Annotated in this window: 47 protein-coding genes and 1 pseudogene (1 of these 48 only partly in view); 32 read left to right on the forward strand and 16 right to left on the reverse strand. The window is 64.1% G+C overall.

The window, feature by feature from the left end; translation table 11 throughout:
• The 8 genes in view from ABIE32_RS02300 to ABIE32_RS02335 are tightly spaced (at most 33 nt apart) and all read left to right on the forward strand, a layout consistent with a single transcriptional unit that may run on beyond the window.
• On the forward strand, nucleotides 1-174 hold the 3' end of the coding sequence (locus tag ABIE32_RS02300; RefSeq protein ID WP_429013481.1) for an MFS transporter. It extends 1,095 nt beyond the left edge of the window; 174 of the gene's 1,269 nt are visible here — the last part of the coding sequence; its start codon lies beyond the left edge, outside the window; the stop codon is at nucleotides 172-174.
• 33 nt (nucleotides 175-207) lie between these two features.
• A complete protein-coding gene (locus ABIE32_RS02305; RefSeq protein ID WP_429013483.1) occupies nucleotides 208-1,644 on the forward strand; it encodes an MFS transporter in 1,437 nt (478 codons plus the stop codon).
• A 26-nt stretch (nucleotides 1,645-1,670) separates the two neighbouring features.
• Nucleotides 1,671-5,477: a nitrate reductase subunit alpha gene (locus ABIE32_RS02310; protein WP_429013486.1), complete on the forward strand. Its 3,807-nt coding sequence runs from the start codon at nucleotides 1,671-1,673 to the stop codon at nucleotides 5,475-5,477.
• Between the two features lie 29 nt (nucleotides 5,478-5,506).
• Nucleotides 5,507-7,030 (forward strand): nitrate reductase subunit beta, encoded by a 1,524-nt coding sequence (narH, locus tag ABIE32_RS02315; RefSeq protein ID WP_429013488.1) that lies wholly within the window; start codon nucleotides 5,507-5,509, stop codon nucleotides 7,028-7,030.
• 11 nt (nucleotides 7,031-7,041) lie between these two features.
• The gene (narJ, locus tag ABIE32_RS02320) at nucleotides 7,042-7,728 is read left to right on the forward strand and encodes a nitrate reductase molybdenum cofactor assembly chaperone (protein WP_429013491.1); all 687 of its coding nucleotides are present in this window, start codon (nucleotides 7,042-7,044) and stop codon (nucleotides 7,726-7,728) included.
• Nucleotides 7,729-7,745: 17 nt separating this feature from the next.
• Entirely contained in the window at nucleotides 7,746-8,468 is a 723-nt protein-coding gene (narI, locus tag ABIE32_RS02325) for a respiratory nitrate reductase subunit gamma (RefSeq protein WP_429013494.1), read from the forward strand.
• Nucleotides 8,465-9,358, forward strand: a complete 894-nt coding sequence (locus ABIE32_RS02330) for a peptidylprolyl isomerase (protein WP_429013497.1) — start codon at nucleotides 8,465-8,467, stop codon at nucleotides 9,356-9,358. The genes narI and ABIE32_RS02330 overlap by 4 nt, the downstream gene beginning before the upstream one ends.
• On the forward strand, nucleotides 9,359-10,024 hold the full coding sequence (locus ABIE32_RS02335; RefSeq protein ID WP_429013499.1) for a carbonic anhydrase: 666 nt from the start codon (nucleotides 9,359-9,361) through the stop codon (nucleotides 10,022-10,024).
• Here the strand turns inward: ABIE32_RS02335 and ABIE32_RS02340 are convergent.
• Nucleotides 10,003-10,230, reverse strand: a complete 228-nt coding sequence (locus ABIE32_RS02340) for a DUF3079 domain-containing protein (protein WP_429013637.1) — start codon at nucleotides 10,228-10,230, stop codon at nucleotides 10,003-10,005. The two genes, ABIE32_RS02335 and ABIE32_RS02340, sit on opposite strands and share 22 nt — an antisense overlap.
• A 114-nt stretch (nucleotides 10,231-10,344) precedes the next feature.
• On the opposite strand from ABIE32_RS02340, the gene ABIE32_RS02345 reads away from it, so the two are divergent.
• The 3 genes from ABIE32_RS02345 (at nucleotide 10,345) to ABIE32_RS02355 (ending at nucleotide 13,636) form a co-directional block, all read left to right on the forward strand.
• On the forward strand, nucleotides 10,345-10,908 hold the full coding sequence (locus ABIE32_RS02345; RefSeq protein WP_429013502.1) for a hemerythrin domain-containing protein: 564 nt from the start codon (nucleotides 10,345-10,347) through the stop codon (nucleotides 10,906-10,908).
• Between the two features lie 62 nt (nucleotides 10,909-10,970).
• Nucleotides 10,971-12,932 carry a type IV pili methyl-accepting chemotaxis transducer N-terminal domain-containing protein gene (locus tag ABIE32_RS02350; RefSeq protein WP_429013505.1) on the forward strand — a complete coding sequence of 654 codons (1,962 nt, stop codon included), beginning with the start codon at nucleotides 10,971-10,973 and terminating at the stop codon, nucleotides 12,930-12,932.
• The gene (locus ABIE32_RS02355; RefSeq protein WP_429013508.1) at nucleotides 12,929-13,636 is read left to right on the forward strand and encodes a response regulator; all 708 of its coding nucleotides are present in this window, start codon (nucleotides 12,929-12,931) and stop codon (nucleotides 13,634-13,636) included. Before ABIE32_RS02350 ends, ABIE32_RS02355 begins: the two co-directional genes overlap by 4 nt.
• 46 nt (nucleotides 13,637-13,682) lie before the next feature.
• Here ABIE32_RS02355 and azu read toward each other — a convergent pair whose 3' ends face one another.
• From azu to ABIE32_RS02370, 3 genes are all read right to left on the reverse strand, one after another.
• Nucleotides 13,683-14,138: an azurin gene (gene azu / locus ABIE32_RS02360; protein ID WP_429013510.1), complete on the reverse strand. Its 456-nt coding sequence runs from the start codon at nucleotides 14,136-14,138 to the stop codon at nucleotides 13,683-13,685.
• Nucleotides 14,139-14,364: 226 nt separating this feature from the next.
• Nucleotides 14,365-14,769, reverse strand: coding sequence for a hypothetical protein (locus ABIE32_RS02365; protein ID WP_429013512.1), 405 nt, complete (start codon nucleotides 14,767-14,769; stop codon nucleotides 14,365-14,367).
• A gap of 100 nt (nucleotides 14,770-14,869) precedes the next feature.
• Nucleotides 14,870-16,366 (reverse strand): PLP-dependent aminotransferase family protein, encoded by a 1,497-nt coding sequence (locus ABIE32_RS02370; RefSeq protein ID WP_429013515.1) that lies wholly within the window; start codon nucleotides 16,364-16,366, stop codon nucleotides 14,870-14,872.
• Between the two features lie 122 nt (nucleotides 16,367-16,488).
• Here ABIE32_RS02370 and ABIE32_RS02375 point away from each other — a divergent pair, with 122 nt between their 5' ends.
• On the forward strand, nucleotides 16,489-17,100 hold the full coding sequence (locus ABIE32_RS02375) for a LysE family translocator (RefSeq protein WP_395028144.1): 612 nt from the start codon (nucleotides 16,489-16,491) through the stop codon (nucleotides 17,098-17,100).
• A gap of 88 nt (nucleotides 17,101-17,188) precedes the next feature.
• On the opposite strand, the gene ABIE32_RS02380 is transcribed toward ABIE32_RS02375, so the two are convergent.
• Nucleotides 17,189-19,375, reverse strand: coding sequence for a phosphocholine-specific phospholipase C (locus ABIE32_RS02380; protein ID WP_429013518.1), 2,187 nt, complete (start codon nucleotides 19,373-19,375; stop codon nucleotides 17,189-17,191).
• 263 nt (nucleotides 19,376-19,638) lie between these two features.
• Here ABIE32_RS02380 and ABIE32_RS02385 point away from each other — a divergent pair, with 263 nt between their 5' ends.
• Nucleotides 19,639-19,779: a hypothetical protein gene (locus ABIE32_RS02385; RefSeq protein WP_224150952.1), complete on the forward strand. Its 141-nt coding sequence runs from the start codon at nucleotides 19,639-19,641 to the stop codon at nucleotides 19,777-19,779.
• A 383-nt stretch (nucleotides 19,780-20,162) separates the two neighbouring features.
• Nucleotides 20,163-22,031 (forward strand): phosphoenolpyruvate carboxykinase (GTP), encoded by a 1,869-nt coding sequence (locus tag ABIE32_RS02390; protein WP_429013521.1) that lies wholly within the window; start codon nucleotides 20,163-20,165, stop codon nucleotides 22,029-22,031.
• A gap of 332 nt (nucleotides 22,032-22,363) precedes the next feature.
• On the opposite strand, the gene ABIE32_RS02395 is transcribed toward ABIE32_RS02390, so the two are convergent.
• Entirely contained in the window at nucleotides 22,364-22,801 is a 438-nt protein-coding gene (locus ABIE32_RS02395) for a hypothetical protein (protein WP_429013523.1), read from the reverse strand.
• Between the two features lie 146 nt (nucleotides 22,802-22,947).
• Here ABIE32_RS02395 and ABIE32_RS02400 point away from each other — a divergent pair, with 146 nt between their 5' ends.
• The 3 genes from ABIE32_RS02400 (at nucleotide 22,948) to ABIE32_RS02410 (ending at nucleotide 25,413) form a co-directional block, all read left to right on the forward strand.
• The gene (locus tag ABIE32_RS02400; protein ID WP_429013525.1) at nucleotides 22,948-23,925 is read left to right on the forward strand and encodes a LysR family transcriptional regulator; all 978 of its coding nucleotides are present in this window, start codon (nucleotides 22,948-22,950) and stop codon (nucleotides 23,923-23,925) included.
• Nucleotides 23,926-23,969: 44 nt separating this feature from the next.
• Complete coding sequence (locus tag ABIE32_RS02405) at nucleotides 23,970-24,815, forward strand: metallophosphoesterase (RefSeq protein ID WP_429013528.1); 846 nt, start codon at nucleotides 23,970-23,972, stop codon at nucleotides 24,813-24,815.
• Nucleotides 24,816-24,990: 175 nt separating this feature from the next.
• Nucleotides 24,991-25,413 (forward strand): universal stress protein, encoded by a 423-nt coding sequence (locus ABIE32_RS02410; protein WP_224150957.1) that lies wholly within the window; start codon nucleotides 24,991-24,993, stop codon nucleotides 25,411-25,413.
• Nucleotides 25,414-25,694: 281 nt separating this feature from the next.
• On the opposite strand, the gene ABIE32_RS02415 is transcribed toward ABIE32_RS02410, so the two are convergent.
• The gene (locus tag ABIE32_RS02415) at nucleotides 25,695-26,639 is read right to left on the reverse strand and encodes a LysR family transcriptional regulator ArgP (RefSeq protein WP_224150958.1); all 945 of its coding nucleotides are present in this window, start codon (nucleotides 26,637-26,639) and stop codon (nucleotides 25,695-25,697) included.
• A gap of 93 nt (nucleotides 26,640-26,732) precedes the next feature.
• Between ABIE32_RS02415 and ABIE32_RS02420 the strand changes: the two genes are divergently transcribed.
• Nucleotides 26,733-28,079 (forward strand): D-amino acid dehydrogenase, encoded by a 1,347-nt coding sequence (locus tag ABIE32_RS02420; protein WP_429013533.1) that lies wholly within the window; start codon nucleotides 26,733-26,735, stop codon nucleotides 28,077-28,079.
• A gap of 60 nt (nucleotides 28,080-28,139) precedes the next feature.
• On the opposite strand, the gene ABIE32_RS02425 is transcribed toward ABIE32_RS02420, so the two are convergent.
• The 3 genes from ABIE32_RS02425 to ABIE32_RS02435 all read right to left on the reverse strand — a co-directional run bounded on the left by ABIE32_RS02425 (nucleotide 28,140) and on the right by ABIE32_RS02435 (nucleotide 32,814).
• The gene (locus ABIE32_RS02425) at nucleotides 28,140-29,237 is read right to left on the reverse strand and encodes a branched-chain amino acid aminotransferase (RefSeq protein ID WP_429013536.1); all 1,098 of its coding nucleotides are present in this window, start codon (nucleotides 29,235-29,237) and stop codon (nucleotides 28,140-28,142) included.
• 492 nt (nucleotides 29,238-29,729) lie between these two features.
• A complete protein-coding gene (locus ABIE32_RS02430; protein ID WP_429013539.1) occupies nucleotides 29,730-30,539 on the reverse strand; it encodes an alpha/beta fold hydrolase in 810 nt (269 codons plus the stop codon).
• 148 nt (nucleotides 30,540-30,687) lie between these two features.
• Nucleotides 30,688-32,814 carry an IPTL-CTERM sorting domain-containing protein gene (locus ABIE32_RS02435; RefSeq protein WP_429013541.1) on the reverse strand — a complete coding sequence of 709 codons (2,127 nt, stop codon included), beginning with the start codon at nucleotides 32,812-32,814 and terminating at the stop codon, nucleotides 30,688-30,690.
• Nucleotides 32,815-33,079: 265 nt separating this feature from the next.
• Here ABIE32_RS02435 and ABIE32_RS02440 point away from each other — a divergent pair, with 265 nt between their 5' ends.
• The gene (locus ABIE32_RS02440; RefSeq protein WP_429013544.1) at nucleotides 33,080-33,625 is read left to right on the forward strand and encodes a flavin reductase family protein; all 546 of its coding nucleotides are present in this window, start codon (nucleotides 33,080-33,082) and stop codon (nucleotides 33,623-33,625) included.
• Between the two features lie 117 nt (nucleotides 33,626-33,742).
• On the opposite strand, the gene ABIE32_RS02445 is transcribed toward ABIE32_RS02440, so the two are convergent.
• The gene (locus ABIE32_RS02445; RefSeq protein ID WP_224150964.1) at nucleotides 33,743-34,516 is read right to left on the reverse strand and encodes a ferredoxin--NADP reductase; all 774 of its coding nucleotides are present in this window, start codon (nucleotides 34,514-34,516) and stop codon (nucleotides 33,743-33,745) included.
• A gap of 538 nt (nucleotides 34,517-35,054) precedes the next feature.
• Between ABIE32_RS02445 and ABIE32_RS02450 the strand changes: the two genes are divergently transcribed.
• Together ABIE32_RS02450 and ABIE32_RS02455 are read left to right on the forward strand one after the other, a co-directional pair.
• Complete coding sequence (locus ABIE32_RS02450) at nucleotides 35,055-36,239, forward strand: ABC transporter substrate-binding protein (protein WP_429013640.1); 1,185 nt, start codon at nucleotides 35,055-35,057, stop codon at nucleotides 36,237-36,239.
• Between the two features lie 115 nt (nucleotides 36,240-36,354).
• Nucleotides 36,355-38,277 carry an ABC transporter permease gene (locus ABIE32_RS02455; protein ID WP_429013547.1) on the forward strand — a complete coding sequence of 641 codons (1,923 nt, stop codon included), beginning with the start codon at nucleotides 36,355-36,357 and terminating at the stop codon, nucleotides 38,275-38,277.
• Here ABIE32_RS02455 and ABIE32_RS02460 read toward each other — a convergent pair whose 3' ends face one another.
• The 4 genes from ABIE32_RS02460 to ABIE32_RS02475 all read right to left on the reverse strand — a co-directional run bounded on the left by ABIE32_RS02460 (nucleotide 38,278) and on the right by ABIE32_RS02475 (nucleotide 43,113).
• On the reverse strand, nucleotides 38,278-39,216 hold the full coding sequence (locus ABIE32_RS02460; RefSeq protein ID WP_429013550.1) for a DUF6963 family protein: 939 nt from the start codon (nucleotides 39,214-39,216) through the stop codon (nucleotides 38,278-38,280).
• A gap of 171 nt (nucleotides 39,217-39,387) precedes the next feature.
• Nucleotides 39,388-39,879: a hypothetical protein gene (locus ABIE32_RS02465; RefSeq protein WP_429013553.1), complete on the reverse strand. Its 492-nt coding sequence runs from the start codon at nucleotides 39,877-39,879 to the stop codon at nucleotides 39,388-39,390.
• A gap of 136 nt (nucleotides 39,880-40,015) precedes the next feature.
• Nucleotides 40,016-41,605: a DUF3482 domain-containing protein gene (locus ABIE32_RS02470; RefSeq protein ID WP_429013556.1), complete on the reverse strand. Its 1,590-nt coding sequence runs from the start codon at nucleotides 41,603-41,605 to the stop codon at nucleotides 40,016-40,018.
• A gap of 17 nt (nucleotides 41,606-41,622) precedes the next feature.
• The gene (locus tag ABIE32_RS02475; protein ID WP_429013559.1) at nucleotides 41,623-43,113 is read right to left on the reverse strand and encodes a DUF2868 domain-containing protein; all 1,491 of its coding nucleotides are present in this window, start codon (nucleotides 43,111-43,113) and stop codon (nucleotides 41,623-41,625) included.
• Between the two features lie 102 nt (nucleotides 43,114-43,215).
• Between ABIE32_RS02475 and trpB the strand changes: the two genes are divergently transcribed.
• The 11 genes from trpB to ABIE32_RS02530 all read left to right on the forward strand — a co-directional run bounded on the left by trpB (nucleotide 43,216) and on the right by ABIE32_RS02530 (nucleotide 55,103).
• Complete coding sequence (gene trpB, locus ABIE32_RS02480; protein WP_429013562.1) at nucleotides 43,216-44,421, forward strand: tryptophan synthase subunit beta; 1,206 nt, start codon at nucleotides 43,216-43,218, stop codon at nucleotides 44,419-44,421.
• A 182-nt stretch (nucleotides 44,422-44,603) separates the two neighbouring features.
• Nucleotides 44,604-45,620, forward strand: a complete 1,017-nt coding sequence (locus ABIE32_RS02485; protein WP_429013565.1) for a LysR family transcriptional regulator — start codon at nucleotides 44,604-44,606, stop codon at nucleotides 45,618-45,620.
• The gene (locus tag ABIE32_RS02490) at nucleotides 45,617-47,092 is read left to right on the forward strand and encodes an NAD(P)-binding domain-containing protein (protein WP_429013568.1); all 1,476 of its coding nucleotides are present in this window, start codon (nucleotides 45,617-45,619) and stop codon (nucleotides 47,090-47,092) included. Before ABIE32_RS02485 ends, ABIE32_RS02490 begins: the two co-directional genes overlap by 4 nt.
• On the forward strand, nucleotides 47,089-48,063 hold the full coding sequence (locus ABIE32_RS02495; protein ID WP_429013571.1) for an ABC transporter permease: 975 nt from the start codon (nucleotides 47,089-47,091) through the stop codon (nucleotides 48,061-48,063). Before ABIE32_RS02490 ends, ABIE32_RS02495 begins: the two co-directional genes overlap by 4 nt.
• Entirely contained in the window at nucleotides 48,060-48,980 is a 921-nt protein-coding gene (locus ABIE32_RS02500) for an ABC transporter permease (protein ID WP_224150974.1), read from the forward strand. Before ABIE32_RS02495 ends, ABIE32_RS02500 begins: the two co-directional genes overlap by 4 nt.
• Nucleotides 48,977-49,957: an ABC transporter ATP-binding protein gene (locus ABIE32_RS02505; RefSeq protein ID WP_429013574.1), complete on the forward strand. Its 981-nt coding sequence runs from the start codon at nucleotides 48,977-48,979 to the stop codon at nucleotides 49,955-49,957. Before ABIE32_RS02500 ends, ABIE32_RS02505 begins: the two co-directional genes overlap by 4 nt.
• Nucleotides 49,958-49,965: 8 nt before the next feature.
• The gene (locus ABIE32_RS02510; RefSeq protein WP_429013576.1) at nucleotides 49,966-50,988 is read left to right on the forward strand and encodes an ABC transporter ATP-binding protein; all 1,023 of its coding nucleotides are present in this window, start codon (nucleotides 49,966-49,968) and stop codon (nucleotides 50,986-50,988) included.
• A gap of 75 nt (nucleotides 50,989-51,063) precedes the next feature.
• Entirely contained in the window at nucleotides 51,064-52,632 is a 1,569-nt protein-coding gene (locus ABIE32_RS02515; protein ID WP_429013579.1) for an ABC transporter substrate-binding protein, read from the forward strand.
• Nucleotides 52,632-53,954 carry an acyl-CoA thioester hydrolase/BAAT C-terminal domain-containing protein gene (locus ABIE32_RS02520; RefSeq protein WP_429013582.1) on the forward strand — a complete coding sequence of 441 codons (1,323 nt, stop codon included), beginning with the start codon at nucleotides 52,632-52,634 and terminating at the stop codon, nucleotides 53,952-53,954. The genes ABIE32_RS02515 and ABIE32_RS02520 overlap by 1 nt, the downstream gene beginning before the upstream one ends.
• 16 nt (nucleotides 53,955-53,970) lie before the next feature.
• Entirely contained in the window at nucleotides 53,971-54,498 is a 528-nt protein-coding gene (locus ABIE32_RS02525) for a CMD domain protein (RefSeq protein ID WP_429013585.1), read from the forward strand.
• Entirely contained in the window at nucleotides 54,495-55,103 is a 609-nt protein-coding gene (locus tag ABIE32_RS02530; RefSeq protein ID WP_224150980.1) for a peroxidase-related enzyme, read from the forward strand. The genes ABIE32_RS02525 and ABIE32_RS02530 overlap by 4 nt, the downstream gene beginning before the upstream one ends.
• Nucleotides 55,104-55,124: 21 nt before the next feature.
• Here ABIE32_RS02530 and ABIE32_RS02535 read toward each other — a convergent pair.
• Nucleotides 55,125-55,979 (reverse strand): annotated as a pseudogene (locus tag ABIE32_RS02535) (YifB family Mg chelatase-like AAA ATPase); the annotation flags it as partial.
• Between the last annotated feature and the right edge of the window lie 91 nt (nucleotides 55,980-56,070).

Raw genomic sequence — 56,070 nt, forward strand, 5'->3', positions numbered from 1 at the left:
CTGGGTGGCTTTGTGCTGCCCATCATGTTCGGCGCCTTGCTGGATATGACCGGCGTGCGCTCCAGCGCTTTCATGCTGCTGTACGGCGTGGTCTGGGTCTCTCTCATCTGGATGTACTGGACCGAGGTGCGCCACACCGACCTGATGGGTAGCACCCTCGCCAAGAAGGCTTGAAGGCCGCGTGAATATCTTCTGGAAAGAATCTCCATGAACACTACAACCACCACTGCGCCGCGCCGCGGCAGCACCTTGAAAATCTGGACCCCGGAGGACAAGGCCTTCTGGGAAAAAGAGGGCGAAGCCATCGCCAAGCTCAATCTGTGGATTTCGGTACCCGCCCTCTTTCTGGCCTTTGCTGTCTGGCAGGTCTGGAGTGTGGTTGCCGTCAGCCTGCCGAGTCTGGGCTTCCAGTACTCGACCAACCAGCTCTTCTGGCTGGCGGCGGCGCCCGCGCTGTCCGGCGCCACGCTGCGCATCTTCTACTCCTTCATGGTGCCCCTGGTCGGCGGACGCCGCTGGACGGCAATCTCCACCGCCAGCCTGCTGATCCCGGCCATCGGCATCGGCATTGCGGTGCAGGACCCGAGCACGCCCTATCCCACGATGCTGATCCTGGCCCTGCTGTGCGGGCTGGGAGGCGGCAATTTCAGCTCCAGCATGGCCAATATCAGCTACTTCTTCCCCAAGGACCGCAAAGGCTCGGCGCTGGGCGTGAACGCTGGCCTGGGCAACCTGGGCGTGTCGGTGGTGCAATTCCTCAGTCCCATCGTCGTCACGGCAGGGCTGCTGGGTGTGTTCGGTGGCGATCCGCAGACCATCACCAAGGGCGGCGCCCAGGTGCAGGTCTGGATGCAGAACGCCGCCTTCATCTGGGTGCCATGGATCGTGCTTGCCTCGGTTGCAGCGTGGTTCGGCATGAATGATGTGGCCGACGCCAAGGCCTCGGTGGCAGCACAGGCGGCCATCTTCGTGCAACCGCACAACTGGATCATGTGTGTGCTGTACCTGGGCACCTTCGGCTCCTTCATCGGCTTTGCTGCGGGCTTTCCCCTGCTGATCAAGAGCCAGTTTCCCACCGTCAACCCCTTGACCTATGCGTGGCTTGGCCCGCTGGTGGGCGCCGTGATCCGTCCCTTTGGCGGCTGGCTTGCCGACAAGGTCGGCGGCGGCGTGGTGACGATGTGGAACTTCCTGGTGATGGCTTTGGCCGTGCTGGGCGTGCTGTATTTCCTGCCCAAGGGCGCGAGTGCGCTGGCGCTTTCAATCGGGCCTGCCGAGGGCAATTTCACTGGCTTCTTTCTGATGTTTCTGCTGCTGTTTGTCACCACCGGCATCGGCAATGGATCGACCTTCCGGATGATTCCCATCATCTTCAACCAGCTCGCCCTGCGCCAGGCCGGCAAGGACGCAGCGGCGCAGGCTTCCGCTATCAAGGAAGGCAATGTGCTAGGCGCTGCTGCTGTCGGCTTTGCCGGCGCGTTTGGCGCCTACGGCGGCTTCTTCATTCCCAAGAGCTACGGCACTTCCATCGCTGCCACCGGCGGCCCGGAGGCAGCGCTGTGGGTCTTTGCTGCCTTCTACCTGCTGTGCGTGGTCATCACCTGGTGGTGCTATGGGCGCCGCCAAGCCTCCATGCCCTGCTGACCCTTCACGAGAAAACGAGAACCACCATGAGTCATTTCCTCGACCGCCTCACCCACTTTCGTCTGCCCAAGGAAAGCTTTGCCGATGGCCATGGCCGTACCACGGGCGAAGACCGCACCTGGGAAGACGCCTACCGCGCCCGCTGGTCGCATGACAAGATCGTGCGCAGCACGCACGGCGTGAACTGCACCGGCTCGTGCTCCTGGAAGATCTACGTCAAGGGCGGCATCGTCACCTGGGAAACCCAGCAGACGGACTACCCCCGCACCCGCTGGGATATGCCCAACCACGAGCCACGCGGCTGCGCGCGCGGCGCCAGCTACAGCTGGTACCTGTACAGCGCCAACCGCGTGAAGTACCCGATGGTGCGCGGCCGGCTGCTGGAGCGCTGGCGCGCTGCGCTGGCCGTGGCCAAAACGCCCGTGGATGCCTGGGCCCTGATCGTGCAGGACGATGCTGCGCGGCGCGACTACCAGAGCGTGCGCGGCATGGGCGGATTCGTGCGTAGCAGCTGGGACGAGGTCAACCAGCTCGTGGCTGCGGCCAACGTCTACACCATCAAGCAACACGGGCCCGACCGCATCATCGGCTTCTCGCCCATTCCGGCGATGAGCATGGTCAGCTATGCGGCGGGCAGCCGCTACCTGAGCCTGATTGGCGGCGTGTGCATGAGCTTCTACGACTGGTACTGCGACCTGCCGCCAGCCAGCCCCCAGGTCTGGGGCGAGCAGACCGACGTGCCTGAATCGGCAGACTGGTACAACAGCAGCTACATCATTGCCTGGGGCTCCAACGTTCCGCAGACGCGCACGCCCGATGCCCACTTCTTCACCGAGGTGCGCTACAAGGGGGCCAAGACCGTTGCCGTGACGCCCGACTACAGCGAAGTGGCCAAGCTCTCCGATGTCTGGCTGCATCCCACGCAGGGCACCGACGCGGCGCTGGCCATGGCCATGGGCCATGTGGCGTTCAAGGAGTTCTACTTCGACCGGCGCAGCGAATACTTCGACGACTACGCACGCCGCTACACCGATCTGCCCATGCTGGTGCTGCTGGAAAGCAAAACCCTGCCCGACGGCAGCGTGGTGCAGGTACCAGGCCGCTACCTGCGCGCCAGCGACTTCAACGGCAAGCTCGGGCAGCAGAACAACCCGGAGTGGAAGACCATGGCCTTCGACGGCGATGGCCGCGCCGTGCTGCCGCACGGCTCCATCGGCTTCCGCTGGGGGGCCGAGGGCCGCGACGACGCCGGCAAATGGAACCTGGAGGCCAAGGAGGCACGCCACGGCGCTGAGGTGAAACTCAAGCTCTCGGTGCTGGAAGACGGCAGCCAGGCGCATGAGGTTGTCGATGTGGGCTTTCCTTACTTTGGCGGCATTGCCACGCCGCATTTCACGGCCAACGAACAACAGGGCAATGTGAACCGCGCCCGCGTGCCGGCTGTGCGCCTGCGCCTGGGTTGTGATGGCGAATACAGCGAGGCGCTGGTTGCCACCGTGTTCGACCTGCAGGCCGCGCAGTACGGCATCAACCGTGGTTTGGGCAGCGGTGCTGCCAGCTACGACGACAACGCACCGTACACCCCGGCATGGGCCGAGCAGATCACCGGCGTTCCGCGCCAGCAGATCATCACCGTGGCGCGCGAATTTGCAGACAACGCGGACAAGACGCGTGGCAAGTCCATGGTCATCATCGGTGCGGCGATGAACCACTGGTACCACTGCGACATGAACTACCGTGGCGTCATCAACCTGTTGATGCTGTGCGGCTGCATTGGCCAGAGCGGCGGCGGCTGGTCGCACTACGTGGGCCAGGAAAAGCTGCGCCCGCAGACCGGATGGACGGCGCTGGCCTTCGCACTCGACTGGGCACGGCCACCACGCCAGCAGAACAGCACCAGCTTCTTCTACGCGCACACCGACCAGTGGCGCTACGAAAAACTGGGCATGGAAGAAATCGTCAGCCCCTTGGCCGATCGGAGCCAGTACGGTGGCAGCATGATCGACTACAACGTGCGCGCCGAGCGCATGGGCTGGTTGCCGAGTGCCCCGCAGCTCAAGACCAATCCGCTGTCGATTGCTGCGCAGGCCGATGCGGCGGGCCTGGCGCCACGCGATTATGTGGCCCAGGGCCTCAAGAGCGGCAGCCTCACGATGAGCTGCGAAGACCCGGACGCCCCCGAGAACTGGCCGCGCAACCTTTTCGTGTGGCGCAGCAACCTGCTGGGCTCCAGCGGCAAGGGGCACGAGTACTTCTGCAAACACCTGCTGGGCACCGACAACGGCGTGCAAGGTAAGGACCTCGGCCCGCAGGATGCCAAGCCCGAAGAGGTGACCTGGCATGCCCAGGCGCCCCAGGGCAAGCTGGATCTGCTGGTTACGCTCGACTTCCGCATGAGTACGACCTGCCTCTACTCCGATGTGGTGCTGCCCACGGCCAGCTGGTACGAGAAGAACGACCTCAACACCAGTGACATGCATCCCTTCATCCACCCACTGTCGGCTGCGGTCGATCCGGTGTGGGAGTCGCGTTCCGACTGGGAAATCTACAAGGGCTTTGCCAAGGCTTTCAGTGAGGTCTGCGTGGGTCATCTGGGCGTGGAGCGCGATACCGTGCTTACGCCGCTGATGCACGACACCCCTGCCGAGCTGGCGCAGCCCTACGGCGTGGCCGAATGGAAAAAAGGCGAGTGCGACCTCATCCCCGGCAAGACGGCGCCACAGGTCACGGTGGTGGAGCGCGACTACCCCAACACCTACAAGCGCTTTACCGCGCTGGGCCCGCTGATGGACAAGCTGGGCAACGGCGGCAAGGGCATCAACTGGAAAACCGGCACCGAGGTGGAACAACTGGGCCAGCTGAATGGCCTGACCATCGAGCCCGGCGTGACCGAAGGCCGCCCACGCATCGTCAGTGACATCGACGCCTGCGAAGTCATCCTGCAGCTGGCTCCCGAGACCAATGGCCACGTGGCCGTGAAGGCCTGGGAGGCGCTGGAGAAAGCCACGGGCCGTGAACACAAGCACCTGGCCCTGTACCGCGAGGACGAAAAGATCCGCTATCGCGACATCCAGGCGCAGCCGCGCAAGATCATCAGCTCGCCCACCTGGAGCGGCATCGAGAGCGAAACGGTGAGCTACAACGCGGGCTACACCAATGTGCACGAGCTGATTCCATGGCGCACGCTCACCGGCCGCCAGCAGTTCTACCAGGATCACCCCTGGATGGTTGCCTTCGGCGAGGGCTTCTCCAGCTACCGTCCGCCGGTCGACATGAAGGCCACGGCTGGCATGCAGGGCATCAAACCCAATGGGCACCCGGAGATCCAGCTCAACTTCATCACGCCGCACCAGAAGTGGGGCATCCACAGCACGTACACCGACAACCTGCTGATGCTTACGCTCAACCGTGGCGGCCCTGTGGCGTGGATCAGCGAGGAGGACGCCAGGCGCGCCGGTATCGAAGACAACGACTGGATGGAGATGTTCAACCTCAATGGTGCAGTCGCCGTGCGCGCGGTGGTAAGCCAGCGCGTCAATCCCGGCATGGTGCTGATGTACCACGCGCAGGAAAAGATCATCAACACACCCGGCAGTGAGATCACCGGCGTGCGTGGTGGTATCCACAACTCGGTCACGCGCATCGTGCTCAAACCCACGCACATGATCGGTGGCTACGCGCAGTACAGCTACGGCTTCAACTACTACGGAACCATCGGCACCAACCGCGACGAATTCGTCGTCGTGCGCAAGATGGCCAAGGTGGACTGGCTGGACACGCCGCGCGATGACCACCTGGCTGGTGCTTACCAGTCGCAGGGCGAGAACCCCTGATTCCGATCAGAAAGAACAAGGAAACCGCGATGAAAGTACGTGCACAGATCGGCATGGTGCTGAACCTGGACAAATGCATCGGCTGCCATACCTGCAGCGTGACCTGCAAGAACGTCTGGACCAGCCGCCCCGGCGTGGAATACGCCTGGTTCAACAACGTCGAGACCAAGCCCGGCATTGGTTACCCCAAGGAGTGGGAAAACCAGGAGCGCTGGAATGGCGGCTGGACCCGCAAGGCTGATGGCTCCATCGTGCCGCGCCAGGGCGGCAAATGGCAGCTGCTGATGAAGATCTTCGCCAACCCCAACCTGCCGGAGATCGACGACTACTACGAGCCCTTCACCTTCGACTACGACCACCTGCAGAGTGCCAAGGAGATGAAGGCAGCGCCTACGGCCCGTCCGCGCAGCCTCATTACCGGCCAGCGCATGGAGAAGATCGAGTGGGGCCCGAACTGGGAGGAAATTCTGGGCGGCGAATTCAGCAAGCGCAGCCGGGACAAGAATTTTGACGAGGTGCAGAAGGACATCTACGGCCAGTTCGAGAACACCTTCATGATGTACCTGCCGCGCCTGTGCGAGCACTGTCTGAACCCCGCCTGTGTGGCGAGTTGCCCGAGCGGTTCGATCTACAAGCGCGAGGAAGACGGCATCGTGCTGATCGACCAGGACAAGTGCCGCGGCTGGCGGATGTGCGTCTCGGGCTGCCCGTACAAGAAGATTTACTACAACTGGAAGAGCGGCAAGGCCGAAAAGTGCATCTTCTGCTACCCACGCATCGAAGCCGGGCAGCCCACCGTGTGCTCGGAAACCTGCGTCGGCCGCATCCGCTATCTGGGCGTGCTGCTTTACGATGCCGACCGCATCGAACAGGCAGCCAGCGTCGAAAAGGACAAGGACCTATACCAGGCCCAGCTGGACATCTTCCTCGACCCGAACGACCCGGCGGTGATCGAGCAGGCCCGCCGCGACGGTATCCCCGAGGCCTGGCTGATCGCTGCGCGCAACAGCCCCGTCTACAAGATGGCGGTGGACTGGAAGGTTGCACTGCCGCTGCATCCCGAGTACCGCACGCTGCCCATGGTCTGGTACGTGCCACCGCTGTCGCCCATTACTGCAGCGGCCCAGGCCGGCCACGTGAGCGCCAACGGCGAGCTGCCGGATGTGAACCAGCTGCGCATTCCTGTCAAATACCTGGCCAACCTGCTCACCGCAGGCGACACCGTGCCCGTGGTGCGGGCGCTGGAACGTATGCTGGCCATGCGCGCCTACCAGCGCGGCAAACATGTGGAAGGTATGCCCAACCAAGCGGCACTGCAACAGGCGCAGCTGTCTGTGGCCGAAGCTGAAGAGATGTACCGGATCATGGCCATTGCCAATTACGAAGACCGCTTTGTGATCCCTACCACGCACCGCGAATACGCGGAAAACGCCTTCAATGTGCGCGGCGGCTGCGGGTTCTCCTTTGGCAACGGCTGCAGCGAGGGCGAGACCGAAACCAGCCTGTTTGGCAGCGAGAAGAAGCGCACCATCCCCATCAAGGCGACGCTGTGAGGAGAGAAGACATGAAAGACAGTATCAGCTTCACCCTGCGCGCACTGGCCCACCTGCTGCGCTACCCGGATGCCGACATGCGTGGCCACCTGGTGGACATCCATACCGCGCTGAACGCCGAAAACGCGCTAGGCAATGTGCGCCGCACTGAACTCGACGCCCTGATGGATCGCCTGCTGGCAGAAGGCATGGATGCCGAAGCCAGCTATGTAGACCTGTTTGACCGTGGACGCGGCACTGCACTGCACTTATTCGAGCATGTGCACGGCGATTCGCGTGACCGCGGGCCGGCCATGGTCGATCTGGTGAAAACCTACGAGCGGGCTGGCCTGCTGCTGGACCCTGCCGAACTGCCAGACCACCTGACTGTGCTGCTGGAGTTCGCCTCCACCCAGCCGACGCAGGAGGCGCGTGCCTTCATTGGAGAGTTTGCGCACATTCTGCAATCCATCGCCGCTGCCCTGGTGCGCCGCCAAAGCGACTATGCCGCCGTGGTGTCTGCCGTGCTTGACCTGGCAGGCCAGCCGGTGGTGGCGGATACGCCCGCCGCTTCATTGCCCGCTGATGAGTCACTGGATGAAAGCTGGGAAGAGCCAGCAGCATTTGGCGGCTGCAACAGCCAGGGGCAGGCCGCACCCGGCACCCCGCAACCCATCCACATCACGCGGCGCCAGCCACCGGCCGGCTCCGCCCGCTGAATCCCGAGGAGCCCGCCATGCCACTTGCATTGCACAACTTCCTGTTTGTCGTCTACCCCTACATCTGCCTGGCTGTCTTCCTGATGGGCAGTCTCGCGCGCTTCGACCGCGACCAGTACACCTGGAAAAGCGATTCGTCGCAGCTGCTGCGCTCGGGTCAGTTGCGCTGGGGCAGCAACCTGTTCCATATCGGCATTCTGTTTCTGCTGTTCGGCCATACCGTGGGCCTGCTCACGCCGCATTTCATGTACGAGTGGCTGATCACCGCGCCACAAAAGCAGATGCTGGCCATCGTCTCCGGTGGCGTTGCCGGTGTGGTGTGCTTCATCGGCCTGACGTTGCTGCTGCACCGGCGCATTGCCGATCCGCGCATCCGCCGCACCAGCCACCGCACCGATCTGGCCATCCTCATCATCCTGTGGGTGCAACTGGTGCTGGGCCTAGCGACTTTGCCGGCATCGTTTTCGCACCGGGCTGACGCCAGCGCCATGCTGGTGCTGGCCGACTGGGCGCAGCGCATCGTCACCTTCCGCCCCGACGCTGCAGGTCTGGTGGCGCTGGACTGGCCGTTCAAAGTGCACATGGTGCTGGGCATGACCATCTTCCTGCTGTTTCCCTTCAGCCGGCTGGTGCATGTGTGGAGCGGGCTGGCTTCGGTGGCCTATCTCGCGCGCCCCTACCAATTGGTGCGTTCGCGCCGGATGAACCTGCCTGAAAACCGTGAAGGGGGTCAGTCATGAGCGATCACCTGCTTTCTGGCGCTGGTGGCTGCGGCAGCCACGCATGCGCCTGCCAGGAGAGCGAGAAAGACAGCCTGCCTCGCATTGAGGCGCCGCTTGAAGCATCGCGCACAGTCTTTCCTGCTCCCCAGGTGAATGGCATTGCCTTGTGCGAGACGAACGAGTTGCTCGATGCCATGGAGCTGCGCCAGCGTGCCTGCACCGAGCTGCTGCGCCAGGCCGCAATGGCGCAGGGGCTGCTGGCAGCCGATGACCCGACGCCAAGCGCCGGCGCAATCAGCGAAACCGCAGGATTGGCCATTGAGCGCCTGCTGGACACGGAACTTCACTTGCCCGAACCCGGCGACGAGGCGGGCCGCCGCCACTACCTGGCGCATACGGCGCGCTATGCTTGTGGAGAACGCGTATTGGCGCGCCATGTGCTTTTTGCCGTGACCCCTGGTGTGGATGTGAATGCATTGCGTCAGCGCGCCGAGGCTTGCCTGCTCGATGTTCGTAGCGCCACACCCGAAGAACAGGCTGCGGGCGACCGATTTGCCGCCGCAGCCCGCGCCAGCAGCAATTGCCCCAGCGGTACGGAAGGTGGCCAGCTGGGATGGTTGCGCGCGGAGGACTGCGCGCCTGAGTTCGCCAAAGAGTTGTTCGGCCTTGCCGAGGTCGGCGTGCTGCCGCGCCTGGTGTACAGCCGTTTCGGCCTGCATGTCGTTGAAGTGCTGGAGCGTGAGAGTGGCACAGTTCCACCCTACGAGCAGGTGCGCGCTGCAGTGCTGCAACAGCTACGCCAGCAGAGCTTTGCCACGGCGCTGTCGCAGTACCTGCGCTTGCTGGCCGGCCGTGCACGCGTGGTGGGCGTGGATCTGGAAGCGGCAGAAACGCCACTGGTGCAGTGAATGCCTGACGACGACCTGCTTCAGCGCCTGCGCCGCTTTCACGACCATGCCTTTCCGCTGCATGAAGAGCGGTTTCGGGTGCTGGTAGACCAGGGCCAGCACCCGGCGACGCTGTTCATCGGTTGCAGTGATTCGCGGTTGGTCCCCTACCTGCTGACAGGCACCGGGCCGGGAGAGCTCTTTCTGGTGCGCAATGTGGGTGCCTTCGTGCCGCCTTATGACGGCAGCTGGGGCTACCACGGTACGTCGGCCGCGATCGAGTTCGCGGTCCTGAATCTGCAGGTGCGTCGCATCATCGTCTGCGGCCACAGCCATTGTGGGGGCATTCGTGCACTGTATGGGGGCGTGCCGGCGGCGGCACGCAATCTGGCGGCCTGGCTGGAGCTGGGCCGTGAAGCGGCGTTGCCGGTGGCTGAATCTGGCCCTGATGCGTTGCGCCGCACAGAGCAGCGGGCCGTCGTGCTGCAGCTGGAGCGGCTGATGGATTACCCCATGGTGCGCGAGCGGGTCGAGGCGGGCACGCTCAGCCTGCATGGATGGCACTACGTGATCGAGGACGGCGAAGTACATGTGTTCGATGCGGCAAGCGGCAGCTTCATGGCCGCAGCCGATGCGGGCCATGCGGGCACCGGGCCCTACGAGCCCTATGCGGAATCAGTGGTCTGAGACGGGCCAGGCCTGGCGTGGGCTGCTGTGTCGTCTAACAGCGCCAGAGGGTCCCATTCTGCCCAATCAGGCCCGAACAGCTCGGCGGGATGTGGTGACCGCTCCGAGCCATTGCCGCACGCCATGGCAGTTGCAGCGCAGTAACGGTTGCAGCCCCAGCAGGTGCGCTCAGGGTGTGCAGGGTTGTTCGGAAAGCGTTTGGCCATGAATGCGAGGGGGAGGACAATTCCACTATGTGCGACAACTTGACACAAGAAATTGACATAGATCATTAACGGCGCGCACCATGCGGTGACGCCATCGACCGGCAGCGACAATCCATGGCTGTGACCTTGCAATTGCACACCCCCTCTTCAGCAGGCTTCGACGAGCCGTTTGGCATGCTGCATGCTTGCCACGGCCGGGTGGAGCGCACGTTGGCGCTGCTTTCCCGTTTGGGCGAGTACCTCGCGGCGCAGGGGGGCGGGGTGCCCGATGAGCAGGCACGCGATGCAGCCGCCGATGTACAACGCTATTTCGACCTGGCCGCGCCATTGCACCACCAGGATGAAGAGTTGCATGTGTTCCCGGTGCTGCGCGCATCGGGGGCGAAGGCGTTGGCCGATGTCCTGCAAGCCGAGCATGAAAGGATGGAGACTTTGTGGCAGCCTATTCGGGCGGATTTGCAGGCCGTGCACGCTGGAAACGCTCTGAGCAGTGAGGCACTCGCCGAGGCGCGCGTTCGCTGGGCTGATTTTGCGGCTTTGTATGCACGTCACATCGCAGCAGAAGAGGAACTGGCCTATCCTCAGGCCCAAACGTGCCTTGGTTTGCATGAACAGTTCGCCATGGGCAGGGACATGGCGCAACGCCGCGGCGTTCGCTATTCGGATTCCGCGACATGAATCCGCCCACTGAAGCTGCCCAAAGTGGATCGCGCCGCGATGCACAGCAAGGAGGTGATCCCATGAACCAGGAGGGCGCGGAGGCATCGGGCCGCCCGCTGGCCGTCAAGATTGGCGCCATTGGTTGCGCTTTGCTGTTGATGGCACTCATTGCCATCGGACTGACGCTGCGGCTTACCTGGTCACTTGAAGGAGGGGCTGCCGCGATCAACGAAGCTGGGCGCATGCGCATGCAGACCTGGCGGTTGGCGCAGGCTTTGCCTGGCGCCGATTCACAGCGGGTTGCCTTGCTGATGGGGCAGTTTGACGCGAGCCTGGCATTGTTGCAGCGGGGCGATGCCACCCGTCCGCTGTCTGTGCCGCGCAATGAGGATTCTCGCGCGGCATTGAAGGCTGTACAGCAAAGCTGGCAGGAGCTTCGCAAGGAGTGGCAGCAGCCGCTTGCGGACGGCAATGCAGCACAGAATACTGTCATTGCGCGGCAGGCCGAGGACTTCGTTGGTGGCGTTGATCGCCTGGTGGGCACCATTGAGCAGCAACTTGCGCGCTGGACCACCCTGCTCAACGTAGCGCAGTTTGTAATGATGGCATTGGCCATCGCTGCGGCACTGGCGCTCATGTATTCTGCGCAACTGCTGGTGTTCGGTCCGCTTTCACGACTGCAGGCCGCGTTGGCAAGCGTCGAGGCGGGCGACTTGTCGGCCCGGGTGGCTAGCGAAGGTGGCGATGAATTCGGTGCCGTGGCCCGGGGCTTCAACCGCATGGCAGTGCGGCTGCAGGATTTGTACTCCAGCCTGGAGCGCCGTGTGCAGCAGAAGACCGAACATTTGCAGACCGAGCGCGCCCGGTTGGCGGCCCTGTACGAAGGCGCGGCTCTGGTCGCCCAGGCTGATTCATTGCAGGCGCTGGCCCAGGGCTTTGCAGCCCAGACGCGCAAGATCGTGCAAGCCGATGCCGTGGCAGTGCGCTGGTCGGATGAAGACAATCGTCGCTATGTGCTGCTCGCCTCGGAGGGATTGCCCGACGAAATGGTCGATGCCGAACACTGTGTCCCCACGGGAGACTGTTTCTGTGGCCAACCCAAGGCCCAGGCGGAGACGCAACTGGTGGTGCTGCAGGACTGGCGCGGAGGCGCTTCCTCGCGGGCAGGCCGGGTGGATGCCGGACAGTGCAGCCGGGCTGGATTTGCCTATGTGCTGAGTGTCCCGGTGCGGCTGCATGAACGCATGGTCGGCGAGGTTGACCTGTTCTTCCGCCATCCAACCGAGCTCGGTGCTGACGACCAGGCACTGCTGGATGCATTGGCAAGCCACCTGGCGGGTGGTATGGAGGGGTTGCGCGCCGATGCGCTTCAGCGAGAGGCGGCAGTTGCGGATGAGCGCGGCCTGTTGGCGCGCGAGCTGCATGATTCCATTGCGCAGAGCCTGGCATTTCTGAAGATTCAGGCAGCATTGCTGCGCGACGAAATCGCTCGGGAGCCGCCGGATGGCGACCGTGTGCAAGCAACCTTGGCGGAATTGGATGCGGGCATACGCGAAAGCCTGTCTGATGTGCGCGAGTTGCTGGTGCATTTCCGTACCCGAACCAACGCAGAGGATATTGGACCCGCGCTGCGTACCACGTTGACCAAGTTCGAGCACCAGACGGGCCTGCCCGCACATCTGAGTATCGAGGGCGAAGGCATGGCGCTGCCGCCTGATGTGCAGGTGCAGGTGCTGCACGTTGTGCAGGAAGCGTTGTCCAATGTGCGCAAGCATGCGCAGGCGCATGCCGTATGGGTAGATGTACAACAGGCGCCGCAGTGGGTAGTGGAAGTGCGCGACGATGGCCGAGGTATGGAGAATGCGTCGCCTGCGCTGGACGAGACGCATGTCGGCCTGCGCATCATGCGCGAGCGTGCTGCAAGCATCGGCGCAACGCTGGAGATCACCTCCGTAGTGGGGGCGGGCACCTGTGTGGCGCTGACCTTGCCGCGTCTGCTGCCCACAACGGAAACATTTGAAGCGGAAAGGAGCCTGCCATGAGCGCGGAGCAAACCCAGCGCACGCCGATTCGGTTGCTGGTGGTCGATGACCATCCGCTTTTCCGGCGAGGCGTCACAGCGCTTTTGGCGACCCAGCCGCAGCTGCAGGTGGTGGGCGAAGCTGCAGATGCTGGAGAGGCGCTGCGCCGTGCAGAGCAGTTGCAGCCCGATGTGGTGCTGCTGGACCACCACATGCCCGGTGTCAGCGGCGTGGATCTGCTGCCCGGTTTGCGAGAGGCTGCACCATCGGCGCGAGTGCTGATGCTTACCGTCAGTGAGGATGCAGACACGCTGGCGCTGGCATTGCAGCGTGGAGCGCATGGCTACCTGCTCAAAACGGCGGACAGTGAGGTGCTGGTTGCGGCCATTGAGCGCGCGCTGCGCGGCCAATCCACGGTGAGCATGGAAATGACGGACAAGCTTGTGAGCGCATTGCAAGCCCAGCAGCCGCGGATGGCTGCACCGTCTGTGCCACCCGTTGTTGTCGGGCCGGTTGATCCGCTCGAGCAGTTGTCACCACGCGAGTTCGAGATTCTGCGCGAGATTGCGGCGGGGGCCAGCAACAAGGAAATTGCACGCAGTCTGGCAATTGCCGAAACTACGGTGAAGATTCATGTTCAGCACATTCTGCGCAAGCTGGGCCTTTCATCAAGGGTGCAGGCAGCAGTGCTGTTGACTGAGGGGCGTGGGCGCGCCAGTGGGTGATGGGGTGTACCGGCGCGCCGTGATGCCTTTGCTGTGAGAGGGGAAGTTACTTGGCCAGGGCGAGAGTGCCCTTCATGATTCCGGAATGGCCGGGGAACGAGCAGAACCAGGCATAGCTCTCGCCGCTTTTGAGTTTGGCTACGTCAAAGGTCACAGATGTGGATTCACCGCCGCCAATGACCTTGGTGTATGCGACCACGCGGCTGTCGCCAGGTTTCACATAATCCTTGTCCGCTCCGGCGGAGATGCCATCGGTCGCTGCCGCTTGCAGGTCGGCAGCCTTGCTCAGCACCCAGTTATGTCCCATGGCAGCCTTGGGCAGTTTGCCCGTGTGCTTGAGGTTCACGGTGAACTGCTTGCAGCTGGCAGGTACGGCAATGCTGGACTTGTTGAACTGCATGGCGTCGTTGGCTTCGATGGCGATATCGCAGCCAGCGGCAGCCATGGCCGGTGCAGCGATCAGCGTACCGAGCAGCAGGGCAAGTTTGGTTCGAGCTTTCATCATTTTCTCCGAGGTTGAAAAACAAGCTGAGAAGCAGTTTGCCAAGCTGCAGATGAAAGGGATTCGATGTGGATCAAAGCCGCGCGCCTTCGGCCCGCAGAGCGCCCGCCGTACCGGGTTTCGCAGGCAATGGCCGTTGTACAAAAGCTGAATCAGGCGCCCCTCGGCAAGCTCCAGCCATGTCGGCCTTGGATTGCGTGGGGCGCCGTGGCCTGAGCGGCGAGTGTCAGGCGAAGGTGTTCACACCCTTGGCGCGCATGCGCTGCTGAAGTTCGTCAAATTGTCCCGCCCAGAAGCATTCGGCGAAATCGGCCATGTCGCCAACAGCATGCAGTTCGGTGCTCAGACCGACCATTTTCTTCTTGAACAGGCCTGCCTTGATCCGCTGAAAGAACATCAGCTGGTAGTAATCCACATCATCGTGGCAAATGCGGCTCACGCTCAAGGTGGCGCTGTTTTTGGTGTGTTGCAGCACGTAGGCGGGAAGAGGTGTCTCCTGCGTCTCCAGCCAGCGGCCCATGATGGTCGTCCAGTCCGTGGCCTCCAGAACTTCAAGGAATGCCTGCACGGTCTGTGCGGACTGCGGTTGATCGTCATGGGCTCCGATCTTGATACTGGTGTATGCGTGCACGTCAAAAGTCCTGGTTCTGCCTGATCTTCAGGTGGGCGAATTTGTACCACGGATCGACAATTTTTAATTTGATTAGTTGTTGAGGTGCACTGGCCGCCTATCAAGCAGGGCGGTGGCGCCTGAGCAGCAACTCCAGCGTCTGCCATGCCGTGGGCTGTTCGGCCATGGCTACGGAAATCCGCAAAAGCGTTGACGGTGCCTGGCGCGGTGAGAACAGCACGCCTGGCGCCAGCAGCAGCCCGTGCTCTGCCGCCTGGCGGGCCAGCAGCTCGGAATCCATGCCGCAGTCCACCCAGGCAAAGGTTCCTGCCACGGGCTCGTGCACGGCCTGGCAGCCCAGTGCTTCCAGCTGGCGCAGGCAGCGGTGGCGCGCCTTGTCCACGCGCTCGCGCAGCCGGTCTACATGCTTGCGGTAGCTGCCATCGGCCAGGATGCGGTGCACGATCTGCTCGCTGGGCAGGGCCGATGTCAGGCCGCCCAGCAGTTTCAGGTCGGTGAGGCGGTGGATGAATTCGGGGCGCGCTGCCACATAGCCCACGCGCAGCCCGCCCGAGAGGGTCTTGGAGTAGCCGCCGACCAGCAGCACGCGCTGCAACCGGTCCATGGCGGCCAAGCGCAGCGGCATGTTGCCCAGGTACTCGGAGTAGGTGTCGTCCTCCACCAGCAGGAAATCGTGCCGCTCGGCGATGCGCAGCACTTCGTGTGCCACGCCGGCCGATAGGCTCAGGCCGGTAGGGTTGTGCACGGCGGTGTTCAGGATGAAGAGCTTGGGCCGGTGCTGTTCTGCCAGGGCTTGCAGTGCCTGCACGTCAGGGCCGCCCGGCAGACGCGGTACGCCCACGACATTGACGCCCATGGTGTTGAGGCGGCCGAAGATCAGGAACCAGCCCGGGTCCTCGACCAGCACCGTGTCGCCGGGTTGCAGAAAGCCGCGCACGATCAGATCGAGCCCATGGGTGACGCCGCTCACCGTCATCAGGTGCGTCTCGGGGTGGGCTGGTACCTCCTGCGCCTGCAGGGTGGATGCGATCTGCCGGCGCAGCGGTGCAAAACCCTGGGGCAGGCCATAGCCCAGCAGGCCCAGCTCCGCACGCGCGCCCTGCTTGAGGATGGCGCGCATCGCACCGCTGATCAAGCCCTCGTCCATCCAGCTGGCGGGCAGGCAGCCCGCGCTGCCGGTGTGGCCAGAGCCATCGGCATCCTCGCGGAAGATGCCGCGCAGCAGGTAGGTGGTGTCGAAGGCCACACCCTGAGCCAGCGCAGCTGCAGGTGCAGGCGGGGTGGCCGACACCGCGCGCCGGGCGCAGACGAAAAAGCCCGCACCACGGCGCGACTGGACCAGGCCCTGAGCGGCCAGCCGGTCGTAGGCCTGCACCACGGTGTCGCGGCTCACGCCGGCCTGCTCGGCCAGCGCGCGCACGGACGGCAGACGCATGCCGGCGCGCAGCCCATGGTTGCGGATGCGGTTTCCAAAATGCTCCACCAGTTGCTCGACCAGGGATGCGCTGCCAGTGCGCACGGGCTGCCACCCCCAGGTGGCGGCAGAGACCTGGGCGGAGAACGCAATGTCAGGGGTGGGTGAAAGTGTCTGGGTCATGGAGGCAGGCCAATTCTTGAAGTGGCCAGATAAAGTGTACTGGTACTGTACTGATTTTCAAAGCTAGCATCTTCGTACATCTCCTTTTTTTGCTTTTCTTCTCTCCTTTCCTGCCCGCTGCCATGTCCTTTCTGCCTGAAACATCCGCCTTTGTTCTGCCGCTGGCCTTGTTCACCTTCGTCAGCTCCGTCACGCCGGGCCCCAACAATGTGATGCTCACAGCTTCCGGTGCCACTTTTGGCTATCGCCGCACCGTGCCGCATATGCTGGGCATCAGCCTGGGCGTGGTGGTCATGCTGCTGCTGGTGGGGCTCGGGTTGGGTGCGGCGTTCGAGCGCGAGCCCCGGCTGTACACCTTGCTCAAGTACCTGGGCGCGGCCTACCTGCTGTGGTTGGCCTGGAAGATAGCCCGCTCGGGGCAGGTGGACGCGGGCCAGGCGGGGGCCCGGCCTTTTGGCTTCTGGCAGGCAGCGGCCTTCCAGTGGGTCAATCCCAAAGCCTGGATCATGGCCATCGGCATTGTTGCTACCTACACGCCGCGCGATGGCTATGCGGGCAACCTGCTGCTGGCGGCACTGGTGCTGGGCCTCGTGAACTACCCCAGTGTCAGCGTCTGGACGCTGTTCGGCAGTGCAGTGGGACGCGCCCTGCGCACGCCCCGGGCCCTGCAGCGCTTCAACTGGGGCATGGCGGCACTGCTGGTGCTGTCGCTCTACCCGGTGCTGGAAGGCTGAATATCTCAATGAAAATGGCCTGCAGTGCAGGCCATGAAATCGCCATAAGCTATATTATTTATAGCAATCCGAGGCGATTCGAGGCAATTCAGGATGGCTCCTGCCCCATGGCCGGGTCGCTGATCGAGTGCTCGCCGGTCTCCACCCGTCCGGCAAAGCGGCGCCGGTAGCTGGCATCGGCATTGCTCGTTACCTCAAAGTCGTACCAGCAGCCGCTGTCGTCGAGCTTCCAGTGCTTCTTGCGGCTCTGGCCGCGCTTGAGCTTGAACGACCATACGTCGTCGCCCAGGTAGGCCAGGGGTTTGACGGTGATCACACATTCGCCGCGTCCCTGGTTGTTCACTTCCAGCTCCACGCGGCCGTGCTTGGTGTCGTAGCCCACGCTGATCTCCGGCAGCGGCGTACCGGCTGCGCCTTGCAGGCGCATGTCACCGGCAAAGTGGCGGTGAAAGCCGTTGGGGCCGAGCACCCACAGGTCGTAACGGTCTTGGCCGTCCTGGGTGCTCCACACGTCTTCCAGCGACAGGCCCGGCTGCACCATGTAGCGGCGCGGCAGGCGATCGAGGTGCAACTTGTCGTACACATGGAACACCGCAGCAGCACGGCCGGTATTGCTGAACTCCAGGCGCACGGTATGGCCATTGGCATCGGCCGATGCGTTCACATGCAGCGCATACGGCAGTGCGCGTGACGGGCGCACGCCCGCTTCCTGAACAGGAAAAACGCGATCTGTAGCGGGCACCACCTGGGGCAGGGCCTGCTGTTGGGCGCGCAGCGCATCGGCCTGGGCCTTGTTGATGCGGCCGGCGAGCGGCGGCAGGGCTTCGTTGTTGGGCCGGGCAAAGTTGAAGGCGCTGGTCAGGTCTCCGCAGACCGCACGGCGGAATGGCGAGATGTTCGTCTCCGGCACACCAAAGCGGGCCTCGATGAAGCGCAGCACCGAGGTATGGTCGAACACCTGCGAGTTGACCCAGCCGCCCCGGCTCCAGGGCGAGATCACGTACATGGGTACGCGCACACCCGGCCCGTACACCCGGCCATCGGGCTGGGGCTGGCTGGTGGTGCCGGGTGGCTTGGGGTGGGTGAAGCGCTCGACCGCCAGGTCGGCCTGCGGCAAGGTGGTCTTGCCCGCCCAGGTTCCGTCAGGGTTGATGGAGGGCGCAGCCGGCGAGGGAACATGGTCGAAATAGCCGTCGTTCTCATCAAAATTGACGATGAACACCGTCTTGCTCCACACATCGGGGCGGGCGGTCAGCGCGTCCAGCACTTCCTGGGTGTACCAGGCGCCCTGCACGGGGCTGGATGGCCCGGGGTGCTCGGAATACACCTGCGGCGCCACGATCCACGACACCTGCGGCAGCTTGCCGTCCAGCACGTCCTGCTTGAAGCTGGCCAGAAAGCCGCCGTCGGCCATGGTATTGGCAATGCCTTTGTAGAGCGGATTGCCCGCATCGTCGGCCTCATCGTAGGCGGGGGAGGGCACATTGCCATCGTGGCTGACCGGCTTGCCCGATGCCTCGTTGGCCTTGCGGTACTGCTTAAAGCCCGCCAACGGGTTGTCGGTGTAGTTGTCGGGCATGTTCTGGTACACCTTCCAGCGCACACCGGCGGCCTGCAGGCGCTCGGGGTAGGTGGTCCAGCTGTAGCCGGTGGCGGATGGCCCGATGCCGTCCCATTCGTTGACGACGGCTGCCACGCCCGCGCCGGTGGGGCCGTTGGTGCCCGTCCAGTGGAACATGCGGTTGGGGTTGGTGCCCGCGTGCATGGCGCAGTGGTAGGCATCGCACAGGGTGAATGCATTGGCCAGGGCAAACTGGAAAGGCAGCTCCTGTGCCTTGAAGTAGCCCATTGAGGCCGTGGTCTTGTAGCGCGGCCACTGGTAGAGGCGCCCGCCGTCCCAGGCGTTCTGGCCATCGTTCCACGAGTGCGGCGTGCCGCTCACGCGCTGGGCGTTGCCCTTCTGGCTGTCCAGGTGGTAGGGCAGCACGGTGGCGCCGGTGGCATTGCGTTGCTCCCAGACGGATCTGCCCTCTGGCAGTGGAATGGTGAAGCGGTCTCCAAAGCCGCGCACGCCGTGCAGGGTGCCGAAGTAGTTGTCGAATGAGCGGTTTTCCTGCATCAGGATCACGATGTGCTCCACATCACGGATCGTGCCTGTCTGGTTGTTGGCAGGAATGGCCAGCGCCCGGCGGATGCTGGGCGGAAAGGCTGCCAGCGTGGCAGCGGCGATGCCGGTGGTCACCGTGCCTTGCAGAAATTGGCGGCGTGAGTTCATGGGGATTTTCGGATGTTGTGGATGGGAGGTGCTGGCGCAACCAGCCAGAGGACTCTAAAAATCCGCCATGACAGACCCATGAAACATGAGGAATCGCAATGCCCAAAGGCAGGTAAGCGATGTAAGAAACTGTGCTGGTCTGCGGGTGTTACGCCCTGCGCCTGGGGCAATGGCGGGCTCAGGGTTTTTGCCCGGGGTCGGGAGTTGGAGGCTGTGGCTACAATGGATTCACTGCCTTATCCCGCGATTTTTCGGAGAACCCCATGTCCAGCCATCACGACGACAGCGAACACCAGCCCAACGATGCCGTGGAAGCGATTGTTCCGCTCGTGCCCGTGGTGCTGCCGGTGGTCGGCGCGCTGATGATGTTCTTGCTGGCATTCATTGCAGTTCACATGGCCTGACGGAGCACTGTCCTCCACACAACCAGCCCGCTTGCAGCGGGCTTTTTGTTGCCGTTTGCGGCTGTTGGAGCGGGGGGGTGGCTGTCATCTGCATGGCGGCCTGCAACCCTGGTGACAGTGCTTTTCGCAAAGAAACCGGTATCAAATAATAAATGCATATATCAATGCATCAAATGCATAGATATTGGATGGACGCATCGCCGTTTTGGGGGCCGACTGCTAAAATTGCACTCCCGACACGCTGTATTCATGCGGGCTCAAAGGCCAATCCACTGAGTGCAGCGTAGCGAGGAAACGGTTTTTCAAAGCCCGCAGCTTTTTGAACAGGTTCTTGGGAGCAGCGGTTTTTGATGAACCGTTTTACAACTTTAGAAAGTCCTCCCATGAACGCAAACGTCAATACCGGCGTGGCCATTCAGGCTCCCGACTACGTCAAGAACCCCAAGCTCATCGCCTGGGTGGCCGATATGGCTGCACTGTGCAAGCCTGATCGCGTCTACTGGTGCGACGGCAGCCAGGAAGAATACGACCGCCTGTGCCAGCAACTGGTCGATGCGGGCACTTTCAAGAAGCTCAATCCCGCCAAGCGCCCCGGCAGCTACCTGGCCTGGTCCGACCCATCGGACGTGGCCCGCGTGGAAGACCGTACCTACATCTGCTCGGCCAACAAGGACGACGCCGGCCCCACCAACAACTGGATGGAGCCTGCCGAGATGCGTTCGACTCTACAGCCGCTCTTTGACGGTTGTATGAAGGGCCGCACCATGTATGTGGTGCCATTCAGCATGGGTCCGCTGGGCTCGCCGATCGCCCATGTGGGCATCGAGCTGTCCGACAGCGCCTATGTTGCCGTCAACATGAAGATCATGACCCGCATGGGCAAGGCCGTGTACGACGTGATCGGCACCGACGGCGAATTCGTACCCTGCGTGCACACCATCGGCGCACCGCTGCAGCCCGGCGAAAAGGACACCACCAGCTGGCCTTGCAACAAGACCAAGTACATCGTGCACTACCCCGAGACGCGCGAAATCTGGTCGTACGGCTCTGGCTACGGTGGCAATGCGCTGCTGGGCAAGAAATGCTTTGCGCTGCGCATCGCCTCCACCATGGGCAAGGACCAGGGCTGGCTGGCCGAGCACATGCTGATCCTGGGCGTGCAGAACCCCGAAGGCCGCAAGTACCACGTGGCCGCCGCTTTCCCATCGGCCTGCGGCAAGACCAACTTCTCGATGCTGGTGCCGCCTACTGGCTTTGATGGCTGGAAAGTCACCACCATCGGCGACGACATCGCCTGGATCAAGCCACAAGCTGACGGCAGCCTGCGCGCCATCAACCCTGAAGCGGGCTACTTTGGCGTGGCACCTGGCACCAACTACCACACCAACCCCAACTGCATGGCCAGCCTCGACAAGGACGTGATCTTCACGAACGTTGCACTGACCGATGACGGCGACGTCTGGTGGGAAGGCATGGAAAAAGACAGCGGCAAGCTGCCCGATCACCTGATCGACTGGCAAGGCAAGGACTGGACGCCACAGATCGCCAAGGAAACAGGCGCCAAGGCCGCACACCCCAATGCCCGCTTCACCGTGGCAGCCACCAACAACCCGGCGCTGGACGACGCCTGGGACGACCCAAAGGGCGTGAAGATCGATGCCTTCATCTTCGGTGGCCGCCGCTCCACCACCGTGCCGCTGGTGACCGAGGCGCGCAACTGGAACGAAGGCGTCTACATGGCTGCCACCATGGGCTCGGAAACCACCGCCGCCGCCTTTGGCGCGCAAGGCGTGGTGCGCCGCGATCCGTTCGCCATGCTGCCCTTCATGGGCTACAACATGAGCGACTATTTCGGCCACTGGCTGAACCTGGGCAAGAAGCTGCAGGCCTCGGGCGCGACCCTGCCCAAGATCTACACCACCAACTGGTTCCGCAAGGACGAAGCGGGCAAGTTCGTCTGGCCGGGCTATGGCGAGAACATGCGTGTGCTCAAATGGATGCTGGACCGCCTCGAAGGCAAGGCCCAGGGCGAGCAGACTGCCTTTGGCGTGGCACCGCAGTACGCCGAAATCAACTGGACCGGCCTGCAGTTCAGCGCTGACCAGTTCAAGACCGTCACCAACATCGACACCAAGATCTGGACCGAAGAACTGGCCTCGCACCAGGAGCACTTCGACAAGCTGGCCCAACGCCTGCCGCAAGAATTGCTCGACATCAAGGCCGATCTGGAAAAGCGCCTCGTCGAAGCCTGACCATCGCGTTGCCCGGCTTGCTGCCGGGCAGGCTGAAACAGCAAGCCCCGCATGCCTTGGCACGCGGGGTTTTTTGTTTTTGATGTGACTCGTTCTGAATAGGGACAGGACGGGCCATGCTCGACATCCGGCAGCTGAAAGTCAAGGGGTAGCCGCCTCGGCGGGGCCGCTTGATCCTTGGCTTCACCTCACTTGCCTTTCTTTGCAAGTTCTTGGCGCCAACGCTATTCAGGATGGGCCACTCCCATGAAAAAAGCCACGGCATGCCGTGGCTTTTTTGTTATTTTGATAGCTGTTGGCGCTTATTGGGTGAGCGCCAAGGGCTGTTTTTATCAGTAGTTCTTGTGGTAGAACGACACAGCGGCGTCGCTCATTGCACGGTTCAGGTCGGCCATGACGCGGCTGTCGCGCAGGGCAGCTTCCCAAGTCTTTTCGTCTTCTGCTGCGCGGCGGTGCTCTTGCGACCATGTGGTGCTGAGGGCACGCAGGCTGCTGCTCAGGTTGCGGGCAGGAGCGGCCAGCAGGGCGATGGCGACGAAGGCCACAGCCCACAGCAGGGCCCAGCCAGCAATCCAGTGGCTGCCGCCGGCGACGGAGTCGATCAGACGGTTGGCGCCCACCAGCACGGCAGCCACGATGGCGGCCAGCACCAGCGACTGGCCTACGCCCTTGCCGCTGAAGGTGGATTTCAGATTCTCAGCAGCTGCTTCCACACGCAGAACGCCCGTGTGTTCGGTAGCCATGTCGGTGTGCACAAAACTGTTGGTCATGATGGATGTCTTTGTTTTCCAATGCTTCTTTGAAGCGATGGATGAAGTATAGGGTTTACCCCAGGGTCTCTCAAATTTATATTTTGAATCTGTATCATTCATACCAGTGATGTATTGCCGGCCCCTCGCTGGCGCAGGAGGGCCGCATGCAGGCACACCAATTTCGCCACCTGGATCTGAACCTGCTCCGCGTATTTGATGAGGTGATGACGGAGCGCAGCCTGACGCGGGCGGCCGACAAGCTGGCCATCACGCAGCCGGCCGTAAGCAACGCCATGCGCCGCCTGCGCGAGGCGCTGGGTGATGAGCTGCTGGTGCGCAGCGGTCAGGGCGTGGAGCCTACGCCGCTGGCCCAGGCCCTGTGGCCGGCGGTGCGCGAATCGCTGGCGCGATTGCAGAACACCTTTGCCCCCGAGCGCTTTGACGCCACCAAGGCCACCCAGGCTTTCGTGGTGGCCATGGCCGATGCGACGGCAGCCACCTTGCTGCCCAGCCTGATGCACATTCTGGAAACCGAGGCTCCCGGCGTCTCCGTGCATGTGCAACCGCTCACTACGCGTGATCCGCGCGAGGTGCTGGACGACGAGACTGCCGATCTGGCCGTTGGTTACTTTCCCTTTGTGGTGGCCGAGATGACGGCGCGCGCGCAGTCGGGCGCATTGGTGGATTTTGAGAGCCGACGCCTCTATGACGGCGAATACCTGTGCGTGATGCGCAAGGGCCATCCCCTGAGTGAGAGCTTGCTCACATTGGACAGGTACTGCGAAGCGCGGCACATGCTGGTCAGCTTCTCGGGCCAGCCATTCGGCTTTCTGGACGAGGCGCTGGCGTCTATCGGGCGCAAGCGCCGGGTGGTGCTGACGGTGAACCAGTACTTCACCGCCGCGCGCGTGGTGGCGCGCACCGATCTGCTGACCGTGCTGCCGCGCCACTTTGTTCCTGCCACGGGCATCGAGGATCAGCTCGCCTTTCAGCCGCTGCCGCTGCGGGTGGAGTCGGTGCATGTGGATGCGCTCTGGCCCAGCCGTGCGGGGCATATTCCACATTCGGCGCTGGAGTGGCTGCTGCATGCACTGGAGCGTTCGGCTCGCGCGGCTTTTCCTGACCAGGAATTGCCGCTGTAATGCGAGAGGGTGCTTACCGGTGGAGCGCATGGTAGGCTTTGGCCATGCACCTGCAAATTCTTTCCGATCTGCACCTGGAGACCCACCCGAATTTCCACGCCCAGCCCGCGCCTGGCGCCAATCTGCTGGTGCTGGCGGGCGATATCGGCTCATACCAGAATGGATCCATGCTGCCAGACGAGGACTTCGGCCTTGCCCAGTTCAGCCCGCAGCAAGCGGGCGGGCACTGGCCAGAGCCGGTGATCCTGGTGCCCGGCAACCATGAATTCGACGCGCAGGATTTTGATACCGCCCGCGCCCGGCTGCGCGCCAGCTGCAACCGGCTGGGCATTGTCATGCTGGACTGCGAGGCCGTGGTGATGGACGGCGTGCGCTTTGTCGGCACCACCTTGTGGACCGATTACGACGCCATTGCCTTGCACAACGGCGTGACCGAATTGGGCGCGCTGATGAAACAGCGCGAAAAGGCCTACAAGGCAGCCAATTTCTACCTCACCAAGGCGGAGATGATGCGGGATGGTCAGCCCTTTCTGGCCGCCGAAATGCGTGAAGAAGCCCTGCGCTGTCAGGCTTGGCTGCGTGCTGCATTGGCCGAGCCTTTTGATGGCAAGACCGTCGTCATCACCCACTTTGCCCCGAGTCTCAGAAGCGCCGATCCGCGCTACGGCCTCACCCCGGGCACTGCTGGCTTTTGCAATGCGCTCGATGATCTGCTGCCCTGTGCAGACCTGTGGATCCACGGCCACCTGCATGCGCCCAGTGATTACATGGCAAGCGGTACGCATGCCGACGGCAGGGCCTGGCAGTGCCGCGTGGTAGCCAACCCTCTGGGCTATGCCCGCAAAGGGGAACAAGAGACATTCAATCCGCACTGTGTGGTGGCAGTCTGAGAGCGGTGGCCGGAACTTTGGTGGCGCTCTGGCGTCAAGCCATGACATAAGTCAATACTTGTTGCGCAGTAAACCTCTACAGTGGCGTGTAGGGGCGGTTTGAACGCGTTTCCCGCGTATGCCCGGTTGGCATGCCTCTTGAGCGTGAATACGTTCTTATTTCAGGAGTTCAGATATGCGGATTCTATTGGCCGTCGATGGCAGCCCCTTTACCCAGAAGATGCTGGATTACCTGGCTACGCACGCGGAGTGGCTCGGGGCTTCGCACAGCTACACCGCCCTCACCGTACAGCCACTGCTGCCCCCCCGCGCGGCCAAGGCGCTGGGCAAGGAACTCGTGAGCGACTATTACGCAGAGGAAGCGCAGAAGGTGCTCAACCCGGTGCACCAGTTTCTGGACCAGCACAAGGTCAATGCGCAGCTCGAAAGCAAGACCGGCCATATCGCCGAAACCATTGCCGAGACCGCCGATAGCGGTGGCTACGACCTTCTGATCATGGGCACTCGCGGACATGGCGCACTGGCCAAGCTGGTGATGGGTTCGGTGGCGACGCAGGTGCTGGCGCAAAGCAGGATTCCGGTGCTGCTGATCCGTTGATCGCAGCCAGGTCGGTCGGGTGGTTACCACTATGACCGCTCTGTCATTTGCTATTCACACCATAGCAATACTTGGCGCAGACAATGCGCCAATGCCTCATCAGGCTAGCAAGGGAGGGAGGCGGCTGGCAATACAGATGCCAGTGAGGCTCCAGGAGCTGCTTGCATTCCGTGCGCGGAATGCAAGCAGCTTTTTTCTTTCTTCCTCATTCTTTCTCTTTCGCCTTCCGCCTTCGTCCTTTTCACGAGGCAGCCCATTGCAGGAGGCAAGGGCAGTGCGCCTCATGCCGAAGCAGTGGCGCGCGCCGCAGGGGTGGCTGGCGCCAGGCTGGCCTTGGCGGTGCGCAGCATGGCATCCGTCAACTGGCTCAGCAGGGCGGACTGCAGGTTCCAGCAGTGCCAGTACAGGTCGACACGCAGCACCTGCGATTCGGCGACGTTGACGAGGCGCCCATCCGCGAGAAAGGGCCGTGCCAGCAGCTCGGGCACCACGCCGATGCCCCAGCCGGCTGCCACCGCGCGCACCTGGGCTTCCGAATTGGGTACGAACAGCTGGTGCAGGCCCACCGTCTTGAGGCCCATGGCTCTTGCGACGAACACGCGCTGCATGTCGTCCTTGCGGTTGTAGCTGAGAAACGGCAGGTTCTTGAAATTGCTGCGGTTCAGGCCCGAGGGCACATGCTGCTGGGCAAAACCGGGTGCGGCCACCGCCATGTAGTGCATGGCCCCCAGCGCCGCCACGCGGCAGCCGCGCAGGGCCTGCGGCATGGTGGTGACACAGCCGAGCACTTCGCCCGTGCGCAGCAGCTCCAGCGTGTGGTCCTGGTCGTCGGTGATGATTTCCAGCGGCAACTGCTGCAGGGCAATGTCCTGCAGGGCATCGATGGCCCAGGTGGCAATGCTGTCGGCGTTGATGGCGATGCTGATGGCCTCGTCATGCGCCGTGCGGCGCGCAGAATGTGGCATCAGGCTGTGCAGTTCCTGCTCCAGGTCGGTACGCAGCAGGCGCAGCTGCTGGGTGTGCTTGAGCAGCAACTGCCCGGCCGCCGTGGGCCGCAGCGGCCGGCTGCGCACCACCAGCACCGAGCCCACCTGCGCCTCCAGCGCACGCAGGCGCTGCGAGACGGCCGATTGCGTCACGTTCAGGCGGGTGGCGGCTTTTTCGAAGCCACCCTCTTCAATCACTGCGGCAAGGCACTCCAGCGCGATCGGGTCCAGGTTGTTCATGGCAGCAAGGGGCTTGTATTAGTAAATCTGATGATTCTTGAAGAAGTTTAATTGCACTTTATGTAACAGCCAAACTGGCAGACACTGCAAGGCATGAAAATCATCATCCTCGGCGCCGGCATCATCGGCACCAGCACAGCCTGGCATCTGCTGCAACTGGGTCACGACGTCACCGTGGTGGACCGCCAACCCGATGCTGCGCTGGAGACCAGCTATGCCAATGCGGCGCAGATCTCGGTCAGCTATTGCGAGCCCTGGGCCAACAAGCACGCACCGATGAAGGCGCTCAAGTGGATGTTCGACAAGGAAGCGCCGCTGCTGCTGCGCCCGCACGTCGATCCGCAGCAGTGGAGCTGGCTGACCAAGTTCCTCGCCGAGTGCAACGACCGCTCCTTTGCCCGCAACGTGCAGCAGATCGTGGCGCTGGGCGCCTACAGCCACACAGCGCTGAAAGACGTGGTGGCGCAGACCGGCATCCAGTTCAACCGCCTCGAACGCGGCATTGCCCATTTCTTCACCAGCGACGCGGCGGTGGAAGACGCGCAGCAGGCTGTTGACTTGATGCGCCAGTACGGCGTGAACCGTCGCATGGTCAGCACCGAAGAGTTCCTCCAAATCGAGCCCGCCTTCAAGCCCTATGCTGCGCAGATCAAGGGTGGCACCTTCACCGAAAGCGATGAGAGCGGCGATGCCCGCGTCTTCACGCAAAAGCTCGCCCAGCTGTGCGCCCAGGGCGGCGTCCAGTTTCTCTACAACCACAGCGTCCAGCGCTTGAATATGGCGGGTGATGCTATTGAATCCGTAGCTGTTCGCGCGCATTCATCGGGCATTGCAGCCGGTTTTGATGCACAAGAGCAGGTGCTGAAGGGCGACGCCGTCATCGTTGCCTGCGGCAGCTACACCGCGCCGCTGTTGCGCACCGTGGGCGTGAACGTGGCCATCTATCCCGGCAAGGGCTACAGCGCCACCTTGCCGATCCTGCGGCCCGAGGCGGCGCCTTTCGTCAGCTGCATCGACGATGGCAACAAGCTGGCCATGAGCCGCCTGGGCAACGAGTTGCGCGTGGCGGGCACCATCGAACTCAACGGCTTCGATACATCGCTGGATTCTCCGCTCGCCAAGGCGCGGTGTCACATGCTGGCGCGCCGCGTCGAAGAGTTGATGCCCGGCGTGTGCGACACCCGCCTGCCCGAGCAAGGCGGCAACCCGCAGTTCTGGACGGGCCTGCGCCCCGCAACACCCACCAACATCCCCTACATCGGTCGTACCAAGGTGGGCAAGCTGTGGATCAACGCGGGCCACGGCACCCTGGGTTGGACCCATGGCGCCGGCAGCGGCAAGGCCATGGCTGAGCTGATCAGCGGCCGCATGCCCGAGATGCCGTTTGGCTTCTACGGCTTTGAAGGCACCGGTACCCGGCAGGCGGCATTCGCATCCTGAGCTCTGGTTGAGCGAAAAAAGGCCGCACAGTGTGCGGCCTTTTTGCTGGAGCGGTGGGAATCAGGCGAGGCGAACCAGCCAGCCGTGGCGGTCTGGCGCGCGGCCATACTGGATGTCGGTCAGCTCCTTGCGCAGGGCCAGCGTGATTTCGCCAGCCGGTGCATTGAGGTCGCCCACCGAGAAGCCGTTGCCCTTGAGCTGGCCGATCGGTGTGATGACGGCCGCCGTGCCGCAGGCAAAGATTTCGGTGATGTCGCCCGAGGTGACGCCCTGCTTCCATTCGTCTGCCGAGACCTTGCGCTCTTCCACCACCATGCCACGGTCACGCGCCAGTTGCAGGATGGAGTCACGCGTGATGCCTTCCAGAATGCTGCCCGACAGCGCGGGCGTCACCAGCTTGTTTTCCTTGCCATACACCAGGAAGACGTTCATGCCGCCGAGCTCTTCGAGGTATTTGCCCTCGGCAGGGTCGAGGAACAACACCTGCGAGCAGCCATTGGCGTAGGCCTGCTCCTGGGGCAGCAGCGACGCGGCATAGTTGCCGCCGCACTTGGCAGCGCCCGTGCCGCCCTTGGCTGCGCGCGCGTAGTCGGTCGACAGCCAGATGGCAACCGGTGCCACGCCCTTGGCAAAGTAGGGGCCGGCGGGGCTGGCGATGACGTAGTAGCTGGCCTTGTGGGCGCTGCGCACGCCCAGGAAGACTTCGTCGCCGATGATGAAGGGGCGCAGGTACAGGCTGGCTTCTTCACCGCCAGGAACCCATTCCTGGTCCACGGCGATCAGCTGCTTGAGCGATTCCACGAAGATCTCGACCGGCAGCTCGGGCAGGGCCAGGCGACGGGCAGAGCGCTGCATGCGCTCTGCGTTGGCAGTGGGGCGGAAGGTCCAGACCGAGCCATCGGCGTGGCGGTAGGCCTTGATGCCTTCAAAGATTTCCTGGCCGTAGTGCAGCACGGCAGCGGCCGGGTCCAGCGAAATCGGGCCATAGGGCATGACCTGTGCGTCGTGCCAGCCGGTGTCCTTTTCCCAGCGCACGGCCACCATGTGGTCGGTGAAATGCAGGCCAAAACCGGGCTTTTCCAGGATTTTGGCGCGGTCTTCAGCGCTGCGTGGGTGGCTCGAACGGGTGAGCGCAAAGCTTGGGGAAGAGGGGGACACGGGACTTTCCTTCCAGATGGCAACAGGGAGCCGGCGGATCGGGCCGCCAGGCTGAACGTGGGGGCTGCCACAGTGGCGCATATACCGCTGTGCTGCATGCCAGACCCCGTAGCATGCCATTTTTTTGGCCGGGTGTGCCGCAAATCCGACATTCAGCCCAAGCCAATGGTCAGGCACCAGGCCGTGTTTCGCGAAGGGAAGGGGCCCTGCGCGCAGCGTTTTCTCAGAACCTGTTCAAAGTCTCCTCGCGCCGCGACAGTACCTTGGCGGGATGAGATACGAGGCGCAGTACCGCAGCAATAGCATTGCTATTGCGAGGATCTGCAACGACGTAGATCGCACGCCAAGGTACTGTCCCTGCGGGTTGGGGCGCAATCGGGCGATTTCTGCGCGCTGCATCTCGCTTGGGCATGAGCCCAAGCATCGCTCCATCGCTTTGAAAGCATCCCGATTGCGCCCCAACGCGGCTGCGTAGAGACTTTGAACAGGTTCTCAATGCACCGTGGCGCGCTGCTGGGCCAGAAAATCCAGCAGCAGGGCTTCGAAGGCGTCCGGGCTCTCCAGCTGGGGCCAGTGGCCGACACCGGGCAGGCTGTGGTGTACGGCATGTGGCAGCAGGTCGGTGAGGGCCTGCATGCGCTGCGGCGGCATGCATACGTCCTGCGCGCCGCTCACCAGCAGGCTGCGCTGGCCCAGGTGTGGCAGCCGCTCGGCCAAGGTACTGGGGCCGGCCAGCATGTCCAGGGCGCGGCCATAGGCAAGCGGCTGAACCTGCGTGATCGCATGGCGCGCCAGTTGCAGCCCTTCGGGCAAGGCATTCTGGCCCGCCTGCAGCTGCACCAGCTGCTGGGCAAAGCGCTGCAGTTGCATGGGCTCCGGGCAGGCCTGTTGCTGGCATTCGGCCAGCAGGCGCTGGCGCGTTGCCACCCAGTGCTCCTGTTCACCAGTACCCAACGCCGGGCCGCCAGCCACCAAGGTCAGGCTGCGCACGCGGGTGGGGTTGCGCAGGGCGATTTCGGCCGCCACCATGGCACCCAGGCCGTGGCCCACGATGTGGGCACGGCCGATCTTCATGACCTCAAGCAGGCGGTCGGCAGTCGCTGCCAGCGCCGCCAGGCTGTAGCCGCCGTAGGGGGGTGGGTTGCCATGGTAGCCCGGCATGTCCCAGGCAATGGCACGGTAGCCATGGCTGGCCAGCAGCTCCACCTGTGGGGCAAAGCCGAGGTGATCGGTGTCGGCATCGTGCAGCATCAGTACCGAGGGGCCGCTGCCGAGCATGGCGAAATTGGGGATCAGGGACATACCTTGGTGTTACCTGCGCTGATGTTTCACGTTATCCACAAGATGCGGGCGACCGTGCGAAAAATCAACGCCTGCGCGGCCTGCATTGCATCTTCCATGAAAAAGGCCAGCGCAAGGCTGGCCCGGGCAGTGGCTGGAGAGCACGCTCTTACTCGGCCGAACGTGCCTTGCGGCGGCGCGTGGCAATCGCCAGTGCGCCCAGGGCGGCAGACAGCGCTGCCAGCGCACCGGCGCCCAGGGTGGGTACGGGCGCGGCGCCATTGACGGGCGGCACTGACCCCTGCGCGGTGATGCTGGTTTGCGCAGTGTTGTTGAGCAGCGCAGCGTCCACCTCACCGGTCACGCCCGTTACGACTGCATCCACGCTGTAGGTGCCAGGCGCTGAAACGGTCACGGGGATGTTCAATGGCCCCAGGCTGGCGCCGGGTGCAACCGGGCCGCCCGCAAGCGCCAGGTTACAGGCAATCTGCTGGGGCGTTGTCGCCGTGCAGCCAGCAGGCAGGCTGGCGCCTCCGGTCACCTGCACATTGGCGGGTAGCGTGACGGTAAGCGTGCCATCAGTCACATCGCCAGCAGCGCCGTTGTTGGCGACCTGTACCGCCAGCACCTGGGGTGTGCCTACGCCAAAGGGCGCTGCAGGCCCGCTGATGGCAGGGACGGCGTCCGGCGCCAGGGCCAGCGCGGTGATGCTGGTCTGGGCGGTGTTGTTGAGCAAGGCGGCGCCGGTCTCGCCGGTCACACCCGCCACGGTCACATCCACGTTGTAGGTGCCGGGGGCCGAAACAGTGACGGGAATGCTCAGCGGTCCCAGGTTGGCGCCAGGGGCAACCGGGCCCATGCCTGCGGCAGCCAGGTCGCAATTGATCTGCTGTGGTGATACGGCGGTACAGGCGGCTGGCAGGCCGCTGCCCGCCTGCACATTGGCGGGCAGGTTGATGGTGAGTGTGCCGTCGGCAACATTGCCGCTGCCGCCCTGGTTGGACAGGTTGACCGCCAGTGTCTGCGGGGTGCCTACATAGAAGGGGGCCGCAGGTCCGCTGACTGCGGGAACGGCGTCGGGTGCCAGCGGTTTGGCACAGCCGGCCACGGTCTGGGGCAAGCCCCATACGCTGTTTGCGCCTGCGGGCAGCGTGATGTTGCCCAGGGCAAAGCCGATGTTGGCAACCAGGGCTTCTTCCGGCGCCGCAATGCGGGTGAGGGAGTTGCCGGTGGTGTTGTCGCGATTGGCGACCCACATGGCGCCATCTGCGCCTCGGCGCACGTGGCCGCCTCCGTTGGAGCCGCCGGTTATGCCAATGTACTGCTCACTGGCCTTGATGGTTGTCGCATCGCCGGAGCTCACGTCATACCGGTACAGCTGGCCAGGGTAGATGTTGGAGACGTACAGGTATTTGCCGCTGGGCGAAAAATCCGCGGCGTACGCGGAGCCTAGTGCTCCCCCGCGCCAGCTGGCGATTTCGGTGGCCTGCCCGGTCTGTGCGTTGAAGCGCATCGTCCGGATGACGTTGCTGGCGTTGGAGCCCTGGACACTGGTGGCCACAGCGAACTGTGTCAGATCCTTGTTGAAATAGATGCTGCCAAAGAGGTTGCCGACGTTTTCGGACAGCGTGGAAATTACCGGGGCGCCGACCGGGCCATTGCTGTCGAACTGCTGCGCAACCAGGTTCCTGGTGCCATAGCTGGTGGTGAGCACCCAGTAGCCGGTGCCGTCGTTATTGGGCACGGCAGAAAGGGTTTCGTTGCTGGAGATGCCGCCGGGAACGGTGATGTTCTTGCTGGTGACCGCACCCAGGCCGCCATTGGCGGTCATGTCCACCACCGAGTACAGCAGGGTGCCCGGGTTACCGGCTGCCAGCCCCGACGTAGACACCACGAAGTATTTACCGGGCACATCAGGGGCAGCAAAGGCCACCACGACTTGCACAGCACTTTGGTTGCCGACGATGCCATTGCCATTGCTCATGACGACCTGGTCACGGTTGTAGACGTTGCCCTGACCTACCCAGAACTGCAAGGTGCCATTGCTGTCCGTGACAACCGTGGTTCCTTCATCCACCCAGGGGATGGTTGCCGGATTTGCCGTGATGGTGGGCAGCGCAGTGCCGGACACACCGAAATCCATTGCGATCTTGTTGCCGGCAAACCAGTAGCGCTCTGTTGCGCGCACCTGGGTGGGCGTGCAGTTCTGCAAGGGGTTGGTGTTGGTCTGGGCCCATGCCTGCGTGGCGGCCAGGCCCAGCAGCGCCAGTGGCAGGACTTTGTGCAAAAGCTTCATTGGATTCCTCTCTCTCGTTGTGTGGTGCACCTGCGCCAGGGACGCAATGCGGGCAGCGCTTCCTTTGTTGGGCAAAGTATTGGATCGCTTAATAATTTTAACTTATCAATCAATAATAGCAATTTAATTGATTATTTGTATTGAGATGTCCGATGCCCCACCCACCGGCGTGAGCCCAGGCGCCATGCACCTACGCAGGCAGGGGTCGCATGGGCTGGCCGATAATTGATGCAGTTGCCTTATGCATGCATGCCGGTTCCCGGCCATGCAGCCTGTCTGTCCCGTGAACCGCTCCTTGTCGCCTGAACACCTCCACCCCGCTGCTGCTGCGCCGTTTTCCGAGCGCGACTTTCGTGACGCGCTGGGTCGCTTTGCCACCGGCGTGGCGGTAGTGACGGCGCTGGCGCCTGACGGCGCGAAGGTGGGGCTGACGATCAGTTCGTTCAACTCGGCATCGCTGACACCGCCCCTGGTGCTGTGGAGCCTGATGAAGACGGCCACCTCGATGCCGGTGTTCGAAGCCGTGAGCCACTATGTGGTGAATGTGCTGGGTGCACCGCAAAAGGAGTTGGCGCTGCAGTTCAGCCGCAAGGGCGTGGATCGCTGGGCGGGTGTGGACTGGCAGCAGGGCGCCAGCGGCCTGCCCTTGCTCGATGGCGCCATTGCCACGTTTGAATGCAGAAGCCGCAGCCGCCACGATGCGGGCGACCATGTGATTCTGGTGGGCGAAGTCGAGCACTGCAGCTACCGGACCGGTGTGGCGCCGCTGCTCTACCATGGCGGGCAGTTCTATACCGAGCAGCTGCTCTGACGGTTCCGCATCTAGGCATTTCAAAAACAAAACCCGCAGGCGGTGACCGCTGCGGGTTTTGGTGTTTTTGGCCTCTGGTTCTCTACCAGTGGACGCTATTTGCTACCAAAACGATAGTTATTTTTCGACAAAGGCGCGTTCGACGACGAAGTCGCCAGGGGTGGAGGTGTTGCCTTCCTTGAAGCCGCGCGATTCAAGCAGTTCCTTGAGCTCGGCCAGCATGGCAGGGCTGCCGCAGAGCATGACGCGGTCGGTGTCGGGGTTCAACTCGGGCAGGCCGATGTTCTGGGGGAAGGTGCCAGCATTGATCTGGTTGGAGATGCGGCCCTGGTTGCGGAAAGGCTCGCGCGTGACCGTGGGGTAGTAGATGAGCTTGTCCTTGACGATTTCGCCCAGGAATTCGTGGTTGGGCAGCTCTTCTTCCAGCAGCTGCTGGTAGGCGAGCTCCTGCACCTGGCGCACGCCGTGCACGACCACCACTTTCTCGAAGCGCTCATAGGTTTCGGGGTCGCGCGCCACCGACAGCCAGGGCGCCAGGCCTGTGCCCGTGCCGATCAGGTACAGGTTCTTGCCGGGCAGCAGGTAATCCACCAGCAGGGTGCCGGTGGGCTTCTTGCCGACGATGATGGTGTCGCCCACCTGGATGTGCTGCAGCTTGCTGGTGAGTGGGCCGTTGTCCACCTTGATCGACAGGAACTCCAGGTGCTCCTCGTAGTTGGGGCTGGCGATGGAGTAGGCGCGCAGCAGGTTCTTGCCGTCGACCTTGAGGCCGATCATGGTGAAGTGGCCGCTGGAGAAGCGCAGCGCCGGGTCGCGCGTGGTGGTGAAGGAAAAGAGGCGATCGGTCCAGTGGTGGACGGAGAGGACACGTTCTTCGAGAAAAGCGCTCATGACAATGCAGGTTCAAAAATGGCTGCTGCAAAGGGCGCGGAGATGGCGCTGCGGCAGTCTGGGTTGGTCTTGGAGCGTGCGGAAGATCTTCTGGCGCCAATGCTGAGATCGGAAACACGCTCCTGTATATCTATAAACGCTATTGTTCACTATTCATACAACTTAAACGTCATATGGGCATATCGTCGTGTTCATATCAGGGGTATCGGCCCTATGGGCACGGGGGATGCGCAGCTGTCTGCGGGCCGTGCAGGGGTGCTTGGCTGTGGAATTTTCCGCACACCCCGCCGCTGGCTGGCACTTGCGGCGAAAATAGCCCGCCAAAGGCGTGCCCGACGTAAACACGTTCTAAGAGCCGCTAACACAACCCAGCAAATCGTAGATTTGCGGTTGAGACGAGGCGCGAAGCCGCAGGCAGTACAGACGTACGACAAGGCGAAGCAACGACGTATCAAGGGTTGTGTTAGCGGCTCTAAGAGGTGGCACAGGACCGGTTCTTTGAGTTCAGGAGACTTATCCCATGACAACCCGTTTGGCAATGCGTGCTGTGGCCTGGTCCGCAGCCCTGGTGTGTTCGGCTGGTGCCTATGCAGAAGGCACTATCAAGATCGGCGAGATCAATAGCTACAAGAGTCAGCCTGCGTTTCTGGAGCCCTACAAGCGCGGCATGGAGTTGGCGATTGACGAGGTGAACAAGGCAGGCGGCGTAGGTGGCAAAAAGCTGGAGCTGATCACCCGCGACGACAACGCCAACCCCGGCGATACCGTGCGCGTGGCCGAGGAGCTGATCGCGCGCGAGAAGGTCGATGTGCTGGCGGGCGGCTTTCTGTCGAACACCGGCATGGCGCTGACCGATTTCGCCAAGCAGAAGAAGTTCTTCTACCTGGCCACCGAGCCGCTCACCGACAAAATGGTGTGGAGCAACGGCAATGCCTATACCTTCCGCCTGCGGCCATCGACCTATATGCAGGTGTCGATGCTGGTGGAGGAGGCCTTGAAGCTGAAGAAGAAGCGCTGGGCACTGGTCTACCCCAACTACGAATACGGCCAGTCGTCGGTCGCCACTTTCAAGGCCAAGATGAAGGCGGCGCAGCCCGATATTGAATTCGTGACCGAGCAGGCCACGGTGCAGGGCAAGGTCGACGCGGGCAGCGTGGTGCAGGCGCTGGCCGACGCCAAGCCCGACGCCATCTTCAACGTGCTGTTTGCCACCGACCTGACCAAGTTCGTGCGCGAAGGCAATACGCGCGGCCTGTTCAAGGGCCGCCCGGTAGTGAGCGTGCTGAGCGGCGAGCCCGAGTACCTGGATGCCTTGAAGAGTGAAACGCCCGATGGCTGGATCGTGACGGGCTACCCGGTGCACACGCTCAAGACTCCCGAGCACAAGGCTTTCTTCGACGCCTACCAGGCCAAGTACAAGGATTACCCGCGCCAGGGATCGGTGGTGGGCTACGCGGGCATCAAGTCGCTGGTCGAAGGCATCAAGAAGGCGGGCAGCACCGAGACCGAAGCACTGGTCAAGGCCTTTGAGGGGCTGGAGGTGGTTTCGCCCTTTGGCAAGATCACCTGGCGCGCCCAGGATCACCAGTCGACCATGGGCGCCTTTGTGGGTCGGCTCAAGAAAGTCAAGGGCAAGGGCGAGCTGGTGGACTATGTGTACCGCGATGGCAAGGATTACCTGCCCTCGGATGATGAGGTGAAAAAGCTGCGGCCGAATCCATGACGCACCCCCTGTGCCGCTGCGCGGCGGCGCTTCTTCGCTGTCTCGCAGAGCGCCCCTGTAGCGCTGCACGCCTTCCTGCCCCTGCGCCGTACAGCGTTGCGCGGAAACGGACGCCATGAGCTTTTCCGGCCTGTTGGTTCAACTGCTGGGGGGCCTGGCGGGGGCTTCGTCGCTGTTTCTGGTGGCGGCGGGTCTATCGCTGATCTTTGGCGTGTGCCGCATCGTCAACTTTGCCCATGGCTCGTTCTACATGGTGGGGCTGTATGCGGCCTATGCCATTGCCGAGGCGTTGCTGCCGCTGGCAACCTGGGGCGAAGGCTGGGCGTTCTGGCTGTCGATTCCGCTCGCCGCCCTCGGGGTGGGGATGCTGGGTGCGGTGGTGGAGGTGCTGCTGCTGCGCCGCATCTACAAGGCGCCAGAGCTTTTTCAGCTGCTGGCCACGTTTGCGCTGGTGCTGGTCATCAAGGACGCGGTGCTGTGGCTGTGTGGGCCTGATGAACTGCTGGGCCCGCGCGCGCCGGGGTTGGGCGGCGCGGTCGATATCCTGGGGCGCGCGTTTCCTTCTTATGATCTATTTTTGATAGCAGCTGGCCCTCTGGTGTTGGGCGCTACCTGGCTTTTATTGCACAAGACACGCTTTGGCATGCTGGTGCGCGCTGCCACCCAGGACCGCGAGATGGTGGGCGCGCTGGGCGTGCGCCAGGCCTGGCTGTTCACCGCAGTGTTTGCCTTGGGCGCGGCGCTGGCAGGCCTGGGCGGCGCGCTGCAACTGCCGCGCGAGCCCGCCACGCTGGAGCTGGATCTGCAGACCATCGGCTCGGCCTTCGTCGTGGTGGTGGTGGGCGGCATGGGGTCGCTCACCGGCGCCTTCGTGGCCGCGCTCCTGGTGTCGGTGGTCAAGGCCGTCTGCGTGTGGCTGGGCGTGGTACAGATTGCCGGGGTGGATGTGGCCTTTCCGCAGCTGACCCTGATGGTGGATTTTCTGGTGATGGCCGTGGTTCTGGTGGTGCGGCCATGGGGTCTCTTTGGCAAGCCGCAGGCAGCCAGCCGCACGCATGGCCTGCGTGAGCAACCCCTGCACCCGTTGCAGCCGGTGTTTTGGGCTGCGGGCGGGCTGCTGCTGCTGGGCTTGCTGGCGCTGCCGTGGGTGGTGGGGGCCGATTCGTACACGCTGGTGCTGCTGGTCGATCTGCTGATTGCCGCCCTGTTTGCCGCGAGCCTGCATTTCCTCATGGGCCCCGCAGGCCTGCATTCGTTTGGCCACGCGGCCTACTTTGGCCTGGGGGCCTATGGCGCGGCCCTGCTGCTGTCGGCGCTGCATTTGCCCATGGAGCTGGCGCTGCTGCTGGCGCCCCTGGCCGCTGCCGCGGGCGGCCTGTTGTTTGGCTGGTTTGCCGTGCGGCTGACCGGGGTGTACTTTTCCATGCTGACCCTGGCCTTTGCGCAGATCACCTGGGCCACCACCTTCCAGTGGGATTCCGTCACAGGCGGCAGCAATGGCCTGACGGGTGTGTGGCCCGCCGCCTGGCTGGAAGACAAGCGCTGGTTCTACCTGCTGACACTGGCTCTGGTGACCGCAGGCGTGCTGTGGCTGTGGCGCGTGCTGTACGCCCCGCTGGGCTATGCGCTGCGGGCCGGGCGCGATTCACCACTGCGGGCCGAGGCGATCGGTATTCCGGTTGCCAAGGTGCAATGGCTGGGCTTTGTGCTGGCGTCCGGGGTGGCCGGTCTGGCGGGCGCGCTGTTTGCTTTTTCCAAGGGCAGCATTTCGCCGGAAACCATGTCGGTGGCCAAATCCGTTGATGGGCTGGTGATGGTGCTGCTCGGGGGTGTGCAGACCCTGGTGGGCCCGGTGGTGGGCGCGTTCAGCTTCACCTGGCTGCACGATGCGCTGGCGCGCAATACCGATTACTGGCGCGCGGCGCTGGGCGGCGTGATTTTGCTGTTGGTGCTGATCTTTCCGCAGGGCATTGCAGGCTACGCCGCGCAGTGGAGCGCTTGGTGGAAAGCGCGGGGCGAGGACCGGCTTCCCCGCTAGCTAGCGGGGCTGAAGCTTCACCAGGGCCAGATTGGCGATACCCGCAGCCGCTGGCGTAGCCCGGCCATGGGCCACCTGGGCGAACAGCTCGGTAGCCATCCGCCCCACGCAGCGGCCCGCTTGCCATACGGGCATGGCAAGCGGCAGCAAGGTGATGTTCTGCCGCGCCTGCGCCATGAAGGGATCGGCCGACGCGACGCGCTCCACGCGCCATTGCGCATCCACATACACGGCGTCGGCGGCCGCGGGCTCCACCGGAATGACATCCGTCAATTGCAGCATCTGGTAGCGGGCAGGGTGCTCCGTTTGGTCCAGCGCGGCGCGCAGCACGCTTTGCACACATTCCGCCACCGCCGGTGCGGGCTGGATGGCGTTGTGCAGAAATGCAAAGCCAGTCTGCGCCTCATCCGTGCTGTGCCATAGGCCTGCGCCTGTATCGCCGCGCTGCTGCACGCGCGCACTGTTGCCGCAGCCGATCTGGCCCAGTGCATTGATGGCGATCAAGCCTGCATCGGCCTGGGGGTGGGCGGCCAGCATCTGATCGACGGCTGCCTGGGGGTGCAGGCCGGTGGCCAGCAGGGCGAGCACGCGCTGGTTCAGCGGCTCCTGGTGGATGGCGCCGGGGCGGTTGGGCAGGCGGTGGCCGGTGACCAGGCCCACGCCGTCGCGCCCCGGCAGAAATTGCATGAGTGGCTCGGGCCGCTCGGGCCCGCTGGTGATGACTGCGGCGTGCGTGGCTGCCAGCCATGCAGGTGGAATCTGCAGCGCCGTGATGCCGCCCTGCTGGCCCCAGCAATGGTGCACCTGGCCAGCTGCATCGATGACTGCAAACACCGCAAAGCCGCCGATCTCGCCCCGGCCCAGCAGTTCCGCCGCGATCACCGCCTGGCGCACGGCGGCGCCCGCCTGTGGCCCGTGGGCCGCGATTCCTAAGGTCATTCCACCCCTGCCCTGGTGTGTACAAAGCGCAGATCATCGCAAAGAACGGCGGGGCTGAACAGCAGGCGCTGCCCTTAGAACGTGTTTACATGCGCCGAAGCCAGAAAAAACGCCCTGGGCGTATGGCCGCAGGGCGTTGGTGGGGTTCGGGAAGGGGGAGTCGGGAGCGACTCAGGCGCTGCAGGCCTTGCTGCCCTTGGCAGCGTGCATGCCCTTGGCCTTGGCGTCGGCCTCGCTCATGTATTCGCCATTCTTGGTGGTGCCGTAGTAGCGGTCGCCCTGGCAGTGGTAGACCTTGGTGTTGTTGTTGGCCCAGACCTTGCCAGCGCCGCCGCCGGGGGCTGCGGTCTTGGCGGGCGCCGGGACTGCTCCTGTCTTGGGAGCGGCTGCCGCAGGTGCAGCGGCTGCTGGTGCTGCTTTTGCCGCTGCTGCGGGTGCAGCGCTGGCGCCACCGCTCTTGTCGATGCCCTTGTGGCCCTTGCATGCGCCCTTGGAGGTTTCTGCCTGCACGCTGGTGCCATCCTTGCACAGGAAGGTCTGCATGGCAGCAGCGGGTTTGGCGGCGGTAGCGGGCGCCGCAGCGGCGGCCGGGGTTTGTGCAAAGGCGGCGGCGGTGCCGCACAGGGCGACGGTGGCGATCCAAGCTTTCCATGTATTGCGCATAAAGCACTCCTGTTATCGGTGTGAAGGCTGTTAACTGCCAGGTGCTGGGCAACTGCTGCACCCAAAGGCCATGCCATGCTGCGCCTGCGGCATGCAAAAAACAAGTGCAAGCGCGGTGTGCGTCGACAGGCGGCTGTCAGTTGTTTGCACTTGGCGACACCGGGGGCACGTCGGCAAGGCCTGGATACAGGGTCTGCAGCGCCTGCTGCAGGCATTGGCCCAGCAGGAGCTGCAGCGATTGAAGGTGAGCGTTGCGGGTGGCATCGGCCATGGGCACATCCTTTTCCTGCGCGCCGATGGCCGCCCACAGCGCCTGCCACTGGCTGGCATGGGCCTGCACGGCAGCCTGCACGGCGTCGTTCCACTGCGCAGGTGCGCCGGGGCTGGTATAGCGACCACGCCCCCGGCCAAAATGCGATATCACCACGTACTTGAGCAGCGCCTGGTTGGCCAGCGCCGTCAGATAGTCGGGCGACAGGCGAAAGCGCTGCTCCTCCTGGTCAAATACCTTGTTGGCGCCCCAGGCGGCGCCAGCAAAGGTGATGGCGCCCACCAGCGCGCCAACGAGTGCACCGGCGCCCAGCGTCATGCCGCCGGCCACCATGTCGGCACCCAGGCCGGTGGCAGCACCCGCCGTGACTGCGCCCCACAGGCTGGCGCTTTGCGGGTCGATGGGCGTGCTGATCTTGAGTTGGTCCTTGAGCTGCTGCTGGATCTGGCTGGCGGCCTGGCCGTCGAGGTGGTGCAGTGCAAGCAGGGTTTGCGTGCTGGTAATGTCGGCCTGCTGCAGGGATTGCGTGAGCCGCTGCATGGCAGCAGCCTGCTGCGGGCTGATGGCGTCGTCGGCGGCGGCGGGTTTGCCGCGCACCGCGTGGGTGACCTGGGTCAAGGTATTGCCGAGCTTGCCCCAGGCGCGCTGCCACAGCTTGCTGTCTTCGGCCTCGGCCACTTCCTGCGCGGCTGCGGCATGCAGCAATTGTTCGGCCAGCGCCTGCAGGCTGGCGGATTCGCGCTGTCGCTGGGCGCTGGCGCGCTCGTGCAGCAGGCGCAGGTAGGCGGGTTGCTTGGCATCGGGCAGTAGCGGCGTGATCCGCTCCAGCACCTGCTTTTCGTGCCACCAGCTGCGGGTGAAGGCGTCGAGCACCTGCACGCCTTTGACGGTGCCTGCAAACTCGGTCGTCGCCGCGCGCCAGCGTTGCAGGTCGGCGGCCGTCTGCGTGGCAGAGGTGTCGCTGCCGATCTGGTTGAGCAGCACCAGCACGGGTTTGTCCATCCACTGAAGGATGCGCATTTCGCTGGCCCAGTAGCCGGCGTCCTGCGGGTCCTCGGCAGCATTCACCAGGTAGAGCATCACATCGGCATGGTCGCGCGCGGCCAGCAGGGCGCGCTGGCTCATGTAGAAGGGCTTGTCGCGCCAGCGGTCCCACACATTCGACAGGAACCAGCCCAGCGGGTTGCCTTGCTGGCGCAGGCGGTTGTAGAGGCGCAGAGAATCGCCAAAGCCCGGCGTGTCCCACAGCCACAGCGTGTCGCCCTGGGCCGTGCGCTGCAGCAGGTAGCGCTGCGATTCGCTGGTGACGTGGGCGGCATCCTGGATTTCGCCCACATCGCCCTCCACCAACGTGCGGGCGAGCGTGGTCTTGCCAATGTTGGTGTGCGACAGCAGACACCACTGGATGGACTGATCGTTGTTGGCGGAGGAGGGCGTTGCGGTATCTGCGGTCATGGATGAATACTACAAAATCAGGAGCTGGCGGCGCTTACCAGGTGCGCGGTAAAGCCGTTCTGCCTTGCAAAATCGTGCCACAGGGCTTCGCGCTCCTGCAGGCGCCGGGGAGCGCCGCTGTTGCGCGCGGCGAAGTCGGCGGTCCACAGCCACAGCTGACTGCTGCTGCCATGCCGCTTATGCAGCTGGGCCAGCAGCTCGGCGTGGATTTCGGCCTCGGGCGTGGCGGCCAGGTTGACCAGCAGCACCGTCTGGGCGGGCGACACTGCGGCCATGTCGGGCAGCGCAGCGCCGTAGGCGAGGCTGGGGCGCCAGGTGATGCCGGCCCCTGCTCCGTAAAGCGTTGCGGCATGGTGTTCCACGGCAGCCTTGCGCTCGGGGGTGATCTCCATGCTGTAGGGCACGATCACCAGTTGCGTGGCCAGGCCGCCAAAATCACGCTGCAGGCTGGCAAAGTAGGGCTGGTTCAGCGGCAATGCCATGTGGCTGGCCAGCCAGCGCCAGCGCAGGCCCTGCCACAGCGCCAGCAAGAGGCGCGGCACGATCACCAGCACGGCCAGCAGCGCGGTATAGGCCCAGACCCAGCGCTCGCCAACGCCCATGGCTGGCAGCTGTGCCCCGGTGGCCGCTGGGCGGTCATTGGCCACCCAGCCTTGCAGGGGCTGGATATCGGACAGGCTCCAGGGGCTGGTCAGCTGCAGCCATTGCGTAGGGGCAAACAGAGCGTTCAGCCATTGCTGCACCTGGCCGGCAGACAGGAAAGTGCTCTCCCAGCCCACCTGGTACTCTCGCGTCAGCCCGGTGATCCACAGCGATGCGAGCGCCCCTGCGGCCATGGCCGCCGCACCCAGGTGCAGCCACAGCAGCCACTGCGCATGGCGTGCGGGCCGGCTGATCTGCCACCAGTTGCGCTCAAAGGCCAGCGCCATCCGGCGCAGGGCTGTGCCGCGCAGCCCCGGCATGGCCTTGCCGCGCAGGCGTTGCAGCCAGCCGGGGGGGCCGTCGCCGGGCGTGTCAGTGGCTGCAGGGGCGCTTTGAGAGGGCTGCAGGACCGCGATTGCCTGGCGGCGCGGCCGGGCCAGGCGCAGCGCGCCGTGCAGCACCGTCCACAGATACACCAGCAGATTCCACAGCACGATGCCCAGGAGCGAGAGCGACAGCAGATCGACCCGGTGCGGATCGGTGATGCGGTGGCTGACGAAACCCGCCACCAGCGCCCCCATCAGAATGGCGGCAGGCGCCCAGCGCGCCATGGCGGGAGGCGCCTGCCACAACTGCCGTACATCGGCGGGCAGGTTGCTGGCGGCAATGATGCGCGCTGCCCGCGTCTGCAGGAACTGCCCGAACGCAGCCTGGCCGGCCCGGCCTTCGGTGGCGGGCTGGCCCAGCGCATGCAACACCTCCTGCGTGATGGCCTCGCGCCGTGCGGCATCGGGCAGGGCGTCGCTTGCGGCGGCGGTTTCCATGGCGTGGGCAAAAACGATGTCGCGAACGGCGTCAGCTTTCATGGGCCTATTGTGGCATCGGGAAAACCTGCAAGGTTTTCGCCTTTGCGCTGTGGTATGAACGATGGTTAACCCAGCCATTTCCACCAACGAGAGAGACAAAGGATGACGAACATGCAATTTGCGCCCATGCCCGATGCAGACGGTTTTTTTGGCAACTACGGCGGCCAGTTGGTGCCGCCGCACCTGAAGCAGGCGATGGACGACATCTCCCAGGCCTACGACAAGATCGTGCAGCGCCAGGATTTTCAGGATGAGCTGCAGCACCTGTTCCAGGATTACGTGGGCCGGCCCAGCCCCATCTTCCATGCCCGGCGCCTGTCCGAGCAGCTGGGTGGCGCGCAGATCCACTTGAAGCGCGAAGACCTCAACCACACCGGCGCCCACAAGATCAACCATTGCCTGGGCGAGGCGCTGCTGGCCAGGTTCATGGGCAAGACCAAGGTGATTGCCGAAACCGGCGCGGGCCAGCATGGCGTGGCGCTGGCCACTGCCTGCGCGCTGGTCGGCATTCCATGCGAAATCCACATGGGGCAGGTCGATATCGAAAAAGAGCACCCCAACGTCACCAAGATGCGCATCCTGGGCTGCAAGCTGGTGGCGGTAACGCGTGGGCAGGCCACCTTGAAGGATGCGGTGGACAGCGCGTTTGAAGAGTACCTGAAGGACCCGACCAACTTTCTGTATGCGATCGGCTCGGTCGTCGGCCCGCACCCCTTTCCCAAGATGGTGCGCGACTTCCAGTCGATTGTGGGCCGCGAGGCGCGCGAGCAGTTCCAGGCCAGGCACGGCAAGCTGCCTGATTATGTGGCGGCCTGTGTGGGGGGAGGCTCCAACGCCATGGGCATCTTCACCGCGTTCCTCGATGACGCGGCGGTTCAGCTCGTTGGCGTGGAGCCTGCAGGCGAGGGTGTGGACAAGCCCGGCAAGCATGCCGCCACCCTGTCGGTGGGCAAGCCCGGCGAAATCCACGGCATGAAATGCTACGTGCTGGAAAACGCCGACGGCTCGCCCGCTGCCGTGCACAGCATTGCCTCGGGTCTCGATTACCCGGGTGTCGGGCCGCAGCACAGCTACCTCAAGGACATTGGCCGTGTCGACTACCAGGCGGTGGACGACAAGGAGTGCCTGAATGCCTTCATGACACTCTCCCGCGTCGAAGGCATCATTCCTGCGCTGGAAAGCTCCCACGCGGTAGCCTGGGCCATGCGCATGGCGCCCACGCTGGGCAAAGGCGCGAACATCCTGGTCAACCTGTCCGGGCGGGGTGACAAGGACGCGGACTACGTCGCCCAGAAGCTGGGGTTGTAACGGCGGCAGCGCATAGCGCTGTATACAGAACACCGATGATGGGGAGCCGAAAGGCTCCCTTTTTCATGGCCCGTCTGTCGCGGACGCTACAGCAAATACACAAGAGGTATTTGGATATGTGAAATTAGTATTTGTATTATGCATACTGAAGGCTTCAAAATTCAGTTTTTGCATTCAACACGATGGAACTCCGTCAGCTCGAGGCTTTTGCAGCCGTGATCTCCACCGGCAGCGTGACTGCCGCAGGGCGCTTGCTGGGTCGCTCGCAGCCCGCCATCAGCCGTCTGGTGCAGGAGCTGGAGCAGGAGATCGGCTACGCACTTTTCAGCCGCAACGGCCCGCGCGTCACGCCGACCGAGCAGGGTTTTCTGCTGTATGAGGACGTTGCCCATGCGCTGCAGAGCCTGCAGCACATCCGCCAGCGCGCCAGCGAGATCGCGCAGGGCAGCCAGCGGCCCCTGAACCTTCTGGCCACGCCAGCCCTGGCAGCGGGCCTGGTGCCGCAAGCGCTGGCGCAGATGGAGGCAGAAGCTGCAGACAGCATCTCGCACATCCGGATGCGCAGCGCTTCGCCCGAGCAGGTGGCGCACGGCGTGCTCACCGGTGCTGCCCAGATGGGCGTAAGCAGCCTGCCGCTAGAGCATCGCGGTCTGCAGGTGCACTGGATCGGCCGTGCCGCCTGCGTGGCCGTGCTCCCGCAGGACGACCCGCTGGCAGACCTGGCGGTGGTGCCGCTGGCGGCCCTGGCCGAGCGCCGGCTCATCACCATGACCAACCCCTACCGCTTGCGCGGCCGCCTGGACGATGCCTTTGCGGCAGCGCGCCCGGGCGAGCAGCGCGGCAAGACCCAGTTCATGGAAACCAATGCCTCGGTCAACGCCATTGCTGCCGTGCGTGCGGGCCTGGGCGTATCGGTGCTGGAGCCGGTCACTGCGCTGGGCCTGCCGCTGCAAGGCGTGGTGGTACGCCCGCTCGATACCGAGATTCCCTTTCTCTTCGGCGTGGTCACCCAGCAGGCCGCGCCCTGCACACCGGCGATGGATGCGCTCTGCCAGACCCTGACCGATGTGGCGCAGCGCCTGCTGCCGGGTTTTGTCTTGCACGACGCGCGCGATCACGCAGCGCTGCTGGAAGAAATGCTGCCGCCCGGCCAACTGCCAGCGCCTGCCGCCCACGAATCCTCTGAGAACCACGAATGACCCACGACACCATACTGCCGCCCCAGGGGCTGGACGCGCTCGAAGCCCGGGTGCGTCAGGACCTGGCATGGCTTGACCTGCCCGCCAAGGACTGGGTGCCCGAGACCACGTTGAACGGCGAACCCGTACTGCCGGTAGCCATCATCGGCGGCGGCATGTCCGGCATGGCTGCCTGCGCGGCGCTGCGGTTCATGGGCGTGCAGGCTGAGATATTCGACCAGTCGCCTGCAGGCTTTGAAGGCCCCTGGGCCACCACGGCACGTATGGAAACCCTGCGCTCGCCCAAGCAGCTCACCGGCCCGGCGCTGGGCAAGCCTTCGCTCACCTTCCGCGCCTGGTTCGAGTCGCAGTTCGGCCTGGAGGCGTGGGACGCGCTCGACAAGATTCCGCGTCTGCAGTGGATGGACTACCTGCGCTGGTTCCGCAAGGTGCTGGCGCTGCCCGTGCACAACGAGCACCGTGTGCTGGCCGTGCGCCCGCGCGGTGATGGCGTGGTGCAGCTCGATCTGCACAGCCCCGAAGGTGAGCGCACTGTGTTTGCCCGCCACGTGGTGCTGGCCACCGGGCGCGACGGCCTGGGCGGTGCCTATGTGCCTGCGTTTGCAGGCGACCTGCCGCGCGAGCGCTGGGCGCATTCGTCCGACACGATGGACTACCACCAGCTCGCCGGCAAGCGCGTGGGCGTGGTGGGGGCGGGTGCCTCGGCCATGGACAGCGCCGCCACGGCGCTGGAGAGCGGTGCAGCCAGTGTGGAACTGCTGATCCGCCGCAGCGACATTCCGCGCGTGAACAAGGGCAAGGGTGCGGGCAGTCCCGGCCTCACCCACGGCCACCTGCGCCTGCCAGACGCATGGAAATGGAAGATTCGCCACTACATCAATGTGCAGCAGGTGCCTCCGCCACGTGGCAGCACGCTGCGCGTATCCCGCAACGCCCATGCCCACTTCAACCTGGGTACAGCCATTGAGCGCATGGAGTGGACGGGCGAGGAGATTCGCGTGCACACCTCCAAGGGGGTGTTCCACCTGGATTTCGTGATCTTTTCCACCGGATTTCGCATCGACTGGACATCGCGCAGCGAATTTGCGCCATTTGCCGCCCATGTGCGTAACTGGAGCGACCGCTTCGAGCACCCGCAAGGGGAAGACGACCAGGAACTGGCCGACTCGCCCGACCTCGGACCTGCCTTCGAGCTGCAGCCCAAAACGCCGGGCGCCTGCCCGGGTCTGGAACGCATCCACGCGTTCTCTTACCCTGCTGCGCTCACGCACGGCACCGTCTCGGGAGACATTCCGGCCATCAGCGTGGGCGCAGAGCGCCTCGCGCAAGGCATTGCGAGCACGCTCTACGCCGAGGATGTGGAATGGCACTTCGAAAAGCTGCAGGCTTTCAGTGAGCCGGAGGTGTTTGGCGACGAGTGGACGGCCGCACTGCCGCCCGCGCAGCGCACCGTGGAAGAGAGCGCGTCATGATCGGCTGGTTGCTGCGCCGTGTTGCGCAGGCCCTGGTGGTGGTGCTGTTGATGACGGTGATCGTCTTTGTGGGTCTGCACGCCATCGGCAACCCGGTGGACATCCTCATCGGCCAGGATGTGGACCAGGTCGAGCGCGCGCGCATCATTGCCGAGCTCGGTTTTGACCAGCCGTTGTGGCGCCAGTACCTGGGCTTTCTGAATGGTGCGCTGCACGGCAATCTGGGCGCGAGCTTCGTCTACAACGTGCCGGCCATCGAACTCATCCTGCAGCGCATGCCCGCTACGCTGGAGCTGGCCGTTGCGGCGCTGATACTGGCCGTGCTGCTGGGCGTGCCACTCGGCCTCTTCGCGGGGCTGTATCCGGAGAATTGGTTTTCCAAATCCGTCATGGCGGGCAGCATCGTGGGCTTTTCGCTGCCCACGTTCTGGGTCGGCCTGATGCTGATCATGACCTTCAGCGTGTCGCTGGGCATGCTGCCCTCCAGCGGGCGCGGCCAGACCGTGGAGTTTCTGGGCGCGCAGTGGTCGTTCCTCACGCTCGATGGCCTGCGGCACATGCTGCTGCCGGCCATCAACCTGTCGCTGTTCAAGATTTCGCTGGTGATCCGCCTCACACGCGCCGGCGTGCGCGAAGTGCTGCCGCAGGACTGGGTGAAGTTTGCGCGCGCCAAAGGCCTCTCGCCGATGCGCGTGGTGGGCATGCACGTGCTGCGCAACACGCTGATTCCGCTGGTGACGGTGCTGGGCCTGGAGCTGGGCTCCACCATCGCCTTTGCCGTGGTCACCGAAAGCATCTTTTCCTGGCCCGGGGCCGGCAAGCTCATTCTCGACAGCATCAACGCACTGGACCGCCCCGTGATCGTTTCCTACCTCGTGGTGGTGGTGTGCCTCTTTGTCACGCTCAACCTGATCGTGGACATCCTCTACAAGGTGCTCGACCCGCGCGTGCGCCTGGAGACCGCCGCATGAGCCGCAGTGCCAACCTCTCTTCTGCTGCCGCCCCCGTGCGCCAGCCCTCGCCGTGGCGCGAGCACATGGCCGATTTCATGGCATCGCGCCTGGCGGTGTTCGGCCTGGTGGTGGCCGTGGTGCTGATTCTGGCTGCGCTCGTGGCGCCCTGGATCACGCCGCAGAACCCCTATGACCTGCAGCAGCTCGATGTGCTCGACGCCCGCCTGCCACCGGGCTCGCCCAACGGCCTGGACACCTTCCGCTACATGCTGGGAACCGACGGTCAGGGCCGCGATCTGTATTCCGCCATTCTGTACGGCCTGCGCATCAGCCTGATGGTGGGCGTGGGCTCCGCGCTCATCGCGGGCGTCGTGGGCACGCTGCTGGGCCTGCTGGCTGCCTATGCCGGCGGGCGGACGGACACCATCATCATGCGGCTGGTCGACCTGATCCTCTCGTTCCCCTCCATCCTGGTGGCAATGATGATCCTGGCCTACCTTGGCAAGGGCGTGGGCAACGTGGTGCTCACGCTGGTGATCCTGGAGTGGGCCTACTACGCCCGCACGGCACGCGGTCAGGCGTTGGTGGAGCGCAGGCGCGAATATGTGGAAGCCGCGCGCTGCCAGGACATTCCCGGCTGGCGCATCATGGTGCGCCACATCCTGCCCAACTGCCTGCCGCCGCTGATCGTCATCGGCACGCTGCAGATTGCCCGCGCCATCACGCTGGAGGCGACGCTGAGCTTTCTGGGCCTGGGCGTTCCGGTGACGGAACCCTCTCTCGGCCTGCTCATCTCCAACGGCTACCAGTTCATGCTGTCGGGCCAGTACTGGATCAGCTTCTATCCGGGCATTGCCCTGCTGGTCACCATCGTCGCCATCAACCTGGTGGGTGACCGCCTGCGCGACGTGCTCAACCCGAGGAACACACGATGAGCAGCACGCCCACCCTGCAGGTGCGCAACCTGCGCACCGAATTCGACACCCGCGCCGGGGTGCTGCGCGCGGTGAACGATGTGTCGTTCACGCTGGAGCGTGGCCGTATCCTGGGCCTTGTGGGCGAGTCCGGCTCGGGCAAGTCCGTGACGGGCTTTTCCATCATGGGCCTGGTCGATGCCCCGGGCCGCGTGAGCGGTGGCGAGGTGCTCTTTCAAGGCCGCGACATCACCAGGCTGTCTGCACGCGAACTGCGCGCCCTGCAGGGCAATCGCATCGCGATGATCTTTCAGGACCCGATGATGACGCTCAACCCCGTGTTGCGCGTGGACACGCAGATGATCGAGGCCGTACGCGCGCACACCAGCGTGAGCCGGGCGCAGGCCCGCGAGCGCGCCCGCGAGACGCTGGCCATGATGGGCATTCCCAGCCCCGATGAGCGCCTGCAGGCCTACCCGCACCAGCTTTCGGGCGGCATGCGCCAGCGCGTGGCCATTGCGATTGCCATGCTGCACCGGCCGGATCTGATCATTGCGGACGAACCCACCACGGCGCTGGATGTGACCATTCAGGCGCAGATACTTTCTGAAGTGCAGAAGCTCGCGCGCCAGCACGGCACCTCGCTGATCTGGATCACGCATGATCTGTCGGTGGTGGCGGGCCTTGCCGACGAAGTGGCTGTGATGTACGCAGGCCGCATTGTTGAGCAGGGCGATGTGGACGCGGTGCTCGACCGGCCTCTGCACCCTTACACCGCAGGCCTCATCGGCAGTCTGCCTGCCAACAACCGGCGCGGCACACGCCTGCAGCAGATCCCCGGCATGACCCCCAACCTGTTGCATCTACCGCTCGGCTGTGCATTCGCCGCCCGCTGTGCACGTGCCACCGGTGCCTGCACCGTGCAGCCCGAGCAGACCGAGCCGGTCGCAGGCCGCCTGGTGCGCTGCTTCCATCCGGCGCTGGAGCAGCACGCATGAATACCACTGTGACGACCCCCCCCCTACCTGCTACTGCGCCCGTGGTGGAGCTGCGCCAGATCAGCAAGCGCTTTGGCGAGCAGCCACCGGGCCTGGCAGGGCGCGTGCTGCAAGGCCTGGGGCTGGAAAAACCCCATCCCGTGACGCGTGCGGTCGACCATGTCGACCTCATCGTGCGCCCTGGCGAGGTGGTGGGCCTCGTTGGTGAATCGGGTTGCGGCAAATCCACGCTGGGCCGCATTGCGGCGGGCCTGTTGCCCGCTTCGGATGGCGAGGTGCTGTTCGATGGCAAACCCATCAGCAGCATGAGTGCGCAGGAGCGCCACGCGGTGCGCCTGAAGATCCAGATGATTTTTCAGGACCCCTATGCCAGCCTCAACCCGCGCCTGCGTGTGGACGAGATCGTGGGCGAGGGCGCGCGTATTCACGGCCTGGTCGACAAGGCGGGCTTTGATGACTATGTGTGCGCGCAGATGGAGCGCGCCGGGCTCGACCCGGCCCTGCGCAGCCGCTATCCGCACCAGTTCAGCGGTGGCCAGCGTCAGCGCATCGGCATTGCGCGCGCGCTGGCCGTGCAGCCCACCATGCTGGTGTGCGACGAGGCCGTGGCCGCGCTGGATGTGTCGATCCAGGCGCAGATCCTGAACCTGTTCATGGATCTGCGCGAGCAGCTGCATCTCACCTATCTGTTCATCAGCCACGATCTGGGCGTGGTCGAGCATATCTCCGACCGCGTGGTGGTGATGTACCTCGGCCGTGTGATCGAGTCGGCGCCCGTCGAAGAACTCTTTGCGCGGCCCAACCATCCGTACACCCAGGCCCTGCTGGCGGAGGTGCCCAACATGAATGCGCGGCATCGCACCTATTCGGCCATCCAGGGAGAAATCCCCAGCCCGCTCCACCCGCCCGGTGGCTGCCACTTTCACCCCCGCTGCCCGCGCGCCATGGCGCGCTGCAAGGTGGAGGCGCCGCAGCTCAAGGGCATTGCCATCCAGCACCTGAGCGCCTGTCACCTCAACGACGCGGCCTGAAGGCCGCCTGCAGCGCCCCTCGCCATTCCGTTCCACACCGCCAACGCCTTTTTCCGATTTCAACAGGAGCCCGCCATGAAACGCATCGTCCTCTCCTCCCTCACCGCTGCCTTGCTGTCTGCAGGCCTGGCCGTCCATGCACAGACCCTGAACATCGGCTTTGCCGATCCGGTCTCGTCGATGGACCCGCAACTCAACAACCACGCGGGCGACCGCTCGGTGGACCTGCACTTCTGGGATCTGCTGGTGCAGAACAACCACAACAAGCTGCAGCCAGGCCTGGCCGCCAGCTGGAAGAACCTCGACCCCAAGACCTGGGAGTTCAAGCTGCGCACCGATGTGAAATGGCAGGACGGCAAGCCTTTCACCGCCGATGACGTGATCTTCTCCTACCAGCGCGCGCGCTCGGTGCCCGGCAGCGTGGCCACGTTCGCGGGCTACCTGCGCACCGTGGAATCGGTGGCGGCCAAGGATGCGCACACGCTCGTCATCAAGACCAACATCCCCAACCCCGATCTGCCGCTGAACCTGGCTTCCGTGCACATCGTGAGCAAGCATGTGGGCGAGAAGGCCTCCACCGAAGACTACAACTCCGGCAAGGCAATGGTGGGCTCGGGCCCGTACAAATGGGTCTCCTACACACCGGGCGATCGCGTCGTGATGCAGCGCAGCGAAGGCTACTGGGGCGACAAGCCCCAGTGGGAAAAGGTGAACTACCGCTACATCAACAACGCCGCATCGCGCACCGCTGCGCTGCTGGCGGGCGATGTGGATGTGATCGACAAGGTCTCCGTCTCTGACCTGGCACGCCTCAAGAGCGCGCCCAATGTCACGGTCTACCCTTACGACGGCCTGCGCGTGATGCTGCTGCAGCCGAGCTTCAACCCGGCGCCCAACCCCTTCATCACCGACAACGCGGGCAAGCCCCTGGCCAAGAACCCGCTGCTCGACCAGCGCGTGCGCCAGGCCCTGAACCTGGCCATCAACCGCGGGGCCATCGTGGACCGCATCCTGCAGGACGCCGCCACCGAAGCCAACCAGTGGATGCCCAAGAACACCTATGGCTACAACCCGGATATCAAGAACATCCCGTTCGATGCCGCGCGCGCCAAGAAGCTGCTGGCCGATGCCGGTTTCCCCGAGGGCTTCAAGCTCACCATGCATGTGCCCAACGACCGTTATCCGCAGGGCCCGGAAACCGCGCAGGTGGTGGCGCAGTTCTGGACGCGTATCGGCGTGAAGACCCAGGTGGAGGTGGTGCCATGGGCGGTCTACTCCGGCCGCGCCAACAAGAACGAGTACGCCATGAGCATGCTCGCCTGGGGCAATGGTACGGGTGAGGCCAGCTATGCGCTGGTGAATGTGCTGGCTTCGGTGGACATCAAGAAGGGTCTGGGCGCCTCGAACTGGGGCCACTACAGCAACCCCGCTGTGGACAAGGCGCTCACCGATTCCACCGAGGAGTTCGATACGGCCAAGCGCGAGGCGATCCTGCGCCAGTCGGCCAAGACCGTCTCTGACGATGTGGGCATCATTCCGCTCTTCCACTACCGCAACATCTGGGCGGCGAAGAAGGGCCTGAAGGTCACGCCGGTGAGCAGCGACCGCACCACCGCTGCCATGGTTACCAAGGCAGACAAGTGATGCCTGCACTGCAAGTCACGGTAGACGAGGCCGATGGCCTCATCGATCTGCCCCGGCGCATCGCGGTCCGGCACGCAGCACCTGGCGAAGCGGTGGAGATCACCGCCGAAACATTGCGCAGCGGCGTGCTGTGGCGCGCGAGCGCGGTTTTTCTGGCGGATGCCGACGGAGCGGTCGATCTCTCTCGCGATGCGCCGCAATCGGGCAGCTATGCGGGTGCGGACGGCATGGGCCTGATCTGGTCGCAAAGCCCGGCGGATTCCAGCAGCCGCGAGCTGTTCAACCAGCCTGTGGCCGAGCCGCTGGTCACGCAGCTCATGGCACGCACCGCTGGGGCGCAGGCGCAGGCCGCGTTCACCCAGCAGCTCGCCGGTCCGGGGGTGACGCGCCGCGAGGTGCGTGAAGAAGGCCTGGTGGGCACGCTGTACCTGCCCGCAGGCCCGGGGCCGCATCCGGCGGTGCTGATTCTCAACGGCTCGGGCGGCGGCATCAACGAGCCGCGTGCGGCGCTGTACGCATCGCACGGCTATGCGGCCTTGGCGCTCGCGTACTTCAAGGCGCCGGGTCTGTCGGATTACATCTCCAACACGCCACTGGAATACTTTCAGCGCGGCCTGCAATGGCTGCGCCGCACGGTGCGGCCCGCGCATGATTTTGTGGCGTTGAGCGGCCAGTCGCGTGGCGGTGAGCTGGTGCTGCTGCTGGGTGCAACCTTCCCGCAGGAGGTCTCGGCCGTTGTGGGCTATGTACCCAGTGCCTTTGTGCACAGCGGCCAGAATGCCTGCGACCCGAAGATCGGCCGCGAGGGCCCCACATGGCTTCTGGGCGGCAAGCCGCTCACGCATCTGTGGGAGAACAACCGCAGTGCCAGTTGGGCACCGTACGACGATGGCCCCGAGCCGCGCCGCCATGACCTGGCCATGCGCACCGCGCTGCAAGACCCGGAGGCGCTGGCGCGTGCACGCATTCACGTGGAAGACATCGCGGGGCCGGTGATGCTGCTGTCGGGCACCGACGACGGCTCCTGGCCTTCGAGCATCTACGCAGGCATCGTGCGCGACAAGCTCGCCGAGGTGCAGCATCCGCACGATGTGCAGTGGCTGGATTTCGAGCGCGCCGGCCACGCGATTCTCTTTCCCTATGTGCCGACCACGCAGCTGGTCTACGCCCACCCGGTGTCGGGCAAGGTCAGCACCGGCGGCGGCAACCCGGCCGATAACGCGCATGCCGATGCGGCGTCGTGGCAAGGGGTGCTCCGCTTTCTCGAACGCGCGGTGCAGGCACGTGCCAATGTTGCCCAAGCATCAGCCACCCATTCATAAATCCAAGGAGTCCTGTATGACCACCCCTGTCACCGATGACCTGATCGACCAGTTGGTTGGCCTGGCACCTGGCAGCCGTACCTATGCGGCGCGTCACCAGCGCGAGAAGGTTGCCGCCGCCACCCAGGGCAGCTACAACGCGTTGTTCGATCCGGCACTGCCCGATCTCACGCTCACCGAGCGTCTGCTGGTGGCGCTGTACGCCAGCCGCCTGACGCCTGCGCCCGAACTGGCCGCGCATTACCGGGAGCGCCTGCAGCAGGCGCAGGCCGATGCCGCACTCATCCAGGTGGCTGAGGCCGACGAGCCGCAAGATGCCCAGCGCCTGAACCAGCCGCGACTGGCCGCCATCCTCTCCTTCACCCGCACGCTGATCGAAAAGCCGGTGGAAGGCGACAAGGCCGCCTTGCTGGCTTTGCCTGCAGCGGGTATCAGCACACCCGCCGTGGTGGCGCTGTCGCAGCTGATTGCCTTTCTTTCCTACCAGGTGCGGCTCGTGGCCGGCCTCAAAGCCATGAAAGCATCCGAGGAGGCACACGCATGAGCACGCCCGCTACTTTCCAACCTGCCACGGTCATCCGCTCCCACGGCTTCACCAACGAGTCGCTCGAATGGAAGGCCTGGCTGGATGTGGTTCAACTGGGCGAGGCCACGCCCGATCAGATGGCCGTTCTGGAAGAAAGCCATCCCAAGGCCAAGACTTCGGACTACTACCTCTTTCTGGTGCACCAGCCGCACATCCTGCGTGAGCGCTCCACCGCTTTCAACGCCATCATGTATGCACCGGGTGGCCTCTCGCGCGCCGAGCGGGAGCTGGGGGCCACGGTGGTCTCGCGCATCAATGGCTGCGTGTACTGCGGCTCGGTACATGCCCAGCGTTTTGAGCAGCTTGCCAAGCGCAGCGACACCATTGCGCAGGTGTTCGAGCAACCTGAGACCGCAGGCACTACGGCCCGCGAAAAGGCGATCGTGCAGTTCTCCATCAAGATCACCGAGCAGCCCGCAGCGCTGGATGCGGGAGACATTGATGCGCTCCAGGCCGAAGGCCTGAACGAAGGCGAGATTCTTGACCTGCTGCATTCCGACGCCATCTTCGCCTGGGCCAACCGCCTGATGCTGAACCTGGGCGAGCCGCTGCTGCCTGCCTGAAGCGCATTTTTGATCGTGTAATTACCCGGCTGCGCTGAGCAAGGCGCGCCGGTACTGAATGGCCTCGGCCACATGGGCGGGCGAGACTGCTGTGGATTGCGCCAGATCGGCAATCGAGCGTGCAACGCGCAATGCGCGGTGTACGCCGCGTGCCGACCACCCCAGTTTGGCTGCCGCAGCCTGCAGCAGTTGCAGTGCGGCTGGCTCGGCCTGGGCGTGTGCATCGAGTGCCTGGCCCTGCAGTTGCTGGTTGAGCGTGCCTTGCCGCGCAAGCGCCATGGCGCGGGCAGCGGCTACCCGCTCGCAGATGGCGGCCGAGGGCTCGGCGGGCGGGGCGGTCAGCAGTTCATCCGCAGGCAGCGGCGTCACCTCGATATGCAGGTCGATACGGTCGAGCAAAGGGCCACTGATGCGGGACTGGTAGCGGTTGACCTGATCGGGCGTGCAGCGGCAGGCGCGCTGGCGCGAGCCGCGAAACCCGCAGGGGCAGGGGTTCATCGCGGCAATCAGTGTGAATCGGGCGGGAAAGCTGGCCTGCTGCGCGGCCCGGGCAATGGTGATGTGGCCTGTCTCCAGCGGCTCGCGCAGGGCTTCGAGCGCGGCGCGCGGAAACTCCGGAAACTCGTCCAGAAAAAGAATTCCATGGTGCGCGAGAGAGATGGCGCCGGGTTTGGGTGGACTGCCGCCGCCCACCAGGGCAACTGCACTGGCAGTGTGGTGTGGCGCCATCGTGGTGCGCTGGCCCCAGTGGCGTGCATCAAAACGGCCCACCAGGCTGTGCAGGGCGGCGTTTTCCAGGGCTTCGGCAATCTGCAGCGGTGGCAGCAGCCCGGCAAAGCGCTGGGCCAGCATGGATTTGCCCGCGCCGGGAGGGCTTTGTTGCACAAATCCGGGCCGCAGCGGTAGTAGGCTCGGATGATGAGTGAGACGAACTGGGGTCGGCGCAAGTACCGCACCACAAACTGGA

The sequence above is a fragment of the Comamonas sp. 4034 genome, from assembly GCF_050434545.1.
Classification (GTDB): Bacteria; Pseudomonadota; Gammaproteobacteria; order Burkholderiales; family Burkholderiaceae_C; genus Comamonas; species Comamonas odontotermitis.

Excerpts from the sequence above, each read along its gene's own strand:
- ABIE32_RS02305 (WP_429013483.1), top strand. The coding sequence starts at position 208 with ATGAACACTACAACCACCACTGCGCCGCGCCGCGGCAGCACCTTGAAA.
- ABIE32_RS02310 (WP_429013486.1), top strand. The coding sequence starts at position 1,671 with ATGAGTCATTTCCTCGACCGCCTCACCCACTTTCGTCTGCCCAAGGAA.
- narH (WP_429013488.1), top strand. The coding sequence starts at position 5,507 with ATGAAAGTACGTGCACAGATCGGCATGGTGCTGAACCTGGACAAATGC.
- narJ (WP_429013491.1), top strand. The coding sequence starts at position 7,042 with ATGAAAGACAGTATCAGCTTCACCCTGCGCGCACTGGCCCACCTGCTG.
- narI (WP_429013494.1), top strand. The coding sequence starts at position 7,746 with ATGCCACTTGCATTGCACAACTTCCTGTTTGTCGTCTACCCCTACATC.
- ABIE32_RS02330 (WP_429013497.1), top strand. The coding sequence starts at position 8,465 with ATGAGCGATCACCTGCTTTCTGGCGCTGGTGGCTGCGGCAGCCACGCA.
- ABIE32_RS02335 (WP_429013499.1), top strand. The coding sequence starts at position 9,359 with ATGCCTGACGACGACCTGCTTCAGCGCCTGCGCCGCTTTCACGACCAT.
- ABIE32_RS02340 (WP_429013637.1), bottom strand. The coding sequence starts at position 10,230 with ATGGCCAAACGCTTTCCGAACAACCCTGCACACCCTGAGCGCACCTGC.
- ABIE32_RS02345 (WP_429013502.1), top strand. The coding sequence starts at position 10,345 with ATGGCTGTGACCTTGCAATTGCACACCCCCTCTTCAGCAGGCTTCGAC.
- ABIE32_RS02350 (WP_429013505.1), top strand. The coding sequence starts at position 10,971 with ATGAACCAGGAGGGCGCGGAGGCATCGGGCCGCCCGCTGGCCGTCAAG.
- ABIE32_RS02355 (WP_429013508.1), top strand. The coding sequence starts at position 12,929 with ATGAGCGCGGAGCAAACCCAGCGCACGCCGATTCGGTTGCTGGTGGTC.
- azu (WP_429013510.1), bottom strand. The coding sequence starts at position 14,138 with ATGAAAGCTCGAACCAAACTTGCCCTGCTGCTCGGTACGCTGATCGCT.
- ABIE32_RS02370 (WP_429013515.1), bottom strand. The coding sequence starts at position 16,366 with ATGACCCAGACACTTTCACCCACCCCTGACATTGCGTTCTCCGCCCAG.
- ABIE32_RS02375 (WP_395028144.1), top strand. The coding sequence starts at position 16,489 with ATGTCCTTTCTGCCTGAAACATCCGCCTTTGTTCTGCCGCTGGCCTTG.
- ABIE32_RS02380 (WP_429013518.1), bottom strand. The coding sequence starts at position 19,375 with ATGAACTCACGCCGCCAATTTCTGCAAGGCACGGTGACCACCGGCATC.
- ABIE32_RS02385 (WP_224150952.1), top strand. The coding sequence starts at position 19,639 with ATGTCCAGCCATCACGACGACAGCGAACACCAGCCCAACGATGCCGTG.
- ABIE32_RS02390 (WP_429013521.1), top strand. The coding sequence starts at position 20,163 with ATGAACGCAAACGTCAATACCGGCGTGGCCATTCAGGCTCCCGACTAC.
- ABIE32_RS02395 (WP_429013523.1), bottom strand. The coding sequence starts at position 22,801 with ATGACCAACAGTTTTGTGCACACCGACATGGCTACCGAACACACGGGC.
- ABIE32_RS02400 (WP_429013525.1), top strand. The coding sequence starts at position 22,948 with ATGCAGGCACACCAATTTCGCCACCTGGATCTGAACCTGCTCCGCGTA.
- ABIE32_RS02405 (WP_429013528.1), top strand. The coding sequence starts at position 23,970 with ATGCACCTGCAAATTCTTTCCGATCTGCACCTGGAGACCCACCCGAAT.
- ABIE32_RS02410 (WP_224150957.1), top strand. The coding sequence starts at position 24,991 with ATGCGGATTCTATTGGCCGTCGATGGCAGCCCCTTTACCCAGAAGATG.
- ABIE32_RS02415 (WP_224150958.1), bottom strand. The coding sequence starts at position 26,639 with ATGAACAACCTGGACCCGATCGCGCTGGAGTGCCTTGCCGCAGTGATT.
- ABIE32_RS02420 (WP_429013533.1), top strand. The coding sequence starts at position 26,733 with ATGAAAATCATCATCCTCGGCGCCGGCATCATCGGCACCAGCACAGCC.
- ABIE32_RS02430 (WP_429013539.1), bottom strand. The coding sequence starts at position 30,539 with ATGTCCCTGATCCCCAATTTCGCCATGCTCGGCAGCGGCCCCTCGGTA.
- ABIE32_RS02435 (WP_429013541.1), bottom strand. The coding sequence starts at position 32,814 with ATGAAGCTTTTGCACAAAGTCCTGCCACTGGCGCTGCTGGGCCTGGCC.
- ABIE32_RS02440 (WP_429013544.1), top strand. The coding sequence starts at position 33,080 with ATGCAGCCTGTCTGTCCCGTGAACCGCTCCTTGTCGCCTGAACACCTC.
- ABIE32_RS02445 (WP_224150964.1), bottom strand. The coding sequence starts at position 34,516 with ATGAGCGCTTTTCTCGAAGAACGTGTCCTCTCCGTCCACCACTGGACC.
- ABIE32_RS02450 (WP_429013640.1), top strand. The coding sequence starts at position 35,055 with ATGCGTGCTGTGGCCTGGTCCGCAGCCCTGGTGTGTTCGGCTGGTGCC.
- ABIE32_RS02455 (WP_429013547.1), top strand. The coding sequence starts at position 36,355 with ATGAGCTTTTCCGGCCTGTTGGTTCAACTGCTGGGGGGCCTGGCGGGG.
- ABIE32_RS02460 (WP_429013550.1), bottom strand. The coding sequence starts at position 39,216 with ATGACCTTAGGAATCGCGGCCCACGGGCCACAGGCGGGCGCCGCCGTG.
- ABIE32_RS02465 (WP_429013553.1), bottom strand. The coding sequence starts at position 39,879 with ATGCGCAATACATGGAAAGCTTGGATCGCCACCGTCGCCCTGTGCGGC.
- ABIE32_RS02470 (WP_429013556.1), bottom strand. The coding sequence starts at position 41,605 with ATGACCGCAGATACCGCAACGCCCTCCTCCGCCAACAACGATCAGTCC.
- ABIE32_RS02475 (WP_429013559.1), bottom strand. The coding sequence starts at position 43,113 with ATGAAAGCTGACGCCGTTCGCGACATCGTTTTTGCCCACGCCATGGAA.
- trpB (WP_429013562.1), top strand. The coding sequence starts at position 43,216 with ATGACGAACATGCAATTTGCGCCCATGCCCGATGCAGACGGTTTTTTT.
- ABIE32_RS02485 (WP_429013565.1), top strand. The coding sequence starts at position 44,604 with ATGGAACTCCGTCAGCTCGAGGCTTTTGCAGCCGTGATCTCCACCGGC.
- ABIE32_RS02490 (WP_429013568.1), top strand. The coding sequence starts at position 45,617 with ATGACCCACGACACCATACTGCCGCCCCAGGGGCTGGACGCGCTCGAA.
- ABIE32_RS02495 (WP_429013571.1), top strand. The coding sequence starts at position 47,089 with ATGATCGGCTGGTTGCTGCGCCGTGTTGCGCAGGCCCTGGTGGTGGTG.
- ABIE32_RS02500 (WP_224150974.1), top strand. The coding sequence starts at position 48,060 with ATGAGCCGCAGTGCCAACCTCTCTTCTGCTGCCGCCCCCGTGCGCCAG.
- ABIE32_RS02505 (WP_429013574.1), top strand. The coding sequence starts at position 48,977 with ATGAGCAGCACGCCCACCCTGCAGGTGCGCAACCTGCGCACCGAATTC.
- ABIE32_RS02515 (WP_429013579.1), top strand. The coding sequence starts at position 51,064 with ATGAAACGCATCGTCCTCTCCTCCCTCACCGCTGCCTTGCTGTCTGCA.
- ABIE32_RS02520 (WP_429013582.1), top strand. The coding sequence starts at position 52,632 with ATGCCTGCACTGCAAGTCACGGTAGACGAGGCCGATGGCCTCATCGAT.
- ABIE32_RS02525 (WP_429013585.1), top strand. The coding sequence starts at position 53,971 with ATGACCACCCCTGTCACCGATGACCTGATCGACCAGTTGGTTGGCCTG.
- ABIE32_RS02530 (WP_224150980.1), top strand. The coding sequence starts at position 54,495 with ATGAGCACGCCCGCTACTTTCCAACCTGCCACGGTCATCCGCTCCCAC.